Here is a 57,671-nt window from a genome sequence, read left to right as displayed (position 1 = left end):
AAAAAAGATCCAGCGGAGATACTGGAATTTTGTGATAAGTTCAGGATGGTAAATACGGAAACACCTTTAGTAGTGGTTCCCTCCTCTTTCAATACGATTACGGAAGAGGAACTGGCAGTTCATGGGGTGAACCTTGTGATTTATGCGAATCAGTTGACTCGCAGTGCATTTCCTGCCATGCAGGATACAGCAAGAGAAATATTGAAATATCATAGAGCGAAAGAAGTGGATGACCGACTACTTCCGATTAAGGATATTATTACATTAATCGATACACTATAACAAGTGTGGAAAGAGAGTAAGGAGTGCAAAGAGCTTATGAAAGCAGAAAAGCTAGTACAGATTATAGGATCAGATTTTTATACAGGCGTGCCGGATTCACAATTAAAAGCACTTTGTGATTACCTGATGGCAACATATGGAATCAATGAGAACCATCATATAATAGCGGCAAATGAAGGAAATTGTACAGCTTTAGCAGCTGGTTACTATCTGTCCACAGGTAAGATACCTGTAGTATACATGCAGAATTCAGGAGAAGGAAATATTATTAATCCTGTTGCATCGTTGTTAAATGATAAGGTCTATGCGATACCCATGATATTTATTATAGGCTGGAGAGGTGAACCGGGAATACATGATGAACCTCAACATATTTATCAGGGAGAGATTACTTTAAAACTTCTCGAAGATATGGGGATAGAAGCTTTTGTAATCCGCAAAGAAACAACGGATAAAGAAGTAGAGCAGCAGATGGAATGCTTTAGGAAAAAATTGGCAGTTGGAAAAGATGTAGCTTTTGTAGTCAGTAAAGGAGCTATTTCTACGGATACAAAGATTTCATACAAAAATCATAACAAAATGCTGCGAGAAGATGTTATTCGGCTTATTGTAAAAAATTCTAAAAAAGATCCAATTATTTCAACTACCGGGAAGGCATCCAGAGAACTTTTTGAAATAAGGACAGCAAATGAACAGGGGCACCAGTATGATTTTCTGACAGTAGGATCAATGGGGCATACGTCTTCTATTGCCCTGGGTATAGCACTAAATGAGCCAGATACAAAGATATGGTGTATTGATGGTGATGGTTCAGCTCTTATGCATATGGGAGCTATGGCGATAATAGGTTCTACTGCCCCCGCAAATATGATCCATGTAATCATTAACAATGAAGCGCATGAAACAGTTGGAGGCATGCCAACAGCGGCTTCTGTTAATTTTACAAAAGTTGCGAAAGCCTGTGGTTATCCACATGCAGTTTGTGTTGATACATTTGATGATTTGGAAAGAGAACTTAAGAAAGCAAGAAAACGAAAAAAGTTGAGTTTAATAGAGGTGAAGTGTGCTATTGGATCAAGACAAAATCTGGGTAGACCAACAACAACAGCTATTGAAAATAAGGAAAAGTTCATGGAGTATCTGAAAACATTAAATGAATATCAATTAATAACCACCTCTTTGAAAAGAGATTAATTTGTGAAGCGGATATTTTATTTTTTTGAGCGGGGATAACATGGTAAATTTAGATGATAAACAGTTACGGCAATTGCAGTTGATTGAACTTGAAATGCTTCTTGAGGTAGATCGTATTTGCAGAAAATACCAGATTAAATATGTGATAACAGGTGGAACACTGTTGGGAGCAGTGCGGCATAAAGGTTTTATTCCTTGGGATGATGATGCTGATGTTGCATTATTGCGTGATGAATATGAGCGATTTAAGATAGCCTGCAAAACTGATTTAGACACATCAAGATTTTATTTTCAGGATGCATGGGAAACAGAAGGGTATCGTTGGAGTTATGGAAAAATAAGAAGAAAAGATACTCTTTATATGAGAGAAAACCAGGAACATATGCCATATGAACAGGGGATTTCTATAGATATTTTCCCAATTGATGCTATACCGGAAAATTATATTGTTCGCTTGTTTGACACTTTTCATTGTTTTTGTATCCGAAAATTTTTATGGTCAGAAGTTGGTAGGATTGATGAGAAGAATTTTATAAAGCGTGCTGCATACAAACTAATGAGTTATGTCCCAAGAAAAAAAATATTAGATCATTATTATAGATTGATTCAAAAGAGAAAAAGAGAAAAATCTTTAAAAGTCAGAACCGTACTTATGCCCCTATCTCTGAAAAAAGGATTTGGTCGTTTGCGGGAATGGTATGCTGAAAGTGCGGAATATGAGTTTGAAGGACATAAACTGTATGGGACAAAAGAATATGATGCATTTTTGAAATATGTATATGGGGATTATATGGAAATACCGCCAGTAGAAAAAAGAAAAATCCATCCAGCTTCCAAGATTATTTTGTAATAAAACCACCTCATTTTTAGAATCTGTATTTGATTTATAAGAAAGGTAATTTGAAATGGTTAAAGTAATCACATATGGGACATTTGATCTTTTACATAAGGGACATATTCGTCTTCTGGAACGTGCAAAAATACTTGGAGACTATCTGATTGTTGGTGTAACTTCAGATGACTTTGATAAGGCAAGAGGCAAACTTAATGTACAGCAGAATTTAATGGAACGAATTGAGGCTGTACGTGCAACTGGAATTGCGGATGAAATTGTTGTGGAAGAATATGAAGGGCAAAAAATAGAAGATATCCAAAAATACGGTGTTGATATTTTTACGGTAGGTTCTGACTGGTGTGGAAAATTTGATTATTTAAAAGATTATTGTCAGGTTATTTATTTACCCAGAACAGAAGGTATTTCCAGTTCTGCATTGCGTACTGAAAAGTATCAGTTACAGCTGGGGCTTGTAGGTGAATCAATTATACTTGAAAAATTTTTAAATGAATGTAAATATGTGAATAGCGTGAAACTGACCGCAGTTTGTTCGGCATATCCGGCTGAATTGCCAGAATGTCTTCAGGAATTACCTTGTGTAACATCGGATTATGATGTTTTTTTAAATCATGTGGAAGCTGTTTATATCATGTCGACACCGAAATTGCATTATGCCCAGGTGAAAAAAGCATTATTATCTGGAAAACATGTTCTTTGTGAAACTCCAGAAGCATTGACCCGGCTTCAATGTGAGGAATTGCATTGTATTGCAAAAAAAAATGCATTGATTTTGGCAGAAGGAAATAAGACAGCTTACGCAACAGCATATATTCGGCTTATCCTAATGTTGAAAGCAGGAAAAATAGGTGATGTGATATCAGTTGATGCCACTAGTACCAGTTTAAGTGAAAAATACTTTGTAAAAAATATTGATGATTTCAATCGTTGGAATAGTATTGAAGCATGGGGAGCTAAAAGCTTATTGCCTGTTTTTCATATACTGGGTTCTGATTATAGCAGCAAGCAGATCATCTCACACATCACAAGTGATGAGAGTATGTTTGATTCTTTTACAATAATAAACTTTGTATATCCCCATGCAGTGGCAACTGTTAAAGTTGGAAAGGGTATTAAATCAGAAAATGAACTTATCATTGTAGGTACAAAAGGGTATATTTATGTTCCTGCCCCATGGTGGAAAACGGATTATTTTGAAATCCGGTATGAGAATAGAAATGAAAACAAGAGGTATTTTTACCAGCTGGATGGCGAAGGAATTCGTTATGAGGTCATAGCTTTTGTAAATGCGATAAAAAATAAAAACAAAATGGCCTTAACAGATGAATCCATTTCTCAGGCTATTGCAGAGGTAATGGAGGACTATTATAGTGGTAAAGATATGGTAAGAATATAAAATTCAACAAGAAATAATAGTAAAGTATTTGTTGAGATACAGGAAGGAAAAAAGTGACAGTATCTGAATATATCGTTAAATATTTAAAAGCGTGTGGTGTAACGCATTACTTTGGATATCAGGGAACTATGATAGCTTATTTTGTTGATGCTATTTATCGGGAAACGGGGGTTTATAATCACGTTTCATACAATGAACAGGGGGCAGCGTTGGCAGCCAGTGGCTTCACAAAGGCAACTGGTAATATGGCAGTGGCATATGCTACCAGTGGTCCAGGAGCAATCAATCTGTTACAGGGAATTGCAGATGCCTATTATGATTCAGCGCCGGTATTATTTATTACGGGTCAGATAAATCTTTCCGAATATACGTTTTTTCCACACCTTCGTCAACAAGGATTCCAACAGACAGACATCGTTAGTATATGTAGTTCAATTACTAAAAATGCAATAATGGTTACATCAACGGCGGAATTACCGAATATACTAGATTCATTAGTGACAAAAATGTTGAGTGGAAGAATGGGACCTGCATTGCTGGATATTCCCATGGATATACAACGCGCACAGATCGATATTCCAATTGACTTAAATAAGAATCCATTTTCATCTGTGTTTCAGAAAACAGACTGTGATGACGCATTAAAAATCGCAATGGCTATTTTTACAACTTTAAAAAAATCAAAAAGACCGGTTTTACTTCTTGGTAATGGAATCAGTAAAAATGAAGTAACCAGAAAAAATGTATGGGCACTTATCAATAAGCTTCAGATTCCGGTGGTTACAACATTACTTGCAAAAGACCTGATACCATTTGATTCGAAATACAATTTCGGAATGTTAGGATATGCCTATGGACATCGATATGCCAACATGATTGTGAACACAAAAGCTGATCTGATTATTTCTTTGGGAGCAAGGCTTTGTCCGCGTCAAACTGGTATTAAAACAACAGAATTTGCCAAAGATGCACATATCATTCGGGTCGATATTGATAAAGAAGAACTGAATCGAAGAATACATTTTGATGAAATGGCATATTGTTCAGACGTAAATACGGTAATTGACGAAATGTTAAAAATTAATTATATCCTGAATTCAGGAGAATGGCTTAATGTTTGTAATCAGATAAAAAATCTTCTGCAAACAGTGGATACAGGAAAAGATTATCGAAAACCGAATGAAGTGATTCAAATGATAGGAAATGCGCTGCCTGAGGAATGTACAGTTGCTTGCGATGTGGGACAACATCAGATGTGGGTAGCGCAATCATTTGAAAATAAAAAAAATCAAAGAATTTTGTTTTCAGGTGCACATGGAGCAATGGGCTTTGCCCTTCCGGCAGCAATAGGTGCTTATTATGGCAAACATAAGATTCCTGTCTGTATTGCAGGTGATGGTGCCTTTCAAATGAATATTCAGGAATTACAGTGGGTGGTACAGGAGAATATACCGATAAAAATCATCATCCTTAATAATCATTCTTTAGGATTGATTCGGCAACAGCAAAGTACCATGCTTGCAAAACATTTTTACGGTTCGGTTGCAGAATATGGATATTCTGCACCTGCATTTTGTTCGGTCGCATCAGCATATGGAATGAGAACGATAAAATGTGAAGGCAAGGAGATTTTATCAGGTGATATTCACTGTCAATTAAGGAGTTTACTTCAAAATGAATCTGATTCAGTATTACTTGAAATAGAACTGGGAATTGATACATATGCTTATCCTAAAACTTCATTTGGACGATCAATGCATGATCAAAATCCACCTATTCCGGAAAAACTATTGAAAAAAATAATGTTGCTTTAATGGAGGCAAAGATACCTTTTGCTTTGACATCATAATCAATTAAAAAGTGGATAAATCTATGAATGAGAAAAAAACAAAACGTATTGGGATTGTAAGTTATAATATACATTACAAATATTCAAATTATGGTTCTGTACTTCAATCATATGCAATGCAGGAAGCTTTAAAATTATATACATGCTGTACGCCGATTATAATAGACTATTGTCCGGATATTTTTCTGAAATGCGATCCATACAATCCGTTGAATGTAACAGAACACGTTGAACAGATATATACACAACAACATATTGATTTAAAGGCAATTGCAGAAAATGAACAGAAGGTTCGTAAATTTATTGCTGACAGATATTGTTTATCTCATGGAAAATATACATCTTTTACGTTTAATGACTCGCTTCTGCAGGAAAAAATTGATGGTTATCTTTGCGGGAGTGACGCAATCTGGAGCGTTGAATACTTTAGGGATTTTGATAAAGCATTTTATGGGTGTTATCCATGTATGCAAGATAGAACGATTGCGTATGCAGCCAGCTTTGGTGAAACAGTGTTTCATGAGAATTTAAGGGACAAAATGCTATTGCGAATGAAAAATTTTAAAGCAATAGGTTTGCGTGAATTAACTGAATTTAAGTCTATTGCTCAACATACAAAATTACATGTTGAGAGAGTTCTAGATCCTACATTATTATTGCCAGCAGAAAAATATAAAACAATAATGAGCGAGCGAATCATAAAAGAACCATATTTGTTAATCTATTCGCGGCAAAAAGATAAAAATATGTATAATTTCGCAAAAAAAATAGCGGAAGAACAAAAAATTGCTATCGTAAACATAAGTCTGCATGAAGATGCAGATTTTGATTGTAATTATAAGTATAATGCAGGGATAGAAGAATTTTTATCCCTTATTTATTACGCAGAAATTGTTATTACGAATTCTTTGCATGGTACGATTTTTTCTGTAGTATTACAAAAAGAATTTTGGACTTTTCCGAGAATCAACGGAGATAGAAAGATAGATGATTTTCTGGCATTGCTAAATCTGAAATATCGTAAAGTAGATGATATGAGAAAGACAACGATATTGCAACAGTCAATAGATTATCAAAAAGTCACAATTCTTTTAGAAAAATATAAAGAAAAATCTATCAGTTATTTAAAATATGCGTTAGAAATTTTGTGATAGTCATGTGGTGTAGAAATTCAGAATAATACAATATAAACAATAAGATTATTGGCAATTTGTGCCTGGATGAAGCGAAAGGAACGGATAAAATTATGAATGGATATTTGGTTTCTGAAAAAGAAGCAGATTGTGTTGGATGTGGAGCTTGTGTTCAAATTTGTAGTCACCATGCAATTTGTATGACAGAGAATAGATATGGTTTTATTTATCCGCAGATCGACCAGAAGAAATGTGTGCAGTGTGGGTTATGTCATAATGTATGTCCGATGGAGCATGAAATTATAAAAAATCCGATGAATAGATTATCATTCGGGGGATATATAAAGGATGAAAAAATAAGACGTAATTCTACTTCTGGTGGAGCTTTTACTGCTATATGTAAAGCATTTTGCGATACTGACTATGTTATTTATGGAGCTGCATCTGAAGGGATAAATGTTATGCATAAAGAGATTTCTGATATAGATCATATTGATATTTTTTATTCATCAAAGTATGCACAAAGTTTTATTGGAAATTCTTATGCAAAAGCAAAAGTAGATATACAAAACGGAAAAAAAGTTCTTTTTTCAGGAACACCGTGTCAAATAGCAGGACTGTATCGGTATCTTAAAAATGTTGATCAGGGAAAGCTGCTAACAGTTGAAGTAATCTGTGGCGGGATCCCCAGTGCACTGTTTGTAAAGAAATACAATGAATGGTGTATTAGTAAATATGGTACGGCCATAAAAACGTTCAATTACAGATATACTGGAAAAAACAGGTGGGATGATCAATTAATCTATGTGGAATTGGAAAATGGAAAAACTTTCATTACAACCAGGTGGTTTAGCAGATTTTATTCGATTTTTTTACAAAGATTAATGTCGCGACCATCATGTAATGCTTGTCGTTTTACTTCAAATGAAAGAGTAGCAGATATTACAATAGCTGATTTATGGGGAGTTGATCGGGAATATCCAGAATTGTATGATAATGGAGAAGGATGTTCCTGGATCATTTGTAATTCAGAAAAAGGGATTCAGGTTTTTGAAAATGCAAAAAAGTATATGACAGGACATGAGGTTGATTTTGAAGCAATGCGAAGATATCAGAGTATAGGATTGATTCGGAAAATAGTACATTCCCGATATAAAGAATTCATGGAAGATTTATTGGTAATGGATTATCCACAACTATGTAAAAAATGGTATAAAAAACCAACTTTACGATTATTATATCAGAAGAGAATCTGGAATAATCGTAGACGGGTATTGCTCTGGAAAATAAAAAGTAAATATAATTACATCAGACATGTTCTTAACAATGAAGGAAGAAAAAAAGTTGAAAATTGAATAAAAAAACGGGTGTGGGGGGGAGCAAAAAACATCTCCCAAAGAAATTGCAGAGGAGAGAATGTGATGGATGTTGCTAAGAAACTTACACCTCAAGAATTTAGAACAATGCAGTTGTTAGAATTAGATTCCCTCCACTTAATTTCTGATGAAATTTGAAGTGGGGGCTTCTGAGGAGTCTTTTGACTCCAGTTTAAGAAGTTTGATATTTAAGTTTCCACCTGACTTCAGGCAATCCTTATTCTTACAGGCGTATCCATGTCGCCTCTAGCATATAGAGCATCTAAGCTCACAATGTTACTTTTACGCATGATGTTTGAAACCGGCACAAATAACAAGACATAAGTTGTCGATGAGAAAGAAAAGGTTTGTACTTAGCTTACGCCAAATTCAGTATCTAGAAGAACTTTTAGAAGCTTAAAAAATAGTAAAAAAAGAATTGACAGGGGATAATCATTCATGCGTTTGTCGTGGCTGGCGCAGTGCTTCATGAACCGGTTTGCGGAGCGTATCATTGAGATGGGATTCCCCACACAGGATCAAGGTAAAGTAATTAACCGAGTCGTAGCCGTAGTTCATGAGCATCTTGATGTCATTCAGGATTCCGGTATTCAGGTACTGTGCTTCATCAATGGCGAGGAGAAGCGGCTGGCGTTTTTCTTTGTAAAGATAGGTGATCTGTTCCTGGATAGCCTTGAACATCCCGGTTTTGCCGCCTTTTTCCGGAACTCCAAGAATGAAGCAAAGCTGCTTGTAAAAGTCAGCAACGCTGATGGTGGAGAGACACAGATATTCCATATGGAACAGGCTTGGATTTAAACTGGCGGCGAAGCAGCGAAGGGCATACGATTTTCCCATTCCGGGGCGGGCAGTAAAAACGCCAATCCCGCGGATATCTTTCAGATAGTTCAGCCAGTTGGTCATTTCGGTGAAATCTCTGGAAATGAAATGATCTTTTTCCTTCAGCTGCTGTTTGTCAAACGGATTGAACGTGAGTCCGTAAAAAGAACTGTACATCAGGATTCACCTCCGGCTTTGGAATAATCGATGCCAGGTAGATTGTTGCGTTTGGTATGGCAGTTTTCGTTATGATAGTATATAATTATTAAACAAAACCGTTATTTATTGTTATATTTTAAAGCATTTACAAAGAAAGGTGGCCGGAAGCATGGGAAGATTTGTAAACCCAGACAGCAGTGCGTTTCAGGTTGCTCTTAACTCCAGAATATATGTGGATAAGACTGGCTTGATCGAGTATACAAATAGCGTTCTCGATACAACGAATGCCTATATCTGCAATAGCCGGCCGCGCCGGTTCGGAAAGTCTTATGCAGCAAACATGCTGGCGGCATATTACAGCAAGGGTACGGATTCCGAGCAGATGTTTTCAGGATTGAGGATAAGCAAAGATGCCGATTTCAAGAAGCACCTTAATAAATACGATGTGATCCATATTGATATTCAGTGGTTTTTAGCAAACTGTGATGATGCGGATAAAGTGGTCTCTTTTATAACAAAAAGTGTTCTGGATGAACTTCGTGGCATTTATCCAGATGCGCTGCCACAAGAGGTAGTGACTCTTCCGGATGCGCTTTCACGGGTAAAGGAACGTACTGGACAGAAATTTGTTGTTATCATAGATGAATGGGATGTTATTATCCGAGATGGAGCAATTATAGAAAACATTCAGGATGAATACCTTAATTTTTTAAGGGGAATGTTTAAAGGTGTAGAACCAACGAAGTACATCCAGCTGGCATATCTTACGGGAATTCTGCCGATTAAGAAAGAAAGGGCCCAGTCCGCAGTAAATAACCTGGATGAGTTTACAATGCTGCAGGCAGATGAATTGGCTCCATACATCGGTTTTACCGAAAATGAGGTAAAAGGACTCTGTGAAAAATACAACAGGGATTTCGATAAAGTCAAAAAATGGTATGATGGGTATCTGCTTGATGGATATCAAGTGTATAATCCCAAAGCTGTTGTAAGTGTAATGACAAAAGGACGATTTAGAAGCTATTGGTCTGAGACCGGTTCGTATGAGGTAGTTGTACCACTCATCTGCATGAATTATGATGGGCTGAAGAATGCGATTATCGAGATGCTTTCAGGTTCAGAAGTTAAAGTTGATACAGCAACTTTCAAAAATGATCCGGCTAAGATACAAAATCGTGACGATGTGATCACCTACTTGATTCACCTTGGTTATCTAGGATACAATGAGGATAGTGAATCAGCATTTGTTCCGAATGAGGAGATCAGACAGGAACTAATCACAGCTGTGAGAAGCAGTAATTGGGATGAACTGATTGCATTTCAGCAAGAATCGAGAAAACTTCTTACAGCTACACTGTCAATGGATGAAAAACAGGTTGCTGCTGAAATCGATAAGTTTCATTCACAGTATGCATCAATGATCCAGTATAACGATGAAAATTCGTTGAGCAGCATAATCACTATTGCTTATCTGGGAGCAATGCAGGATTGAGAAATACGAGAAGGATTGATTCTGCTTGGAGCTGATCACACCTTCCGGCTATATCTGAGCACATTTCCGGTCTAACTACCACTGCCAGCCGTTTGCCATAGGCTCCTCCCACTACCTTCAGGTGGTGGGAGGAGCCTTGTAAATCTTTAGTCATTACCCCTGACTCTCAATATATTTTTGTATGGTAGCTGACGATACTTCTCCGATGCTACAAGCAAAATATCCGTCTGACCAAAATATCTTTTTCTTCCAATACTGTTTAGACAGAAGCGAACCATATTTGTGCCATAAATAATACGTTGTTTCTTGCTTTACAATTTTGACAATATCGCAAACCCTATCTGTTGTATCGTAACTTAATAAGAAATGTATATGGTCTTTGTCGGTTTCTATAGCAATAATTTCGTAGCCATAAGTATTAGCAATATCGAAAATCTTTTGTTTAACATCATCAGCGATAGAACCTTTGAGTAATTGTTTACGATTGCAAGTGTACAGATCTGTTCACAGTTACAAAGAAGCTATCTTGTGATATAAGCCTTCAACAGCTCAAAGGTATTGTGAACTCCGTCCATATGGGAGCGTTCGTAATTATGGGAAGCATAGACTCCAGGACCGATGAGACCGTGACGGATATCATATCCGGCGCGCAGGGTAGTCTCCACATCGGAGCTATAATGCGGATAAACATCAATGGCATAATCCAGCTTCTTCTCCTTTGCAAGGTTGGAAAGAGCCGTGATCAGATCATAGTTATAAGGACCACCGGAATCTTTGGCACAGATCGAAACCATCCGTTCGGTGCAGCCAAGGTCGCTGCCGACACAGCCCATATCGACAGAAATCATCTCCTCTGTATCATCCGGTACGACACTTCCGCCGTGCCCTACTTCTTCATATACTGTAAATAATAAAGAAACCTTGCGGTTCAGCTTCCAGGCATCTTCACGTACGGCTCTGGCGAGACCCAGCAGGATAGCGGCGGAAAGCTTGTCATCAAGAAAACGGCTTTTGATGTATCCGCTTTCTGTCACAACCGTGCGCGGGTCCATGGCGATGATGTCACCGGTCTGGATCCCAAGTGCCAGAGTATCCTGATCGGAAGCGACATTTTCATCCAGCAGGATCTCCATATTTTCTTCGATCAGCTCGGTCTTCTGATCAGCCACGTGGGAAGAAGGCTCCTTGTTCAGCACTACACCGGTGTAAACTCTGCCGTCACGGGTGTGAATGGTGCAGTTCTCGCCGTCCGTCGTGGACCACTGATGACCTCCGATGGTTGTGGGCCGCAGACGTCCGTTTTCCTTGATGGAGCGAACCATAGCTCCCAGTGTATCAACATGGGCTGCCAGTACCAGAGGAGAGCCGGAACCACCCAGGGTAACGAATACGTTCCCCTTATTGCTGCGCTCCGGGGAATACCCCAGAGAAGATAATTCGGACAACAGGTAATCAGTCACTTTTGCTGTAAAGCTGGACGGACTCGGGATAGAAGTTAAGGTGTATAACTGCTCTTTGATAAAATTCATATGAGAGTTCATGTTTACATTCCTCCTGAAGGATATTTCTGATTACTATTGTAGCGAACCGGAGAAGAAAGGTCAACAAAGGATCTGACGAAAAGAAGGACGCTCCAGCTCACCGACAACGGATGACGATCAGAAAATGAGGTCTGCAAATCGGGAAAGTTTCTTTACAGGAAATTTTGCATATGAAAAGTTTCGTATCGCTTTACAAACTACCGGGTTCTCCGATATAATTGCATTGAGAAATCGAGGGATAAGAGGAATGGATAGTTTAAGGAAACAATATGAGTGAATTTACCTGTAATAGGATATCAAACAAGAAGGAGAGACTAGGTTGTTGCGAACAAAAAAGGCATTATTTCAGGGCGCTCTGCTGATTGCCGGTATAGTCATGCTGTGCGTCGGCGTGATGCGAGGAGAGGCGGATACCGTGTTAAGTAAGGCGATCAGGCTGTGTTTGGAGTGTGTAGGAATTGGATAACAGAAAACATATCATATCAAAGATACTGAGCCGGTTTCGCGGCTGGATCCAGGCAGCGGCGGCGCTTCTTACGAACCCTCACCTGCCGAATTTTTTCAAAGGCGGGATCTATCAGGGAAAGGAAAAGGCAGTCTGCGTGCCGGGGCTGAACTGCTATTCCTGTCCGGCGGCAGCCGGGGCATGTCCGATCGGTTCCTTTCAGGCGGTGGTCGGCTCATCGAAATTCAGCTTTTCCTATTATATAACAGGATTTCTGATCCTGGTTGGTGTCCTTTTAGGGCGCTTTATATGCGGATTTTTGTGCCCCTTTGGCTGGCTGCAGGATCTTCTTCACAAAATTCCGGGAAAAAAGCTGTCCACGGAAAGGCTTAAGCCTCTGACTTATCTTAAATATGCCGTGCTGTTTTTTACCGTGATCGCACTGCCGGCGCTTGTTGTAAATGATGTGGGAATGGGTGACCCATTCTTTTGCAAGTATCTCTGCCCGCAGGGAGTTTTAGAGGGGGCAATTCCTTTGTCAGCCGTTAATCCGGGGATCCGGTCGGCATTGGGACAGCTGTTTACCGGAAAGCTTATGATCCTGATCGGAGTTTTCGTTCTAAGTGTGCTGTTTTATCGTCCGTTCTGCAAATGGATCTGTCCCCTCGGTGCGTTTTATGCGCTGATGAACAAGGTATCCCTGCTTGGGATCAAAGTGGATGAACACAGATGCATATCCTGCGGAGCATGCAGAAGAGTCTGTCAGATGGATGTCGATGTCACAAGCTCACCCAATCACACGGAATGTATCCGGTGCGGGAAGTGTATCAATGCCTGTCCCACGGATGCCGTCAGCTTTTGCTACGGCTTTGCGTCCGACTCAAATAGAAATGGAGAAAAGAAATGAAACGATCAAATATAACAGCGATCCTGCTCATCGTTGTGTTGGCATTTGGCCTCACAGCGTGCGGGGGAGCAAAGAATAACAAGGAAACTGCCTCCGGGCAGACGTCAGAGAGCGGAACGTCACTGTCCGCGGAGCCGGGAGATGACAAAGAAGCAGCAGACCTGTATCAAAAGCTGATGCAGAAGGAGGAGGACATCCAGTCAGCCAATGCTAAGCTCTGGGAAAAGCTGTTCCTGACGATCGATAAGGACCAGGTGGTAAGCGGAGACAATAATAATTACGGCGATTTTCTTCTGAAGGCGATCGAAGCTGCAAAGGATCAATTTACAGCAGATGAGTTGAAAATTCTGAATGACGGAGCCGGACAGATCCGGGAGATCGAGGAAAAACTGATGGCTCTGGAGGAGAAATATCCGGATTGCGTCAAGATGCCGGGGGAAGGTGAGAGTGCTGCGGCAGGAAATGCTGAGAGCGGTCAGGAAAAGTTCCCGGACTTTCAGGGAAAGGATCTCGATGGCAAGGAGGTAAACAGCAGTGAACTCTTTTCCGGCAATACCGTAACCGTCGTGAATTTCTGGTTTACGACCTGCAAGCCCTGTGTCGGAGAGCTTGCGGATCTGGATGCGCTGAATCAGGAGCTGGCGCAAAAGGGCGGTGCGGTCGTAGGAATCAATGCATTCACGCTGGACGGCGATGAGGGTGCGATTGCCGAGGCGAAGGAGATCCTGTCAAAAAAGGGAGCATCCTATCAGAATCTCTGGTTTGACTCCGACAGCGATGCCGGCCGTTTTACCGCCGGATTGTACGCATTCCCAACGACCTATGTCGTTGATCAGAACGGGAACATCGTGGGACAGCCGATCGTAGGCGCGGTCACATCCCCGGAGCAGACGAAGGCGCTTAATGCCCTGGTCGAGCAGGCGCTTGCTACTTGTAAAAGAAATCCCCGCCCCGTATAATAAAAGTCAGGGAATGGAAACATGATTTCCAGAAAAACATTTGAATGGAAAAGGTGAAAAAAGGTGCAGACAGACCAGAAAACAGGCGCACAGGCGACGGACCCGATGACGGGGGAAGAGGCTCTGGATCCCGTCTATCGGCGGCGCTGTCTTCTGGGCAGTTTATCTGGCGTTTCTGCATTTTGTGGATAATGAATATCTGGGATTTTTCGTGGTTGCGATTTTGATCACGATCTACTCGGAGATCTGGGCGAGAGTTCTGAAGACACCGGCGACGACGATTTTGATGCCGACGGTCATCCCACTGATTCCGGGAGGATCCCTGTACTATGCGATGGACGCTGCGCTCCGCCATGATGCTCCGGAGTTCATCCTGAAGGCCCAGAAAGCCATCGGGCTTGCGGTCGCGCTTGCGGCGGGGATCATGATCGTGACGTCGTTGAGGAGGCCGATCGAGGCGCTGGTGCACATAGTAGCTAAGAAAAAATATTGACGAACAAATGTTTGCAATATATAATGAATTTATGGGAAAGCAGAATACATAAAAGGCGGCCTGCCCTCCATAAAAGGAGGGGCTTCCCCCTCCGGACGAAAGAAAGGAGGGCGATGCCAATGTATGTTACATATTCGGACTTGATCCAGATAGGTATCTTCATTGTAGCTCTCGTAGGATTGTGTTACACAATTTTCGGGAAAAGAAAATAGCCGCCACTACCCCAATAGTGACGGCTGTTACATTGTAACAAGCTAGTTATAAAGGGTAGGCCGTGTGTATCTGACTTTCCCTTTTTGTATCTATAGTCTATCATATTCGAAAAGTGAATTCAAGTACTATTTCCCTTCAGTTGTCACCGACAACCCCGGCGTTACTGCTTACGCTTTGCGTAAACAGTAACGGGATTTTGCCGATGCTTCGCATCCTAAATCGGCAAAATCCGCATCCAGGACATTATATTATGGTATTTTCGGTGCCGAAAATACCTACTTGGAATAGCGGTTGCATATTTTCATGAATATGGCGACATTTTAATCAGTTCTCTTCGATCTCTTCACACATCAGGGCTTCTTTCCTGCGCTCAAATTCCTCATACATCAGTCCGCGCTCTGCGGTTTCGATCTCGCCTAACTGGTTATCGTAGGGATCGGTGCGCCAGTATTTCTTTTCGACGGTAAAAGGTGCCTGAAAGGCGCGGTTGGCGACCATGCGGTATGGGTCAAGGTTTCCGAAATAGAAGCGGCGGCGTTCCTCGTTCTCGGCGCGGACAGCTCCAATCCCGTAAGAGGGATCCGCGTAGATCCAGCCGAACGGGGCGGCGTAGAAGCGAACCCAGTCATGACCGCCGATGAAGTCCGGCTCTGCGGCGAGTCCGCTCTGCCACTGGGCGGGGATTCCGGCGCAGCGGCACAGGGTGATAAAAAGAAGTGCGAAGACTCCGCAGTCCCCCGTGAAGGTTCTGGCGCAGTTCCCCGGAATATCCTCCAGGGAGAAGTAGGCCGGCATGTAGGTGTATTTGAAGTTCAGGGTGATGAAGTCGTAAAAGTTTCTGGCTTTTTCGAGTGGAGTCTCACAGCCTTTCGAGAGTTCTGCGGCGAGTGCACGGATGTACGGAGTGAAGACGATGTGCGGGGCAAGTTCAGCGAGATCATCAGATACGCCCACCTCAAATTCACGCAGAGACGAAGAACTGGATTCATTACTGGAATGAGCATACAGCTGGACAGTCTCTGCGGCCTTGTGATTCAAACCGGCAGACAGAGTTTGCTCCTGAGATACCGTTCCAGGGTTCACTTCCGTACCAAATGTTTTGCATGCATCAGATTTCTTTAACGCACTTTCTGTATCATGCCACACCGCTGTATGCACATACGAATACTGGACGGAAAATTCATGATTTTCTTTCAGAGTCTCTTCCCAGCATATAGTGCGCTGCGGTGCGTCTTCCGGTGCGATCTTTGCGTTTTCAGGAAAAACGGATTCGATCCGGATATCGCTCTGCTGGTCGCAGGCGGCGGGGATCGGGAGATGGACGCGAACGAACATTTCGGGAGTGAATGCGGAATCTTTCACTTTGACAGATGCGCGGATCCGGATCCTGTTTGAAAGAGAGCCTTTTTCTTTCATGATCTCCATTGCACGGTTTAAGCGGAGATCTCCGCGGCTTCCTTTTCCGGCACTCTCAGAACCGTCAAGAGTGACAGCGGTCCGTTTCCGGAAGTCAGGCATGGATTTGCACATGCTCTCAAAAAAGCGGTCAAAGATCCGCATTTCGCCGTTTACATAGATCCAGCGGATCTGCCCGATGGAGAGGTAGTGGTCAAATTCGTCTTCCGTAAAGTCCGGGATCCGGGTCCGGATCTTTTTGAGTGCATCTTCGCGGGTAAAAGGATAATCGGAAGGCATGCGAAGGATCATTTCCCGTTCTGCCATCAGGCAGTAACGGAGCGGATCCGGAAGCGCCGGATCGGAGAGCTTCCGGTCGATGAGTCGTACTGCACCGTCAAAGTCTCCGTGAAGCTTCATGCGGAGAATATCTTCCGGGAGTCCGATATTCAGATAAGAAAGAAGATTGTTTTCGATCATAAAAGATTCCTCCTGTGTTAATTCAAGGCGAAGATATGTGAAACTCAGTGTGTGATCCCGTGAGTTGTTCTGACCGGTACAATTTACTGCCGGAGATAAAATGGCGTCCCCATTCTAACAGGGAAAGAATGGGGACGCCAGAATTGGATCACTCACAGATGAAGGGACAATGTAGGGAAACACAGTTCTCTGTCATCGTGAGCAGCCATAAAATAGCAGACTCATGAAATGTACTCACGATCAGACAAACAGCTTCAATAGAGCGCCCATTCCGAGTCCCATGAAGTTTCCGATGGCGGCACCGAGAACTCCCATTAAAACACCGATACCTGCGAAGGAACCGTCATAAGCGGTTGCGATGATCGGAGCGGAAGCAGATCCGCCGATGCAGGCAACGGAAGCAGTGGAATCCATGCAGAGATCCCAGTGGAAAATCTTGGAGAGGATGAACATCAGCACAACATGGACAAGAAGGATTCCGAGACCATAGACAACCCACATCGGAGCAGATAAGAGGTCGATCAGGGTTGCTGTGGATGCGATGAGGGAGACAACCGCATAGAGATAAACGCTGGAGAGCTCTGTAACTGCCGGAAGTTTTCCGAGCGGAGTCATTGCGCAGATCAGTCCGAGGATCGTTACAAATACGGTCGTGCAGGTACCTTTATCAAAGAAGGAAAGTCCGACACCCTTGAAAAATCCATTCATCTGAACGCCGATGTACTGGGAGACTGCAGATACAACGAGGGTGAGACCAATCAGGAAGATCCAGTCTGCAGCATTCGGTTTTACGTTTGTCTCTTTTGCAACTTCCTCGTTTGCAGCTGCAGCGACAGCGTCGAGTTTGGAAGTATCAGCCTTGCAGGCCTTGTTCCACTTCTGGGCATATTTTACAGCAAAGAGCAGAAGTGCGATCCAGAGGGAGTAGCAGGCAGTATCGAGAGCCAGAGCGCAGGAGTAAGCACCGGAATCGACCGGAAGAGCATCCTCCATGGCAGCCATGTTTGCAGAGCCGCCGACCCAGGATGCGTAGAGGGCAGCTGTTGCGCCCCATGTCTTGTCAGCACCGCCGAGTGCATTTGCAAACAGCGGGAAAAGAGCGAAGAATCCGATGCCGAGGGTGATGGCACAGCCCATGAAGATACAGATCATACGCGGTCCGAGTTTTCCGAGCTTGCGGAAATCACAGCGGAGCAGCATGACGAAGATCATGGCATACAGGATGTTGTTCTTTAAGGCACTGTAGGCTGCGGAACACTCATCGGAATTGTAGAGACCGATGGTGCAGAAGAACATGTTGAAGATGTAGATCCATACGAGCGGCGGAACGATGTTGAAGATCTTCCACTTCATGTATTTTTCAAGTGCGAGAAGACCGCCTGCGAGCAGCATCAGGAAAGCTATGTAAGTAAAACCGTTTGTAATCGTTAACATAGGATCACGCTCCTTTTTCTATTTGTGTTGTCGTTGTATCAGAGCTGGCGAAGAATGTATTCCTTTACCGGTTCCAACGTGCTCTTTTTCCATGCACCTTCCTCCGCTTTCTCCGAAAACGGGACGATGATGTGGAAATCCATGTGGGCGCCCTCGAAGTAACCGTCAGGCTCAGTGCTGAAGAAATATCCGTTCCAGACATCTTCGGAGGCATCTGTAAAGCGCTCCGGCTCCAGATAGATCATTTTCCTGCGGTCCTCCGCGACAAAGGCCTTTGCGGAGAGAGGTGCCAGAAGTTCATACTCCGCGGCCGGGATGTCTGTGAAGATGGCAGGAAGTGGGGCGATATCGATCCGCTCGTCTCCGCGGATGATCCGGATCCCGATCGCCTCAAAATCGATCGCTTCTTCGGTGAAGATCAGTTTTAACAGGACTCCGACATCCGTATACAGGTGGACGCGCTGATAGTCGGTATCAAAAATGAAGTTTCCGAGTGAATAGAAAATTGCTTTTCCGTTGTCAAAGAGCTCGTAGTTTTCCGGGACATGGGGATGATGGGCGACGACCACATCGGCTCCGAGTTCCAGAAACTTGAGGTAGCGGTCTCTGGTGTAGGGACTTGGAAGACTTGTGAATTCTTCCCCGCCGTGGGAGACGATCACGCACCAGCGGCAGCGGGACTTGATCTCGGCGATTCGTTTTGCGATGAGATCGAGGTCATCCCAGCGGAAAATACCGGGTTCGGTGGCGGTTGCCGGGATGCATTCCGCCTGGTAGGCGACACAGAACATGCCGATCCCGCCTGCCTCGTCGAGATACACAGGTTCGGACGCTTCGGTGTCATTCATTCCGGCCCCCATCGTGAGACAACCCATTTCTTCGGCGATCTTTTTTGTGCTCATAACACCTTCCCGCCCGGCATCCATCGTGTGGTTGTTCCCGATACTCCAGATGTCCGCATGGATATCTTTCAGGACGCGCGTCGCCGCGGGATTCATGCTGTGAAAGAAGACTCCGCGGGATCCGTCATCCTTCGCGTCGATCAGTGCGCCCTCCACATTTGCGACAGTGTGATCAGCGCTGTGGAAAAAATCGAGGACGGGGGCAGACAGCAGATGTTCATCCTCCCAGCGGTGATCCATGTAGCGGTCAAATCCGATATCTCCGGTAAAAACGATCGATGTTTTCTTCTTTTCCATGGAACCACCTCCTATCTGGCCAGCCGGTAAAGAGCTTCTGCAAAAATATGTACATTTTCCATCAATCGGTCGATCTCCATGAACTCGTCCGGCTTGTGCTCGCGGACTTCATCGCCTGGGAAGATCGGTCCGAAGGCGACAACGTTCGGGATCGCTTTCGCGTAGGTGCCGCCGCCGATGGATTTCGGTATCGCAGGAAGTCCGGTCTCGTCTGCGTATACATGCAGAAGAGTCTGGACCAGCTCGCAGTCTTCCGGAAGATAGAGACATGCTTTGTGGGTTTCATTTACCTTCAGGAATCCTGCGTTCAGGAATGCCGCGTCGCAGATCGGAGCACAGTCATCGTAGGTGAAGGTTACCGGGTAGCGATAGTTGATGCGGATCAGGAAACTTGTCTCATCGCCCTGGATCGTTCCGAGGTTGAATGTGAGTTTTCCGCTCGGTTCATCGGAAAGAGCGATCCCGAGGGAGGTCCCGTCGCTTTCCAGCCCGACATGATCGGAGAGAAAGTGAACAAAACCGAGTAACGGTTCATCGAGCGGAAGTGTTCCGAGCGCATCCATCAGGAGGCCGATCGCATTGATCCCGAGTTCCGGGGAAGCTCCGTGGGCACTGACGCCGTTTGCGAGGATCTCGAATCCGTCTGCAGTTTCAGTGCAGGTGATCCGGTCACATCCGGCGGCGAGGACCATGAGCTGCGGCTTCATATCGTCCGGGCAGGTGATCTCTGCTCTGGCGGAGGCCGGGACTACATTCGGCGCGGATCCGCCGGAAATCTTTGTGAGACGGACATCGCCGGTCTGGGTGTAGTCTGCTTCATAGTTGACATTGATGATCCCCTTTTCCCCGTTGATGACCGGATATTCTCCATCCGGGGTGAATCCCATGACAGGGAGTTCGCCGCCGTGGCTCTTGTAGTATTTCATGTCATTGCTTCCGGTCTCCTCGTTTGTTCCGAAGAGGATCCGGATCCGGCGTTTTAAGGGGAGACCGCTGTCACGCAGGGCGGCCATCGCGTAAAGGGCGGCCATTGTCGGACCTTTGTCATCCATGGAACCACGGCCGAAGATCTTTCCGTCCCGGATCTCACCGCCGAACGGATCGAAGGTCCATCCTTCCCCTTCCGGGACAACATCGAGATGCCCGAGGACGGCGATCATCTCATCGCCTTCACCGAATTCACACCATCCCATCTGGTGATCAAGATCAGTGGTGCGGAAACCGAGTCCCTTTGACACAGCCAGGGCGTGGTCAAGGCATTTGCGGACATTGGGGCCGTATGGGGCGCCATCTGCAGGCGGTTCCTGCACACTGCGGATCCGGATGCTTTCCGCCAGGGATTGAAGAAGTGGTTCTTTTTGAAGTTCGACAGCTTCTTTCAGAGTCATAGATACTCATCCTCCTCTCAAAAAAAATCCGCCAAAAGCAGACCAGGAAGACAAGAGCGGTTTGATCTCGCTTTTGTCGTTGGTTCTCGCTTTTGCCGGATTTCAGATTGCTTGCCAGACAGCGGTAACTGCCATTTGCAGAATGAAGCAGCAACATTGCGTATTCATTTGTGTTTATTATAATGAGGTGGAAATGGTTTGTCAATAAAAAAATAAAAATTTGGTTAAAAATATTAAAATTACTGAAAATACAAAAATGAGAACAAAAAGTACAGATCTTTCGAAGCGTAAGACAGGAGACGTGGAAAAATAATTGCGGAAATTCCGGAGAGCATGCCGCCGGTCCGGACGAGAGAGCAGATGTGATTACTTTTTATGGGCAGGAATTTTCTGAACTGAAAACTCCGTACAATATAGTAGTGGCCGCAGATGTACTGGAATTCGTACAGGGATTGACAGAATGGATTTCCTATATTATGATGCTGAAATATGGTGGGACAAGTATTGGAAATGAGAGCGTGACTGAACCCAGCCGCGCGCGAGCTGATGAAAAGAGGAGAGCAGAATGGCTGAAACCGGTGAGGAGACATATTATATTGTAGGAGAATCAAGAACGAATGTGGATAACGCGATCACAAAGGTGTATGGAAGCTTTTTTATCGCATTTGAGGTGATCCCATCAACAGGAGAGATCATACAGACAGACTGTTCGAGAACGCTGGAGCTGACAAATGATTTTATACGAAAGCTCTTTCTGCATAAGCACCTGGAAACGGATGCGAAGGTGATCGAGGAGGCGATCCGGCGCCGATATCATGGTTCTTCCTGGAAAGCGCTGATCGTTGCCTATCGGGACGCGTTAAAGCATTATCAGCGCGCGATGGCCGCCGAAGCAGAGGAAAAGGGGAAAAAAGGTGACAACTGAAAAGAATGAAGAGATGACAAGCGAAGAAGTCCTGACCTGCGCGATCAATATCGGGGAGCAGCTCCTCGTGAGCGGGGCGGAGATCAGCCGTGTGGAGGATACGATCCGGAGGATCTGCAATGCCTACGGGATCCGGCAGAGCCATATTTTCTCGATCGCGTCGTGTATCATCGTGACGCTGGAGACGAAGGAGCGGAAGTGGATCACGCAGACGCGAAGAATTTTAAGTTACGGGACGGATATGTGGAAGCTGGACCGGCTGAATGACCTTTCGAGGCGGATCTGCGCGACGCAGCCGTCCTTTGAGGTGATCGACCGGGAGTACGAAAAAATATTGAAGGGGCCGACCTATTCCCCGGCGGTGCAGTGCGGGATCTATGCAATGACAGCCGGGGCGTTTGCCATTTTCTTTGGAGGAAATCTGTGGGATGGATTTGCGTCCCTGTTTGTCGGGGCGCTGATCCGCGTGACCTTATATGCGCTCTCCGCGATCAAGCTGAAGGCGATCTTCTCCAATATCCTCTGCTCTCTGATCTCCGGTATGGCATGTATTCTTGTCTGCTATCTCGGGATCGGACAGCATGTCGAGATGATCATGATCGGGAATATCATGCTCCTGATCCCGGGAGTCCTGATGACGAACTCATTCCGGGATTTCATCAGCGGGGACATGATCAGCGGACTTCTGCATTTTTCGGAGGCGATGATCACAGCCATCTGTGTGGCAGCCGGGTTTATTCTTTCTAAAATACTTCTTGGAGGGATGTTATGAGTCAGGATGTTCTTTCAATCATCGCATCGTTTTTCGGGTCGTTCGGATTTGCGATCATTTACAACATCCGCGGGCGCAGAGTCTTGATCCCGGCGATCGGCGGGGCAGTTTTCTGGGCAGTGTATCTTGTATTTTTACATTTTGTGAATAATGAATATCTGGGATTTTTCGTTGTGGCGATCCTGATCACGATCTACTCGGAGATCTGGGCGAGGATCTTAAAGACACCGGCAACGACGGTCCTGATGCCGACGGTCATCCCGCTGATCCCGGGAGGTTCCCTGTACTATGCGATGGACGCGGCTCTCCGGCACGACATGCCGCAGTTTATCGTAAAGGGGCAGGCGGCGATCGGACTTGCGATCGCGCTTGCGGCGGGGATCATGGTCGTGACGTCGTTGAGGAGGCCGATCGAGGCGCTGGTGCACATAGTAGCTAAGAAAAAATATTGACGAACAAATGTTCGTAATATATAATAGTGATGTGGGAAAGCAGAATACATGAAAGGCGGCCTGCCCTCCGGTTTCGGAGGGACTAACCCTCCAGACGAAAGAAAGGCGATGCCAATGTACGTTACATATTCGGACTTGATCCAGATAGGTATCTTCATTGTCGCTCTCGTTGGATTGTGTTACACAATCTTCGGGAAAAGAAAATAGCCGCCACTACTGCAATAGTGACGGCTGTTACAATGTAACAAACTAAACTATGAAGGGTAGGCCACATGTATCTGACTTTCCCCTTTGTATTTATAGTGTAGCATATTTGAAAATTGAATTCAAGTCTTTATTTATTTTCCGTCGTCACCGACATTCCAGGTATAATCTTCCCTTCAGCCGCCTTCTTAAACATCTCCTCCATCGTATGCCATCCCAGCACTGCGCACTTGACCCGCGCCGGCATATGGGATACATCCTGTAAGATGGAAGCTTCCTCCAGAGGTTCCAGCTCATCGCCTTTTGCAGTTCCTTTGATCATCTCAAGAAACAGGTTTGCGAGGCGCAGAGCCTCATCCTTTTTCTTTCCAATGATCAAATCTAACATCATATCCGCGGAGGCCTGGGAGATCGCGCAGCCGTCTCCGACGAAAGCTCCGTCGACGATCTCATCGTTCTCGACCTTTAATTTCAGCCAGATATCATCACCGCAGCTCGGGTTTACGCCCTCTAAGACGAGGTTTGCGTCCGGCAGCTCATGCTTGTGAGTCGGATGAAGATTGTGTTCAATTAAAATTTCATTATAAAATGTATTACTCATATCCCATTTTTCTCCTTAATCCGCCAAGACTCTCAAGGAATGCACGGATCTCATCCTCTGTATTGTAGAACGCGAGGCTCACACGCGTCGTGGAGGCGGTTCCAAGGTACTGTAACAGCGGCTGTGCGCAGTGATGACCGGCGCGGACACAGATATTGTCAGCGTTTAAGATCTCTGCCACATCATGGGGGTGGACGCCGTCGACAGCGAAGGACAGGATTCCGTGATGGTTGTCCGGATCGCTGCTCCCGAGAACACGGATTCCGGGAATATTCATCATGCCCTCGTAGGCGATTCTCGTGAGCCTGTTCTCCTGTGCCTCGATCGCGTCGAAACCGATATTCTTCATGTAGCGGACTGCCTCAGCCAGCGCGTAAGCGCCTCCGGCATTGACGGTTCCCGCCTCGAACTTATGCGGAACCTCTGCCCAGACAGCTCCCTCTCTTGTGACAGATTCGATCATCTCGCCGCCGGTGAGGAAGGGCGGAAGCTTCTCAAGAAGCTCTTTCTTTCCGTAAAGAGCGCCGATCCCCATTGGAGCCAGCATCTTGTGACCGGAGAAAGAAAGGAAATCCACGCCCAGATCCTGTACGTCAACAGCGATATGCGGAACGCTCTGGGCACCATCGCCGACCAGGATCACGCCGTGGCGATGGCAGATCTCAGCGAATGTCTTTAAATCATTCCTGCATCCAAGCACATTGGAGATCTGCGTGATCGCGGCGATCTTTGTGCGGTCCGTGATCATGCTCTCCAGTCGCTCAGCCGGGATCGTTCCATCCATGTCGCACTCAAGATATTTCACCGTCGCACCGTAACGCTTTGCAGCCTGCTGCCACGGGAGAATATTGCTGTGGTGTTCCATGATACTGACAATGATCTCGTCGCCCGGTTTTAACAGGTACTCGGAGAGAGTGTAGGCCGCAAGATTCAGGCTCTCTGTGGCGTTTCTCGTAAACACGATCTCCTCAGGACATGATGCGTGAAGGAGGTCAGCGACTGTCTTTCTTGCGTCCTCATAACATTCCGTCGCCTCTTCGCTTAACTCGTAGAGACCGCGGAACGGGTTTGCGTTATATTTCTCATAAAACCGCTTTTCCGCGTCCAGGACGCATGCGGGCTTCTGGGAAGTCGCCGCATTGTCCAGGTAGATGATGTCACGGTTTTTTAACAGCGGGAAATCTTCCCGGATCTTATTCACATCCATTGGAACCCTCGCTTTCTAAGTAGGAGGCAACGTCTGCCTTCGTCTTCTCATCAGGTACGAAACGGAGAACCGCGTCGATCCTTGCTTTCGCCATCATTTTGTAGATCTCGGCGAGAGCCATGCCGCGGCTTTCCAGATAGAATACAAGGTCCTCATCCAGCTTTCCGATGGTGGCACCATGGTTTCCTTCCACATCCTCCTCGGCGCAGAGGATCAGCGGGATCGTCTGGTTGACCACGTCATCGTCGAGAAGAAGAACGTCCTCTTTCTCGTTTCCGACAGCCCCCGCAGCACCCTTCTTAAAGTCGATGGTCCCGCGGAACAGCTTTCTCGCGTTTTCATGGAGCACGCCGTCGGTCCTGATCTCACTGACGGATTTCCTTCCCTCGTGGAGTGCCACGTAGTTCATATCGAGCACGCAGTCATCGGCAACTGTGTAGGCGATGTCTGCTGTAAAATTACTCTTTTTGCCGATAAGTTCAGCCTTACAGCCGTTGTAGACCCGGTCACCGCCAAGGAATAAGTGGATGACGGAGAGTTTCGCACCGTCAGCAACCTTTGCCCCGATATCGTTCAAAACGGTCTTCGCGTTTTTGTTGCGGATGATCTGGACGAGAGTCACCTTCGCGTCTTTTTCCAGAATTAATTTTGTCTGCACGGCGGAAAGCCCGGTGTGTTCAGACTGGGAGACGGCAGCAGGATTTTCTCCGACCGGGCTGGGACTTCCGGTCCGTTCAGGATCGACGCTTCGTTCAGCCGCCATATCCATGATAACGGTCATATTGCTTCCTTCTTTTGCCAGAATTCCAAAGGTGTTCAGGCTGTGCTCAAAAGCACCGTAGGCAAATCTGATCCGCGCCGGTTCCCCGGAGACATCGCTGTCAGCAGAGAGCAGTACTGCACCCGCGGAACTTTCCTTTACCAGCATATCCATATCGGATCCCATGCCGCCAGCGACATCCTTAAAACGGTCCGGAAGCCCGGCCGGGCAGACAGTTTTTTTGATCCCTTCCGGGATCTCAAGGTTTCCTTCATGCGCTCCGGAGACAGAAATCCCGGAGACCGCAGTCTCATTCATTTTCAGCCAGTTCCATGTCTTAGAAGGGAGCTGGTTGATCTTCATGTTCTCCATCATCCAATACTTCCTTTCATTTCCAGATGGATCAGATTGTTCATCTCCACCGCGTATTCAAGCGGAAGCTCCTTCGAGACATTGTCGGCGAAGCCGCTGACGATCAGGGCTCTCGCGTCCTCCTCGGAGATACCGCGGGACATCAGATAGAAGACGGCGTCATCACTGATGCGTCCGATCTTTGCCTCATGTCCGACATCGGCGTCCTTTGTGCGGATATCCATTGCCGGGATCGTGTCGGAACGGGAGATATCGTCGAGCATCAGGGACTGGCAGGAGACAGCGGATTTGCTGCCCTTTGCCTTTGCGGATACGACAACGGAGCTTCGGAAGGTGCTGATCCCGCCGTCCTTGGAGATCGATCTCGTATTTACATAGGAAGAAGTCTTCGGAGCGTTGTGGACCACCTTACATCCGGTATCAAGGTTCTGTCCCTTACCGGCGAATGTGATCCCGGTAAATTCGGATCTTGCGCCCTCACCGTTTAACACGCTCATTGGGTAGAGGTAAGAAACATGGGAACCGAAGGAACCGGATACCCACTCGATGACTCCGCCTTCCTCGACCTTCGCACGCTTTGTGTTTAAATTGTACATATTTTTCGACCAGTTCTCGATCGTGGAGTAGCGGAGCTTTGCGTTCTTTCCGACGTAAAGCTCAACGCATCCGGCGTGAAGATTGGCCACATTGTACTTCGGAGCGGAACATCCCTCGATGAAATGTAAGGATGCGCCCTCATCGACGATGATCAGAGTGTGCTCAAACTGTCCGGCACCCGCCGCGTTTAAACGGAAGTAGGACTGCAGCGGGATCTCGACGGAAACTCCCTTCGGAACATAGACGAAGGAACCGCCGGACCAGACAGCGCCGTGCAGAGCGGCAAATTTGTGGTCATGAGGCGTCACGAGCTTCATGAAGTGTTCTTTTACCATATCGGCGTATTCGCCGGTCAGGGCGCTCTCCATATCTGTGTAGATAACGCCCTGCTCCGCAACCTCCTTGCGGACATTGTGGTAGACGAGCTCGGAGTCGTACTGGGCACCCACACCTGCGAGGGAGGTGCGCTCCGCCTGCGGGATCCCAAGCTTTTCGAAGGTGTCCTTGATCTCCTCCGGAACCTCGGACCAGTTCCCCTTCATCTTTGTATTTGCGCGGACATAGGTGGCGATGTTGTCCATGTTCAACCCTTCGATGGACGGGCCCCAGTCCGGAACCTTCATTTCATGATATATTTTTAAGGAGTTCAACCGGAAATCATGCATCCACTCCGGATCATGCTTCTCTTCGGAGATCTTTTCCACAATGTCCTCGGTGAGACCGTTTTTAATACGGTAAGCGTCCTTCTCGTCATTGCGGAAGTCGTACATGTTGCGGTCGACGTCCTCAACATACGTCTTTTCCTTCATTAATCGTTCTCTCCCTTCTCATTTGCGGAAGCGATAAACTGCTCGAAGCCGTTCTCATTGATCTCATCGACGAGAGAACCATCACCCTCGGCAACCAGGCGGCCGTCTACGAGAACATGGGTCTTGTCCACATGGAGAGACTCCAGGATCCTTGTGCTGTGGGTGATGATGAGGAGCGCTCCGTCCTTGCTCTTCTGGTACTCCTCGATTCCCTTGGAAACGGTGCGGACCGCATCGACATCAAGACCGGAGTCTGTCTCATCGAGGATCGCTAAGGATGGATTTAAGAGGAGAAGCTGCAGGATCTCCGCTTTCTTTTTCTCACCGCCGGAGAAGCCGACGTTCAGATCACGGAAGCCGTAGGACGGATCCATGTCGAGAACCTCCATGGCTTTCTGGAGTTCTTTATTGAAATCCCAGATGCGGACATTCTTTCCGGTTCTTGCGGAGAGGGCGCTGCGGATGAAGTTGGAGAGGGAGATTCCCGGAACTTCCAGCGGGTTCTGGAAGGAGAGGAACATACCGAGGCGGGCGCGCTTGTCAGCTGCCTCTTTTGTGATATTCTCACCGCCAAAGAAGATCTCACCGTCCGTGACGTGGTAATTCGGGTTTCCCATTAAGGTACATCCGAGGGTGGATTTTCCGGCACCGTTCGGTCCCATGAGTACGTGGGTCTCGCCTTTGTTGATCGTTAAGTTGATCCCGTGAAGAATGGATTTGTCTTCCACATCCACGGAGAGATTTTTTACATTTAATAATGGTTCTGACATATCGGATTCCTCCATGTATTTTATATAAGGTAAAAATGTAGGTTTCAGCAATTTCCGGACAGATATGAACCGGCACCGGAGCTGATCTCCGGGATACGTTCCGTCTGCCGGGACTAAACCTAGTCGCTTACTAGGTGATGCAATGATATTATACCTGTATTGAGAAAAATATGCAAGAAGCAATTCCTACAAACATGCTATGAATTGGTATTTATTCCTGTACAATCCGATATTTCCGGGAAAATCTGCAGGATTCATGAAACTGCAACAATCGGAAAACAATTCTGAAACATGGGCATGGTAGGCTGAGCAAAACAGCGGAAATCACAGACGGGATCGGACCGGAGGCAGGAGGTTCTATGCAGAAATTTTGCAAACCTTACGAAAATATAAAATCATTATAAACTGGAAAAACAGATATTGACAGAATGACAGGGTGTCATTATAATGGTGACGGGTTGTCACTTTTTGAACCGGTTTTTATAGAAGAGGGGAGATGGAATTATGCCGACCGAACGGTTTATGCGGCTTCCGAAGGAAAAGATCGAAGCAATTCGGGCTGCGGCGGCAAAGGAATTTATGAGGGTAGCTCCGGAGGAAGTGTCGATCAACCGGATCGTTCACGACGCGGATATATCGAGAGGAAGCTTTTACACATATTTTGAAGATAAACAGGATCTGTTAAAATGGCTGATCTGCAACCAGGCGGAACAGCATTTCACATCGTACATCACGATGCTGGACGAAAACGGCGGAGACCTATGGGAGGTCCTGGAGCAGATCTTTGATCTCGGGATGGACCGGCTTGAGGATTCAGGGTTGTCTGCGATCTTTCACAACCTGGTCAACAGCGCAAGACTGGTAGAACTATTCAAAGGCGGACCGGATTCGAACCCGGAGGCGATGGAGGCAAACCGGAAATTTTTAAAACTGTTGTATGAACATGTCAACAAAGAGAAATGTGATCTGGATCATCAGGAGTTTTTCGAGCTGATCGAGATGCACATGATCGTATTCATCATGTCACTCAAACGTTTTTTCCGGGACGGTGAGTCGAGAACGGAAGCTTCCGAATATTACAAACGTCATATCCATATGCTCCATTATGGCATATGTGGATATAAAACAGAGGGCAGCAGGAAGAAAACAGACGAGGGACGTTCATAAAAACAGAACAACCGGAGTCGTACCACAGCAGCATGTTACAGAAAATGAGGAGGAACCATGAAGAAAGCAGGTAAGATCGTAATCGGGCTTGTATGCGTCGGCGCATTTGGAGCCCTGATGTTCACAAGATTTACGAAAAAAGAAGAGCCGATTGAGGCCGTTCCGAACCCGACCGTCGTCGTCCAGACACCGGAGACAGGAAATATTGAACTTTCCACAGGACTGACAGGTACCGTGGAACCGGCCGATCAGGTGTACATCATCCCGAAGGGAAGCGGAGAAGTACTGGAGGTCTATGTAAATCAGGGCGATACCGTACAGAAGGGGCAGAAGCTGTTCCGCATCGACAACAAGCAGTTAGACGCGGCAAGAATCACGTTAAATACGACCCAGGTATCCTTAAATGATGCCCAGACATCTGTAAACAGGATGAAGGCGCTCTACGAGAGCGGGGATATTTCCGCCCAGGCCTACGAGCAGGCGGTAAGCGGTCTGTCCATGGCGAAGCTCCAGTATGATTCCGCAAAATTAAACTATGATACTCAGAGCGAGAACACGGTCGTTACCGCGCCGATCGCCGGTGTCTTAGAGCAGTTCGGCGTGCAGGTGCATGATATGTCTGCGGGCGGTTCTGTCGCAGGCGTTGTATCCGGTGCAGGCGGAAAAACACTGACCTTCAACGTGTCGGAGCGTGTCATGAAGGGATTAAATATCGGTGATCCTGTGACGGTGGAGAAGAACGGAACGGATTACAGCGGCGCGATCTCCGAGATCGGCAGCATGGTGGACGCGTCCACAGGACTTTTCAAGGTGAAAGCGACCTTAGGTGACGCGGACGGACTTGCCAGCGGAACGATGGTAAAGGTTTATGTGACAGCGGAGAAGGCGGACAACGTCATGGTCGTTCCGGCAGACTGTGTCAACTACAGCAACGGAGACGCCTACGTCTATACATATGATGCTGCGACAGCAACAGCGAAAAAGACTCCGGTGGAAGACGGACTCATCGATTCCGACAAGATCCAGATCGTTTCCGGACTTTCCTATGATGACGAGGTCATCACAAGCTGGTCCAAGGAGCTTTATGACGGCGCCGCTGTGAATATTCAGGGCAGTGATGACAGTGCGGAAACGACAGCCGGCAGCAGTGAGACAACAGCAGAAGAGACTACAGAAGCCGCAGAAACGGCAGCAAAATAAGGAGGCACAAGGAACATGGGACTTACCAAAAAGGTCTTAAAACGGCCGGTCACAACCGTTCTTGTTGTGCTCTGCCTGATCGTATTCGGTCTCAGCTCGATCTTTTCATCCCAGCTTGAGCTGATCCCGGAAATGGAGATGCCGATGCTTATCATCAGCGCAGTCTACCCGGGAGCGAGCCCGGATGACGTGGATCAGCTTGTGATCAGTAAGATAGAGGATGAGATCGGAACGCTTTCCGGTGTCGATTCTGTCACCAGCATGTCTTCGGAAAACTTCGGAATGGTTCTGGTCCAGTATGACTATGACCAGAATATCGATAAAGCCTACGATGACTTAAAGAAAAAGCTGGACGGGATCAAGTCGGATCTCCCGGATGATGTCGATACCCCGACGATCATCGAGATGGATATCAACAGTACACCGTCCATCACCCTCGCAGTCAACAATGACAGCGTGGATAACCTCTATAACTACGTAAATGGCGATATCGTTCCGGAGATCGAAAAGCTGACCTCCGTAGCCAGTGTCGATGTATCCGGTGGCCAGGAGGCTTACATCAAGGCGGAGCTGATCCCGGAAAAATTAAGCCAGTATCATGTGAACATGAATACGATTGTTGCGGCTTTAAAGTCTGCGGACTTTTCCATGCCGATCGGAAGTACCTCCGTTGGAAACAAGGAGCTTTCCGTGACATCCGGAACATCCTTTGACACGATGGAGCTTTTAAAGAAGATCCCGATCACACTGGGTAACGGAAATATCATCTATATGGAAGATGTTGCCAATATCTACAATACCGTTGAGGCAAAGGACAGTATCGGACGTTACGACGGCAAGGACACGATGACGATCGGTGTCAAGAAAAATCAGGACAGCGATCACATTACCGTTTCCAGGGCAGTCCAGGAGACAATGGAAACGTTAAAAGCACAGGATCCGTCTCTGGAGTACGTCGTTGTCAACGATTACAGTGATCAGATCAGCAATTCCTTAAACAGCGTATTCCAGACCATGATCATGGCAGTCATTATCGCGATGTTCATCATCTGGCTGTTCTTCGGGGATATCAAGGCATCCCTGATCGTTGGAACCTCCATCCCGGTATCAATTTTAGCGGCGCTCATCCTCATGAAGGTCATGGGCTTTACGCTAAACGTTATCACCCTGTCGAGCCTGGTTCTCGGCGTCGGAATGATGGTCGATAACTCGATCGTAGTTCTGGAAAGCTGCTTCCGCTTTACGGATAAGGGCGGCGGCTTTGTTGAAACGAGAAAAGCCGCGATCGATGGTACGGCAGCCGTTCTGGAATCCATTATCGGCGGTACCGTTACGACCTGTGTCGTATTTATCCCGTTAGCCCTGATCTCCGGAATGAGCGGACAGATGTTCAAGCCGTTGGGCTTCACGATCGTATTCTGTATGATCGCGTCCCTGATCTCCGCGATGACGCTTGTACCGCTCTGCTACGTGTACTACCGTCCGAAGGAGAAGGAAAATACCCCGGCATCCGGCATCATGAGAGCTCTGCAGAATGGATACCGTTCCCTGATGGAGAAGCTTTTAAAGAAAAAAGCGATGGTCATGGGAACCGCCGTTGTGCTTGTGATCTTCTCCCTGTTCCTTGCGACAAAGTTAAAGACAGAGCTTATGCCGGCAGATGATCAGGGAACGATCGCGGTGACGATCGAGACCCAGCCGGGTCTTAAGATCGAGGAGGTCGATAAGATCCTCCAGAGAGCAGAAGACTATGTGACTCAGGATCCGGATCTTGATTCCTACATGCTCTCCTACGGAAGTTCCGGACTTTCCATGAATATGGGCGGAAGCGGAGCGACCCTGACGGCATATTTAAAGGATGACAGAAGCAGAAAGACGGATCAGGTCATCAAGGAGTGGAAACGTGATATGCAGAAGTGGTCCGACTGCTCCGTGAGCCTCGAGAGCCAGAACTCCATGAGCACCATGTCCATGGGAGCAGCGGAGGATCTCGAGTACATTCTTGTCAGCACACAGTACGATGACTTAAAGAAGGTATCGGATGAGATCGTTTCCGAGCTCCAGAAACGCCCGGAGGCGACAAACATCCACTCTTCCCTTGAAAACAGCGCTCCCCTTGTAAAGATCAATGTGGATCCGGTCAAGGCGGCAGCGGAGGGACTTTCCCCGACCGCCGTTGCTTCCCAGGTATACATGATGGTCAGCGGAACGACGGCAACGACCCTGAATGTTGACGGAAATGATATCGATGTAAAGGTTGAGTACGCGGATGATGAGTACGATACGATCGATAAGCTCCAGGGAATCGTCCTTCCGACAGCGACCGGCGGATCCGTAGCCCTTATGGATATCGCGGATATCGGCTTCAAGGACAGCCCGCAGAGTATCACAAAGAGTGATAAGCAGTATCAGGTGACGATCACCGGTACGCTGACAGAGGGAGCGGACAGCACCACGAAGGATAAGATCCAGAAGGAGGTCATTGATAAGTACTTATCCGGCACGATCTCCATGCAGGAAAACACATCCACAAAGATGATGAACGAAGAGTTTGCGTCCCTGGGACAGGCGATCGCCACAGCCGTATTCCTCGTATTCGTTGTAATGGCTGCACAGTTCGAGTCACCGAAGTTCTCCATCATGGTGATGACAACGATCCCGTTCGCCCTGATCGGTTCCTTCCTGTTCTTATGGTTAGTGGACTGCCCGATCAGCATGACCTCCCTGTTAGGCTTCTTAATGTTAGTCGGAACGGTAGTAAACAACGGTATTTTGTACGTCGATACGGCGAACCAGTACCGGGCAACGATGGACTTTAAGGAGGCGGTCATTGAAGCCGGCGCGACCCGTATGCGCCCGATGTTCATGACAACACTCACGACGATCGTGGCAATGATCCCGATGGCGGCGGCTTACGGAAATGCCGGTAAGACGATGCAGGGACTCGCCCTTGTGGATGTCGGCGGACTGATCGTCTCTACAGCGATGGCACTTCTTGTTCTTCCGGTCTTCTATGTGATCATGAGCGGAAAGAATACGGATAAGGAAGAAATCGTTGACGTAGATTAAGCTTTGAACATTGAAAGCGGATCCCTGCAGAGTCTGCAAGAGACGGCCGCTGCCCGGTCGGGAGGCGGTCAGCCGGAATGCGGAATGCTCTGCGGGGCTTCCTGCTTTTGGAAGCGGAAGCCGGGGTGAATAAAATTGCCACCGGATTGCCGTATTTGGAAAGAAAATGTAAGAGAAATGTTATTGCGTTTCTGCGATGAAATCGTTATGCTCATAGATGGAGGGAAACCTATGAGACAGAATCAATGGAAAAAGGCAGGTCTGACCGTGCTCTCAGCCGTTTTTATGGGAAGTCTTTCCCTGGCGGCAGCGGGTACCGGAATTCCTGCGTTAGCTGCGACGAAGGATGTCGCGGTCACAGAATATGACGAAGCAGCGCTTGAAAAGTTTAAGGACAATACCCTGGAATACTGGGAGCTCCCGGGACTGATCGAGAGGTATAATACGGATTATCAGAACCAGCTGCAGAAGTATTATTACAATCCGGGCGGATCCACGGGCCTTACAAAGGACCAGATGTTAGCGCTGGCGGCGGATCTCCGCGCGGAGGCGGATGAGCTGGAGAATGACGCGGATGATCTGAAAAATGACAGCTCAACCCGCAGCGAATATAAAGAATATAGGACAAACATGCATGCCCTGCGCGCTTATGCGCAGCAGCTGGAAGATACCGCAAATGGAAAAAAGAACGGCGGCTCAGCACTCCGCGGACTTCGTATCGCGAGAAATGAGAAGACAAAAACCGCAAGGGAAGCGATGCGCACTTATGAGACATTAAAGGATCAGTATGATATTGCTGTCTTAAATCAGGAGATCGCAAAGCAGAATTATGAGGCGGCACTGAAGAAAAAAGATCTCGGAATGATGTCAACGGAAGATGTTCTGACCGTAGAAGATGCCTTAAATTCCGCAAACGGAAGTGCGCTTCAGGCGGCATCCAGTCTAAACAGCCAGAAGCAGACGCTGATCACGATGTTAGGCTGGGAGTACAACGCGGACCCGGAGATTACAAAGGTTCCGGAACCGGATCTTGCGGTGATCGATTCCTTCGATCCGAAGAAGGACGAGGCGAAGGCCATCGAGATGAACTATACGCTGTATGATACAAGAATGGCAAAGGCCAGTTCCTCCGGCGGAGCAGTAAAGAAAGCCAGAAATATCAAGGACCAGGAAGATTCTATCCGTTCTTCCCTGGATCTTATGTACCAGGACGTAAAGCAGAAACAGAAAGCCTACGAGGCATCTGAGACGCTTTACGGAGCCGCAAAGGCCGACAAGGCAGCTGCTGACAGGAAAAATGCCCTCGGAATGATGAGCCGCCAGGAATACCTCCAGGCGGAGTCCGCATGGCTTTCCAGTGAGGCATCCCACACAGCGGCAAAGCTCGACCTTACAGGAGCAATCGAAAACTATCAGTGGGCGCTTGAGGGACTTCTCGATATCGGTTCCTCATCGCAGAGCTAAAGGAGAATCAGAATGAAAAGAAATTTGACAGGACGTGTGATTCCGGCAGCACTTGCGCTTGCGCTTGCGGCAGCGCCTGTGAACGCTTTCGCAGCGACGAAGGCGGTTCAGGCGACCGGTGTTGCGGATGAGAACGGATTTATATCCCAGCCGGGAAATGAGTACGATGACGCGACGATGAAGAAGCTCGCGGATAACATGCTGGAATATGACGAGATCGGGAAGCTTGTTGAGGTCTACAGCCCGACGTTTAAGACAGTGAAAGAGACATATTCCGATAAGAAGGACGCAGCAAAGGATGTCGTGAAGCTGAAATCAAAATTACTGGATAGTTCGGGAGAGCTTGCGGATACGGCAAGTACACTGAAAGGCTCTCTTGACGCAGCCAAAGAGATGATCGGTAAAGTTCCGGCAATGACTCCGACAAACTACGCACAGCTCTATTACAGTTCAGAACTCATGGACTACCAGGCAGACGCAATTGCGCTGCAGGGCGACAGCCTGGAACAGGTATCCCCGGAGCAGATGCATATCAAGCTTGTGGACAGCACCCGCGCGGCGCTGACCGCCGGCGCCCAGAGCGCCATGATCGGCTACAAGCAGTTAAAGCTCAACGAGGAGAGCTTAGAGAGCGGACTCACACTCTTAGAGGCAGTCTACCAGTCCACCCAGAACCAGGCAGCCAACGGTCTTGCGACCCAGAGCCAGGTCCTTTCCGCGAGACAGCAGCTGGAGTCCACCCAGGCAACGAAACTGACACTGACATCCAGTGAGCAGAAGCTCCGTCAGACCCTCTGCACGATGCTCGGATGGAAGTATGACGCAAAGCCGGAGATCAAGGATGTCCCGGCAGCTGATCTTACAAGGATCGACGGAATGAACCCGGAGAAGGACAAACAGGCGGCGCAGGACAACAACTTTACGATCCGATACAACGTGCTGGACCTCGACAACAAGGACGCAGGCTCCGTCGAGTACCAGAACTTACAGCGCACGATCAAGCAGGAGAAGGAAGAAGTCGCGTCCTCCCTCGTAAACCTTTACAACGACGTTCTCCAGAAGAGAAACGAGCTCCAGACAGCAAAGGCAGCTTACGAGCTGGAAAAGACGAAGATGGAGACTGCCGAGAGAAAATGGCAGTTAGGAACCATCGGACGCCTTGAGTATATGCAGCAGCAGAACTCCTTAAAGACAAAGGAGATCGCGGTGAAGACCGGAGACCTCTCATTGTTCCAGGCGATGGAGACCTATGACTGGGCGGTTAAGGGAAACTTAAGTCTTAGTCAGTAAGCTGCGGATGCGCTGAAAATAGTTCAGCGATCCGAAAACGGACTTTCACAGTGGGCAGGGAAGATGTTTCCTGCTCACTTTTTTTACCCGAAGTTTTGGCAGTATTATCAGGGGTGGCTGCAGAGGCGATAGCTGTATGGGAAGTGTGTTCGCCAGTGGCCGCTGGGCTGGTGCTTTTCAGGAAACAGGCCGGTCTTGCCTTTAGCAGCGACTGAAAATCGTCCTCCGGGATCAGATTTTTCAACATTTCCTTCGATTCCTCCGGCATCGACGCATGAACGCTGTCCGTGTAGCATAAGGATGGGTACAGAACGCACCAGAAGTTGTGCCCGGCACCGTTCCCGATGGTCACCCGGACGGCTTCATACATCCCGGCGGGAAATGTCATGTCCCCGTAGGTGCGCACCGGAAACCTGCAGGTCTCGATCCCCACATGTACAGCGTAATCATACCCGAAGCTGTGGATAAAGTCTTCTGCTGCGGCTTCCAGTGTGGAAGATTCAGACAGGATATATGCTTTCAGCTCCTCTTTTCCGGAAATCTGATCTGCGGCGGCACCGTCCCGGATCTTTTCCAGCAGAAGATCCTTTACGCAGAGCTTTAACGCCTGGTCTTTGGCGGAATCACTGTTCGCGAGAACATGGAACCGCAGGATCTTTGGGGCAATATCCGCCGCCAGAGCCTCGTCCCGCGCCCGGATGCCGGACATGGAAAGAAGAAAACAGATCAAAAAACACAGGAAAGAGAGACTGAGCTTACAGGTTCGTTTCATAGATACACCTTCTTTGCTTTTTACTTTTTATGTCAGAGGCAAATGTTATTTCCTGTTTGTAATTATTACCAGTTGTGCTATAATCTAAACGATAACATGTCAAAACAGCCCGTCCAGTGCCAGTGCATCGGGGGAAATGATTCGGGTGCACAGTGGTCCTGTAAGGAATCTGCCGGCTTTGCTGACCGGGATCACGCGCCAAATCTCACGGACGTTCGACTTGAATAGAAAATCAGAGAGGAATCAAAAAAAACATCATGGAAAAGAAAAATATCGTTGTCCTGTTTGGCGGACAGTCATCTGAGCATGTAGTATCCTGTATGTCTGTACAGAATGTGGCAGCAAATATCAATGAGGAGAAATATAATGTGATCCTCGTCGGGATCACGGAGGACGGACACTGGGTAAAGGTGGACTCCTTAAGCCAGGTCAAAGATGATACCTGGAGAGAGTCAAAAACTGGGGCGGTGCTGTCTCCGGACGCAAAGGAGAAATGCCTGATCGTCACAGAGAACGGATCTTTTGAGAAGATTCCGGTGGATGTGGTATTCCCGGTCCTTCACGGTCTCTACGGTGAGGACGGAACCGTACAGGGAATCCTTGAGCTTGCGAAGATCCCGTACGTCGGCTGCGGCGTTCTCGCTTCCGCGGTATCGATGGATAAGCTTTCCACAAAGCGCATGGTAAGCGGACTCGGCATCTGTCAGGCAGCTTACGTTTCCGTTATGAAAGCGGAATTAAAGGATATGGATGCGGTTATCGCGAAAATCGAAAAAGAGATCCCATATCCGGTATTTGTAAAGCCGTCTAACGCCGGTTCCTCCAGAGGTGTTACAAGAGCAGACAACCGAGAAGAGCTGATTACCGGTTTAAGGGAAGCAGCTGACAATGACCGCCGTATCCTCGTAGAGGAGATGATCGTGGGCCGTGAGATTGAGTGCGGCGTATTCGGTGACGGTGATTCCACGAAAGCCTCCGGCGTGGGTGAGATCCTTGCTGCGGCTGAGTTCTATGATTTCGACGCGAAATACTACAATGCGGAGTCCAAGACCGTCGTTGACCCGGAGCTTCCTGACGGAGCCACAGAGCGTGTCCGTGAGGCTGCCGTTAAGATCTTCAACGCGGTGGACGGCTACGGCTTATCCCGCGTGGATTTCTTTGTAAAGGCCGACGGAACGGTCGTATTCAATGAGATCAACACATTTCCGGGCTTCACCGCCATCAGCATGTATCCGATGTTGTGGGAGGCAAGAGGTGTAGACAAGAGACAGCTGATCGACGATCTGATCGATCACGCGTTTCGGAGATATGAGAGATAAAAATGTTCGCAGCGGTCCGTGCCTGAAGCCGTGCGGACCGTTCAAAATGATATATCAGGGGAGATTTACATGACAAAGGATATTTTAGTCCGTGTCCGGGGGGTACAGACGATCGGTGAGGAAGAGGACACGGTCGAGATGATCACCCCGGGGACGTATTATGTGAAAAACGGCAAGCAGTATCTGATCTATGATGAGTCGCTTGACGAGACGGGCACACCGACCCACAATACGGTGAAGGTGATGGAGAACCGGATCGAGGTCATGAAACGCGGACTTGTGGAGAGCCACATGATCTTTGAACCCGGAAGACGGACGACAGCAAACTACCGGACGCCGATGGGACTGTTCCTGATGGGGATCACGACTTCCCTGCTTGAAGTTGAGGAGGACGAAGAGTCCATTCTTCTAAGAATCAAATATTCCATGGAGATGAACGGGGAGTATGCATTCGACTGCAGTACAGAAATTCTGGCATCATCGAAAAAGGATGAAGTGCTGGGAATTTCAATATAGAGAAAAGACTTGATATGGGGATGTTGAAAGGGTTACACAAATACGCATTTCCTGACAGCTCAGGGAGATGACAAAAAAGAAAGGACGCAGCTGGCCTGTAGATCGTATTCGGAGAAATAGCGGTCGAAAGAACAGCTGTGAGAGGACAAACGATGTATGGAGAGTTTTTTAGTCGCGGTTAATGCGGTCATCCCGTTCTTCTGTTATCTGGCGCTCGGATATACGATGAAGATCAGAGGAGTTGTGAAAGAGGAATTTTTACAGAAGCTGAACCAGATGGTCTTCCGGGTATTTTATCCGTTTATGACCTTCTACAATATTTATAAAGCCGATGCCGAGTCGCTTCCGAGACCATTGCTTTTGATTTTCACGGGTGCAAGTATCCTGATCGTGGAAGCTCTCCTGATCGTGATCATTCCGAAGATCGTAAAGGAAAACCCCAGAAGAGGCGTTATCATCCAGGCGATTTTCCGAAGCAACTTTGTTCTGTTCGGACTGCCGCTCACGATCGCGGTATTCGGAGATTCAGCGGCATCGATCGCGGCTATGATGGTTACGGTCGTTGTGTCGATCTACAATACCACATCGGTATTTATTCTTGAAATGTTCAACGGAGAGGGAAAATCAGATATTAAGAAGACACTGAAGGCGGTGGCAACGAATCCGCTCCTGCAGGGTGCCATCGTGGGTCTGATCTTCTTTTTCCTCGGGATCAAGCTTCCGGGAAGTCTTGTGACCCCGATCGCAGCGTTCTCCAATATGACTTCTCCGCTGGCGATCTATGTGCTCGGTGGAACCTTACAGTTTAAGGCAATCCGGAAAAACCTCAAATATCTGGTTCCAACGCTTACCTGCAAGCTGTTTATCCTTCCGGCGATCATCATCGCGATCGCTTACGCCTTTGGACTTCGTGGACTTGAGCTGTTCCTTCTGATCGCTGTCTACGCGACACCGGTTGCAGCCGCATCCTACCCGATGGCGCAGAATATGGGCGGTGACGGAGAGCTTGCCGGACAGTTTGTCGTGATCAGTACGGCGGTGTCCATGTTTACACTGTTCTTATGGATCTTCTTTATGAAGTCTGTAGGATTGATTTAAAATCAAATAAAAAAGCCCTGTCTTCTGGATGAAACTAAATTCATCAGAAGAGGGGGCTTTTTTATTTTGTCTTTTTCTTGTCGATTCAGTCTTTTTTGAAAATTCCTTTGATACGCTGACCGATCGTTTTCTTCTTCGGAAGCGGGATCAGTCCTCCACGCGGAACGGACTTGATCGCTGTGATGTAAAGACCGCTGATCTCAACCTTGACCTCAGTCTTTAACGGGAGCTGAAGGAAGACCTTTTCATCGGCGATCATGGTCATGATCTTTGTACCGATTTTTGCTTTAACTACCGGAACCTTCATCCACTTTGCATACCATGGAGTCTGCTCATAAACGATCGGCGGGAGTCCGGCTTCCTTTATTTTCAACTTTTTCTTGTCGATCGCCATCAGACTCACAGTCTGCTTAGCGGCATCGATCGCGCTCTGCTGTTCTACCTGGCGCTTTTCCATCTTACGTCCGAGGAAGTAAAGCACAGCGAGGACAACGACAAGGATCAGGAGAATGACAAGAATGACATTTGCTACGATACTCCAGTTCATGTGGATACCTCCAGTGTGTTCACGTTCGCCCTGTATCACAGGGCATTACCTGTAAATTATACCATCGCAGGTATAAAAGCGCAAGCTTAATTTGATTCAGCAGAAAGCCAGCAAAAAGCCATGTCCAAAAAACTCCGAAGCCGGAAGTGGCTGTGAAGAGCAACATAAATAGAGGAGAAAATTTGATATAATTAAAACGGAAAATTTACTTTACACACAAAAGAATAAAAAGGTTGCGCATCATGGAATAAAATAGTATAATTATAGATAACTGGTTGCGTATTGTGCAAAAAATCAGAATAACTCGAATATGCAAGTTCGAGGGCCGCTTTTAGAAAAAATGAAAAAAGCAGTGCGGACAACAGCCGGAAATCATGTACAGGAAAGGTGATATGGAGATGGGAAAACAGACAGCTTGGGAAGAAATTGATAAGAAATCCAGCGAGATCTTTACCGCCAGCGACGAGATCTGGGGCTGCGCGGAGACTGCCTTCACGGAAGACAAGTCGATGAAGATCCTCTGCGATGTTCTGAAAGCAGAAGGTTTTACAGTTGAGACAGGTCTTGCGGATGTAAAGACGGCATTTAAGGGCACGTTTGGTTCCGGAAAACCTGTGATCGGTATCTTAGGCGAGTTCGATGCCCTGTCCGGACTGGATCAGGAAGCGGGAGCTACTGAGAAGATCGTTGTGCATGATGGCGCCAGCGGACACGGCTGCGGACATAACATGCTCGGCACAGCGTCCCTCTCCGCGGCGATCGGAATCAAAAAATATCTGGAAGAAAGCGGAAAACCGGGAACCGTGATCTATTTTGGCTGCCCGGGTGAGGAAGGCGGATCCGGAAAGGCATTTATGGCGAAAGGCGGAGTGTTCGCAAACCTTGATGCCGCGATCACATGGCATCCGGGAGATTTAACGCAGGCCGACACGGGAAGCTCCCTCGCAAACTATCAGGTAGCGTATAAATTCTATGGAAAGAGCGCCCACGCAGGCGGCGCACCGCATCTTGGACGAAGCGCCCTTGACGCGCTGGAACTTATGAACATGGGTGTCCAGTTCTTAAGAGAGCATGTGGTTCCGGAAGCGAGAATCCACTATGCGATCACAAACACCGGCGGATACTCCCCGAACGTTGTACAGCCGTACGCGGAAGTTCTGTATCTGATCCGTGCCCCGAAGAACAGTCAGGTGGAGGAGATCTATCAGCGTGTCAACAAGATCGCTGAGGGTGCTGCCCATATGACAGAGACCCGCGTGGAGATCGATTTCGTAAAGGGCTGCTCGAACCTTATGAGCAACAAGGTGATCGCGAAGGAACTCTGGGACAACCTTGTGGAGCTTGGCGCTCCGGAGTACACGGAAGAGGAGATGAAGTTTGCCAAAGCCATCAGCGAGGGCGTTGGCGACAGCCGTTTTGAGTCCTTAGAGAAGATCGCAAAGAACTGCAAGGACAAAGCAGCTAAGGCGGAAGTCCTTTCCCATAAGGGCGAGAGCATGTACCGCTTTGTCGCTCCGTTCAACCCGGACGGAATCATGTCCTTCGGTTCCACGGACGTCGGTGACGTGAGCTGGAACTGCCCGACTGCCCAGGCCTACGTTGCTACATGGGCGGCTGGAACACCGGGCCACTCCTGGCAGGTTGTTTCCCAGGGCAAGAGCGGACTGGCACACAAGGGACTGATCTACGCGGCAAAGGCAATGGCAGGCGCAGCGATCGATATGTATGAGGATCCGGAGATCATCGCAAAGGCGAAAGCGGAGATGGAGGAAGAGCTGGATGGCGACACCTATCACTGCCCGATTCCGGACGGATGCAAGCCGAGAGCGATTGGAATGAAGATGTAAAAAATTGATGGATGCGATTGAGCGGGAATAGATCTTTCCGGCGAACATGAAGGGAATGACGCGTTGCAATCGTACATAAAAAGCGGGGAGAAGTTCCGTAAAATGGAACTTCTCCCCGTTTTTTATTTCAAGGAAGATCCTGATCAGATCCGTTTCAGCTCATACTGTCTTGTGCCGAGACCGATCTTTTCCGCCTGATCGAGAGTCGCCTGCCATTCGATATTTGGGTTGGAATCCTTGAAGTGATCATGGTGGCAGTGCCATCCCGGCTGGGAGAGATGTTCTCCAAGCTGGCTATTGGCGATTGGAGCTGCCTTCAGACAGGTATCCGCGCAGGCCTGGTCCAGAGCGACCGGATCGAAGCTCGCGAACATTCCGATATCCGGAAGGATCGGGGCATCATTTTCACCGTGGCAGTCACAGTTCGGGCTGATATCCTGCACAAGGGAAATATGGAAGCACGGGCGGTCATAACAGACAGCCTGCGCGTACTCTGCCATCTTGCGGTCTAAAAGCTCGTTGGCATTGTAGTTCGGGTTGTAGATAGCATCAAAGCTGCAGGCACCGATACAGCGGCCGCAACCTTTGCACTTGTCATAATCGATGACGGCTTTCTTATTTACATATGTAATAGCATCGCTTCCGCACTCCTTCGCACAGCGTCTGCAGCCGCGGCAGAGCTTCTCACGGACGGACGGCTTTCCGCTTGCATGCTGCTGCATTTTTCCGGCACGGCTTCCGCAGCCCATACCGATGTTTTTGATGGCACCACCGAAACCGGTGGATTCATGACCTTTGAAATGGGTCAGGCTGATAAAGACGTCGGCGTCCATAACCGCGTGGCCGATGAAGGCCGTCTTGCAGTATTCTCCGTTTACGACCGGAACCTCCACCTCGTCAGTTCCGCGAAGACCGTCACCGATGATGATCTGGCAGCCGGTGGAGATCGGGTTGAAGCCGTTGAGGTTTGCACAGTCTAAGTGATCCAGGGCATTTTTTCTGCTGCCCGGATACAGGGTGTTGCAGTCGGTCAGAAACGGCATGCCGCCCTGTTCCTTACAGAGATCCGCAACGGCTTTCGCGTAGTTCGGACGAAGGAAGGCGAGGTTTCCAAGCTCACCGAAATGCATTTTGATCGCGACGAATTTTCCGTCCATGTCAATGTTTTTGATCCCTGCAGCAACGCAGAGCTTTTTCAGCTTGTCCAACTGGCTGGTTCCAACCGAACACCGGAAATCGGTAAAATAAACCGTTGATTTTTCCATGCTTACAAAGTCCTCCTTTAATAAATGATTCGCAACGCTCCATTACCGTAAAGTCTGCGTTTTACTGCGGCGAGTACGGCCGGCGCGACCAGTGCGGTCAGCGCGCAGCCTGCTGAACCGTTACGATCTTTCTAATAAAAGTATCACCGTAAGTCTTAAATTAGTCAAGGATAAATTTTGCGGAATTTTTTTAGGATAAATTTTGCAGAAATTTTTATATTGTGGTATAGTAAACGGGAATCGGTGTGTGCCGATGCATACCAGAAACAAAAAAGGAAGCTGTGAAGAACAGTTATAAAAGGTGATTGTATGAACATAAGAAAACTGGCAAGACCAGCGGCAGCGCTTTTGGCCGCCGCAGCCCTGATGGCGGGGATCCCTGAACTTCGGATGGAAGCGCAGGCGGCATTTCCGGAATACTTAAAATCCGTGACCTACTTCGGCGATGCCTGGCCGATCAACTACTGGGGAACTGAAGATGATAACATGGGGGCAAATTTTGCCCGCATCAAGGCGGACGGCTTCAACAGCATCATTCTCGTGATCCCGTGGAGAGAGTTTCAGCCTGGGGATATGGGAAATATGTACAATGAGGCTGCTTTCGCCAAGCTCGATCAGGTCATGAAGTGCGCGGATGATCACGGACTTATGGTGACGCTGCGGATCGGTTACTGCTGGGATTACAGCGGTGAAGCGTCCCTTCCGGAGCGATATGCCGGTGTGGTGCAGGACGGAAGCAATGACAGGAAGATGTGGATAGATTACTGTAAGACGATCTATGACCGGGTATCCGACTACGGGAACTTTCAGGGTGGATTTATTACCTGGGAGGACTTCTGGGACTATACGTCAAACATGGACCGGGATCTCACTAGAGCCCTCAGTATCCGTCTGGCATCCAGATGCGGATATCAGGATTACCTGAAGGCCCACTACTCCCTTGCGGAGGTCGGCGCGGTCTACGGAAAGACATTCCAGGATTATTCCGAGATCTGGATCCCGGAGAGAAAGCGCCCGGAGGCGAAGCTGTTTTTTGAGTTCTATGACAGCTTTTTAAATAAGCTCCTCTCCGAGAGTCAGGAAGTGTTCCCGGGACTATCCATGGAAATCCGGTCCGACGGCGACCCGATCTACCAGCTGGACGGAAGCCATACCTACTATTCCCACTCCGCCACGTATCCGTGTGCCGATGCAGAGTACTCCGCTCTTATGTACAGCGTGTCCCTCGGACAGCAGAACGTAGGAGACCATATTTCCGCGGAAACAGCGCTGGCATCCATGCAGAACAGCATGAACGGTCTGGTGGAAAAGAGCGGAAAGAAGTATTTTATGGAGCAGTTCCTCTATGCGGATTCCACAGAGGCATTCTCCTACAATACCCAGATCGAGGAGTCCCAGGTGGCGGACTTTGTGAAGAATACCGCTCCGATCTTAAAGGATACTACCTGCGGCTACGGTCTCTGGGTATACCGGAATTATGTAAATGATTGTGTATACAATGGCCAGTTCGCTCTGGGACTCACGGGGTGGGATACTACCGGAAATGTTGAGAAAACGGAACATGACGGGTCGAAGGCAGTCACCCTGTCAAAAGACAGTGTGCTCAGCCAGAATGTCCATGGGCGTCTTGGAAAAAGGGACAAGATCTATGTAAAATTCTGGGCGGCACCGAAGAACGGTGCAGCGAAGGTCACCTTCCAGATCGGTGACGCTAAAAAGTCGGTCCAGGTGACGGAAGCGGGAAATTATGAGTGTTCCATCCCGTGGCAGGAAAACTACAATCTCTCGATCACGACAGACCGAAGCGTGACACTGGACAATATTAAAATGTATTCCCACGAGCAGTACGGCAGGATCTATGACACAGACGGCAACGAGCAGGATCTCGCGGCGGCGTTCCGGGAGTTAAATGCGGCACTGGATCAGACACAGACTTTGGAGCCTGTTCCGGCAGCCGATTCCAGTAAATAAAATTTCTGTAAAAAAAACATAAAGAAATTTGAAATTCCTACTTGCGGAATTGCTCAGACTACGATATAATCTCCGGGATAGTTTGACAGGGATCGAGAAAAACCTGTCAGTGTCCCGGAGATTTTTATGCGGGCAATGAGTCTAAGCCTGTGTCTGCATATCAGGAATGTTTTGGAGAGCCGCCCCAAAGCTTATGTTTCCGGGTGTGTTGCGCGGTTAAAAAAAGGAGGATTACATGGAGAAAAAGAAAAGTTCACTCGCTGTCAGAATGAGTATTTCCCTCGTCTGCGGTCTGGTAGCAGGTCTTCTGTTAATGTTCTTAAGAGAAAACCTCAACAGCACAGGCAAGGAAGCCGTATGGGCAACGATCAACAGCATCCTGTTTCAGGACATCACAGCGGCAGGCGCTGAAAAGGCACTAGGTATCTTCTATATTATCGGTCAGTTATTTATCCGTTCTTTACAGCTTGTCATCGTACCGATGGTATTCACATCCATCACACTTGCGATCGGACAGATTTCCGATACAAGAACTCTCGGCAGAATTTCCGTAAAAACGATCGCCGGTTTCCTGATCTGCTCTTTCTTCGCATTACTTATGGCGTGCGTAGTCGGAATCATGATCTACAATGCCGGTGTGTTCAATATTCAGGTGGAGGGTCTTGAAGGTTCTGCCGGATCTACCGGTTCCAACCCGTTAAATGTGATCCTTAACATTGTTCCGTCCAATATCACAGCGGTATTCAGTACAAACACTTCCGTTCTCGCGATCGTGTTCTTAGCGGTTTCCCTCGGTCTCTGCATGAAGGCAGTCGGCGACGAGAAGAGCGCAACATTAAAGAAGCTCATCACAGAAGTAAACGATATCGTTGTTGTATTCTTAAACTACGTTGTTACAAAGTTCGGTCCGTTCGCGATCTTCGTTCTCCTTGCAAGAACATTCGCGACATACGGAATCAACCACTTAAAACCGGCTCTGGCATACGTTGTCGTAACTGTTATCCTGCTTCTCTTATTCCTCTTCGTAGGATACCCGATCTTTGTAGCAGTTACAACAAAGCAGAATCCGGTGAAGTTTGCAAAGAAGATCTTCCGTGTAGCAGTATTCGGATTTTCCACTTCCTCCAGTGCGGCTGCTCTTCCGCTTAACGTGAAGACAACTACAGAGGAGCTCGGTGTTGATGAGAAGATCGCTTCCTTCGTACTTCCGCTCGGTATGACCATCAACATGAATGGTACCGCGATCATGCAGGTCGTTGCGACTCTGTTCATCGCAGGCTGCGCAGGATACGATGTAACCCTGTCCCAGCTCATCGTGATCGCTCTCTTAGCCCTGATCGCATCCGCCGGTACACCGGCAGCTCCGGGCGCAGGCGCGATCATCCTGTTCACGATCCTTTCCGGTCTTGGCTACATCAACGACGGTGCACTCTTAGCATACAGCCTGATCCTTGCGATCAACCGCCCGATCGAGATGTTAGTAACGGCGCTTAACGTTGTCGGTGACTCCGCAACCGCGATCTACGTTGCGAAATCCGAGGGAATGTTAAACGAGGATATTTACAATTCATAAGGAAAATACCGGCCTGGTTTACGGTCGGTGTGCAAAGCTCCGGAAGACCTGAGGGAAGAAGCCCAGGTCTTCCGGAGTTTTTTTATGTAACAGGAAATCCCGGGGAATTCCAAAGATGTGCACTCACGCGAAGATGTAGATTGTCGCAAGCGACCGCGCTTCACATTTTCTGAACAAATAAACAGAAAAATATGATATGATAAAAACATGTGAAAGAGGCAGACAAGAACATCCAGTCTGCGGGGACAGGGGGAGCTTTATGACAGGAACCATGTTTTTCAACATGCTTTTAAATATCGGACTGCTGGTGCTTCTGGCAACGCTGCTCACCAATATGGCATCGGTGCGGAAGCTGTTCCGGGGAGAGAATAGCACGATCATCCAGAAGATGGCGTTGGCAGTGATCTTCGGCGCCATCAGCATCGTGTCGACCTACACAGGGACAAAGACCGGCGGGGCCATCGTCAATACCCGCGTCATCGGCGTCCTGACCGCGGGGATCATGGGAGGACCGTTTGTCGGAATGATGACGGCACTCATCGCCGGAGCCCACCGGTTCCTGTTTGATATCGGCGGCTTTACAGCAGCCTCCTGCGCGGTTTCAACGCTGGTGGAAGGCGTGCTGGGAAGTCTGGTCTATAAAAAGTACAAGGCAGGAGAGATGGACAGCGTCGATCTGTTTTTCCTGACTGCAGAGGCGGAGATCCTGCAGATGGTGATCATTCTGATGATCTCGAAGCCTCTCGGTGCGGCGATGGAGCTTGTGGGAAAGATCGCGGTTCCGATGATCGTCATGAATTCTGTGGGAATGGTGCTCTTTTTCAAGACCTTTGATATGGTGTATATGCGCGAGGACAGCCTGTTTGCGGAGCGGATGCGCCTTTCCATGGGAATCGCGGACAAGAGTCTCGTCTATCTGAGAAAAGGTTTCGGAAAGCGGGAAAATATGGAGGCTGTGACTGATATCATTTTTGGTGAGATTCCATGTCAGGCGGTGATCATCACGGATGAAGAGGAAGTTCTGGCGGTGAGCTCCCTGATCGATGACAGCCGTTTCCGCCGGGAAAAGTTTCTGGAACATCTGACAGGACCGGCAAAAGGAATGAAAGCAGAATGTATCTGGGAGGAAGATCTCGAAGAGGAGATACGGCCGCTGTTTCACGCCCTCGTGACGGTGACAGTTCCGGTCATGGCCGGAGATGAGAAGATCGGAAGTCTGTCCATTGTCGTGAAAAAGAGACGCCGTGTGGAACGAAGCATCGGGGATTTTCTGGAGGAACTTGCGAAGATGTTTTCCACACAGTTAGGAGTCTACAATGTGGAATATCAGAAGAAATTGCGGAAAAAAGCGGAGTTTAAGGCGCTGCAGTCCCAGGTAAACCCACATTTTCTCTACAACGCGCTGAATACGATTTCCTGCATCTGTGATGAGGACGCGGGAAAGGCCAGTGACCTGATCTTAACGTTAGCGTCCTACTACCGCCAGACTCTGGAGAATGACCAGTACATGCTGGATATCGATACGGAGATCAATCATGTCCGGACGTATCTGGAGATCGAGGAGGCGAGATTTGAGGAAAAGCTTCGGGTGGAGATCAACGTGGAAGACGGTCTCTCCTGTCAGGTTCCGTCCTTTATCCTGCAGCCCATCGTGGAGAACGCTGTCCGGTATGGAAACAGCGCGGACGGGGTGCGCAGAGTGGAGATCTCGGCAAAACGGATGCAGAGCGGAACCGGAGAGGATCTGGTGCGGATCGGGGTCAGGGACCATGGAAAAGGTTTTGAACCGGAAGAGGCAGAGAGGATCCTGACCGGAAACAAGACCGGCAGTGTGGGATTAAAAAATGTGAATGAACGTTTGAAGAGTACATACGGAAAGCGTTATGGGCTGGAGATCCGGAATACGGATGACGGGGCGGATGTTTCGTTCTGTATTCCGTATCAGGCAGAGAGCTGACAGGAAAATACTGTGACCGGACGTAACTATTCAGTACCTTCATAGTTACGTGCAAAAATCCATTCCAGATCAGCTTCGCTGATGGGGTTTTTGCCTTCCAGCCTATGTTTTCTTACGGTCAGCGCAGCAAGTGCGCAGACCTACTGAACAGTTACGACCGGACTATTTTATACATTGGGGAAACTATGAGAGACAGGGGGAGATGTTTTGAAGATCGCAGTGATCGATGATGAGAGACCGGCAAGAAAAATGCTGATCCGCAGGGTGAAGGAAGTGCGTCCGGACTGTGAGATCACGGAAGCAGAGAGCGGATCGGACGCCTTAAAGATGTTTAATGAGGCGGATTCGTTTGATCTGATCTTTGTGGATATGGACCTCGGGGACATGGAGGGGACGACGCTGGCGGCCACGGCAAAAAGACTGTTTCCCGGGGCGAAGATCGTCTTTGCTACCGCCTATTCCCAGTATGCCGCGAAAGCATACGAGATGGAGATCGATGATTATATTTTAAAACCGTTCGATCCGGAGCGGGTGCACCATGTTGTGAAAAAATGCATTGGGGAAGGAAAACTTGATCCTGCGTGGCAAATGGAGGAGCAGGAGAGAAAAACGGAACCGGCAGCAGCAGAAAAACAGGGAGCAGAGCAGGAAAACACAGGTATGGAAGAGAGGCGCGAAGCAGCGGTATTCGGCAAGATCCCTGTGACGGCCAGCCGCGGAATCCTGTTTCTGGAGATCGCCCAGATCGTGTATGCGGAGACCGACGGACACGGATGTGTGGTCCACACCACATCGAGATCCTATGAGGTCAACCAGCTTTTGGGAGAACTTGAGAAAAAGCTGGCGGACTTCGGATTCTTCCGGATCCATAAGAGTTATCTCATAAATCTGTCATTTATTTCGGAACTTTTTGCAGGCAGCGGAAACGGACTTTCCGTACATATGAAGGGGTATGAGAGCCGGGAACTCCCGGTGGGAAGAGAAAAACTGAAAACATTAAAACAGCTGCTGAAGATCAGCTGACAGAAAGAGAAGCTGCGGCACTCCGTTCATGGCGAAAGGAGTGCCGTTTGTGCAGATAACCATGCTGTTCATGCAGGCCATCTTTAAATATTGTGCAAAATATACTATAATATATTTGCTTAAAGAAAAAGAACTAAGCATAATGTATATTCAAGGAGGGATTTGTATGATTAGTTTTCTCGTCTGTCTGGCACTTTTAATCGGAGGTTACTTTGTCTACGGCAACCTCGTAAATAACATTTTCAGTCCGGATGACAGAGAGACACCGGCAGTCAGAATCAACGATGGTGTCGACTACGTAGTCATGCCCCAATGGAAACTCTTTCTGATCCAGCTTCTTAATATCGCTGGTCTGGGCCCGATCTTCGGAGCCATGCAGGGTGCATTGTGGGGACCGATCGTATTTCTGTGGATCACCTTCGGTACGATCTTTGCCGGCGGTGTTCATGACTTCTTCTCCGGCATGATGTCCGAGAGAAATGATGGTGCTTCGATCTCAGAGGTATGCGGAATCTACCTCGGCGGCCTGATGCAGAACGTGATGCGTGTATTCAGTGTTGTACTTCTTGTCATGGTCGGTACTGTTTTCGCAGTTGGTCCGGCCGGTCTGATCGTAACCCTGTTCAGCAACGGCGGAGCACAGGGCCTTGTCGTAAACAAAGAGATGTGGCTCTGGATCATTCTGGCTTACTACTTTATCGCAACCTTTATATCTATCGACAAGATCATCGGTAAGATCTATCCGATCTTTGGTATCTGCCTGATTATCATGGCACTCGGTGTTGCTTTTGGTATCTTCACAAAACCGGAATATGTGATCCCGGAGATCTGGAGCAATTTCAGAAACATGCATCCGAGCGGAACACCGGTATGGAGCTTCATGTTCATCACCGTTGCCTGCGGCGCGATCTCCGGTTTCCACGCAACACAGTCACCTCTTATGGCGCGTTGTATGAAATCTGAGAAACAGGGGCATTTCGTATTCTACGGCGCAATGGTATGCGAAGGTATTATCGCCCTGATCTGGGCAGCAGCAGGATGCTCTCTCTACGAAGTGACAGGTGGTTTAAACACAGGTCTCGCAGAGATCATGAAGAACGGTCAGTCCGCAGCCATCTATGATGTCTGCCAGAAGACCATGGGCGGTGTCGGCATTGCTCTTGCTATGTTAGGTGTTATCGCCTGCCCGATCACTTCCGGTGATACAGCATTCAGAAGCGCACGTTTAACACTTGCTGACTGGTTCAAGGTTGACCAGAAGAACTGGAAGAACCGTCTGCTTCTCTGCGTACCGTTACTTGGAATCGGCGCTATCGTTGGACATATGGATTACAGCATCGTATGGAGATACTTCAGCTGGACAAACCAGACATTGGCTATGATCGTTCTCTGGACAGCAAGCATGTACCTCTACAAGGCAAAGAAGAACTACTGGCTCACAGCAGTTCCGGCAACCTTCATGAGCGCTGTTTCCATGACATATTTCTTCTGTGCAAAAGAGTGCTTAAACCTCGGTACTGCAGTTGCGTACCCGGTAGGTATCGTACTTGCGGTCGTATTCCTTGGAATCTTCATCCGCGCAACGAAGAAACAGACAGCATAATGTAAGATTATAATGACACGAAAGACAGGCTGCAAAGCTGGGAGTGTCTGACTGCAGATGATGCAGAAAGTATAAGCTGCCCCGGTGAAAGGCTGAGGGCAGCTTATACTGGTTATTCAGTATTTGGGAGGCGAGAGTTATGTTCTTAAAACCGGCAAAACTTGGAGAAAAAGAGATTCCGGAGAGTATTCTTTCAGAGGACAAAAAGCACTGTAAGAAGATCGGTCCCTGCGGAATCGGAAAAGAGGCTCTGTACCTCAACAGCTTTTATCTGGAGCGGCGCTTCTACATCCCGGTATCTTCCGTCTCCCGTGTCTTTAAGCGCGTGGCGATGAGCAAAGGCGGATTTACCGGAAAAGGCCTGTTTGCCACCATGCCGTACCTGGTGGTTGTCTATGAGGACGGTAAGGAAAAACAGTGCAACTTTAAATATGAGGATCAGGTGGACGCTTTCGTGGCATCCGTGAAGGAACGGTTCCCGCAGATAAAGACCGTGAGTGAAGCGGCGGAAAAGCGCCTTGCGGAAGCTGAGAAAAAGCAGGCGGAGAAATGTCTCATTCCGCTTTCTGAGCAGGCGAAGGAGACGGTAAATGTCCTGGAGCAGGCAAAAGCAGCCCTCACGAAGCGGTTGTCCCTGTTCACAGAGCTCACCAATGCGGCAAAGAAAAAGAGAACGTATGAGAAGACAAAGCCGTTTTACAAATGGCTTGCCTTATTCATGGTAGTCATGGGGGCGGCGGCGCTTGCATACGGCGTATTCTCCTTTATGAACCATGATGCGTTTGCCGTATACTTTGTCCTCTTTGGAATGGCGGCGATCTTTCTGTTCTCCGGAGCGAATGTCATGCCGACGAGTACGAATAATCGGAAAGCCATCGAAAAACGTCTTGCAGCGGCGGAAAAAGCCGTTACGGGGTATGTGGACAGCCTCCATCTCGGACTTCCGGTTCCGGCCTGTTACCTTCATCCGGTGACTGTAGAGCGGATGCAGCGTGCTGTCCGTGAGGGGCGTGCCGAGTCTGTGGAGGACGCGTTTGACGTTGTAAAAAATGATCTGAAAAAGACCAACGCGGATGTATCCGTCACCCAGGAGGAATTCGATGAGATCATGGCGATCAAGCCGGTCTTTCTGGTCAGAGATTACGTGTAGATGAAAAAATTGACTGCCGTATCAGTAGGCTTATGCTGGACGGCAGTCTTATTTTATGTAACAGGAAATTCCGAGGAATTCCAAAGATGTGCACTCACGCGAAGATGTAGATTGTCGCAAGCGACCGCGCGAGGCGCGAGAATGTGCCAAGGCACGTTTTTTAAAAAAAAACAAGGATTCATGGTATTATATGAAAACCGGGATGCTGCGCAGATAGGCGGCATCCCGGTTTTCTTCATATAATTTTGATAGATTTCTGCTATTTTCCTGCAGCCATCTGATAGATCTTAAGCATATCTTCCGCTTCCAACTTCTTCGCGGATCCCTTCGGGCCGCCTGCAGCGATTCTCGCGTTTTTTGCCATAGTCTCAAGCTGTTCTTCTGTCGGATCGATGCCGAGTTCCTTTAAGTTTGTCGGCATATTGATGGCGCGGTAGAAGTTTTCCATGGCCTCGATGCCCTTTAAACCCGTCTCCATGTCATCTTTTCCAGGCTCAACACCCATGACATTCACTGCAAATTTCGCAAAACGCGGAGTGCAGTTATCGATCACATATCTCGCCCAGCTGCCCCAGATCGCCGCCAGTCCCGCACCGTGGGCAACGTCGAACATTCCGCCGATCTCATGCTCTAAGAGGTGGGAGGCAAAGTCTCCGCCATCGTTTCCACAGCCGGTGAGGCCATTGTGGGAGAGACTTCCGGACCACATCACCTCGGCTCTCGCGTCATAGTTGTCTGGATCGTCCACAAGGATCTTCGCGTTCGTGATCACGGTGCGCATAAGACCTTCCGCAATGGCATCGGTGATCTCCATATTTCCGCCGTTTGTGAAATAGCGCTCCATGGTATGCATCAGAATATCGGTGCAGCCGCAGGCTGTCTGGTACGGCGGGAGAGTCATTGTGATCTCCGGGTTCATGACAGCAAATACAGGGCGGGAGATATCATTGTTGTAGCCGCGTTTTTCCAGTGTTTCATCGTTTGTGATAACAGAGCTGTTGCTCATCTCACTTCCGGAAGCCGCGATGGTCAGAACAACGCCGATCGGAAGGCATGCGGATGCCTGACGGGTGTGCTCATAGAAATCCCAGACATCACCGTCGTTCGCGAGACCGTAACCGATGGCTTTCGCGGAGTCGATGACACTGCCGCCGCCGACAGCGAGAAGAAAATCAACGCCCTCCTTTCGGCAGAGCTCGATCCCCTCGCGGACTAAGGAAAGACGTGGGTTTGGGACAACACCGCCAAGCTCCACATAGGTGACTCCGGACGCGTCCAGGGACTCTTTGATCCGTCCGAGAAGACCGGAGCGGATCACGCTGCCGCTTCCGTAGTGGAGCAGGACTTTTTTACAGTTGACATTTTTTACAAGCTTTCCGATCCGGTATTCGGTTTCTTTTCCGAATACGACGCGGGTCGGGGTATAGAAATTAAAGTTGAACATCGAATTTCCTCCTTATGTTGCGAAAATAGACAGTGCTTAATATATCAAGTATAACAGGAAATCAGGTACCATGCAAGAATTTTGAGTAAAGGGATCCTCTGTGAAAATTCCTATCGAAAATACTTTACAAATACGGAGAACGGGAGTATATTGTAAACAACCGCTGATGAAAATGACGGTCAGCGATAGGACAATTCAATAATGAGTCTTCAGGGCAGGGTGCAAATCCCTACCGGCGGTAAAGCCCGCGAGCCGAGAGGCATGATCCGGTGAGATTCCGGGGCCGACAGTATAGTCTGGATGAAAGAAGAATTTCAGGTTTGTTTGTGATATGCGGAAGTGATCCGGTACTCGAAAAAGAGGACGGGATCGAGGAATTCCGGATCACGGAAGATCGGATCAGTAGCTCTGGAATAGGAAACTGTTTCAGGGCTTTTTTGTGTAACGGGAGATTGATCCGGGAAAGCTGTGAATTGCAGAAAAGTTATATTTCCGAATGAAACAACGGACCGAATATGGAAAACCCTGTAGGCATCTACTTTACAGGTTTTTTTAACAGAAAATTCCTATGGAACTTTCTGATTGCGCCTGTAAGGCAGGTTTGCGGAAAGAGGAGTGAAAAAGATGACGGACCGGGATTATATGCTGCGGGCCATTGAGCTTGCAAAGGGGGGACTTGGCTGGACGAGCCCGAATCCCCTCGTGGGAGCTGTGATCGTGAAAGACGGAAGGATCATAGGGGAAGGTTATCATGAGCGGTGCGGAAAACTTCACGCGGAGCGAAACGCCATTGCGTCGCTCACGGAAAGTGCGGAGGGCGCGACACTCTATGTGACGTTAGAGCCGTGCTGCCATTACGGAAAGACACCGCCCTGCACGGAGGCGATCCTCGAGCAGAAGATCGCAAGAGTTGTGATCGGTTCAAGAGATCCGAATCCCCTGGTAGCAGGAAAAGGAGTGGCGATCTTAAGAGCAGCGGGAGTCCGGGTGGAAGAGGACTTTATGCGTGAGGAATGCGATGCGTTAAATCCGGTATTCTTTCATTATATCACAAAGAAAACGCCCTATGTGGTCATGAAATACGCCATGACGGCGGACGGAAAGATCGCTGCGCGGACCGGCGACTCCAAGTGGATCACAGGAGAGAGCGCAAGGAAAAAGGTGCAGGAGCTGCGCCACCAGTATATGGGGATCATGGCGGGGATCGGCACAGTCCTGGCAGACGATCCGATGTTAAACGTCCGGATCCCCGGGCTGAAGAGTCCGGTGCGGATCATCTGCGACAGCGGACTCAGGATCCCGATGGATTCACAGATCGTGAAAACGGCAAAGGAGTACCGGACCATCGTAGCGTATGCGGGGGAGTATTCCGGGGAAGGCTGTAAAGAAACGGAAGAGAAAGCGGAACAGCTTCACGCGGCCGGCGTGGAGACCGTGTCGGTCCCGGACGCAGACGGGCGTGTGGATCTTGGGAAGCTCATGGAATATCTTGGAAAACAGGGCATCGACAGCGTGCTTTTAGAGGGCGGCGGTACCTTAAATGACGCGGCGCTGTCAGCCGGGATCGTAAACGAGATCTGCGCGTTTATCGCACCGAAGATCTTCGGCGGTGCCGGCGCGAAGACTCCGGTTTCCGGGATCGGTGTGGCGCATCCGGCGGAAGCCGTGATGCTGACGCTGAGACAGGTGGAGACGATCGGGGATGATCTGATGCTCAGATATTCAGTAGATTGAAAATGGGAAAGGAAATGAGAGCATGTTTACAGGGATCGTAGAAGAACTCGGACAGGTGAAGGCACTTTCCCTGCGCGGAAATTCCGGTACACTGACGGTAAAAGCAAAAAAAGTTCTGGAAGGAACAAAGATCGGTGACAGCATCGCGGTCAATGGTGTCTGCCTTACGGTCACAAATATGAAAAATAACGAGTTTTCCGCCGACGTGATGGCGGAGACTGTGAGGAGAAGCAGCCTCGGAGCACTGCGGGACGGAAGCTATGTAAACCTGGAGCGGGCCATGGCGGCAGACGGCCGGTTCGGCGGTCATATCGTTTCCGGTCATATTGACGGAACTGGTCAGATCGAATCGATGAGACGGGAAGAGAATGCAGTCTGGGTCACGATCACATGTGCGGATAAGATCCTGGATCTGATCGTGGAAAAAGGGTCGATCTGCATCGACGGGATTAGCCTCACGGTGGCGGCGGTGACAAATAGGAACTTTTCAGTGTCAGTGATCCCGCATACCGGCGAGGAGACAACACTTTTGAAGAAAAAAGCAGGAGATCCGGTCAATCTGGAAAACGACATTGTGGGGAAATATATTCAGAAATTTGTGGATATCGGAAGAAATTCCGGTGCGGACCGGGGAAAAATGCCTGACGGTGAAAATGCCGCAGGAAATGCCGCAGGAAATGCGAAGGGAAACTCGGGGCTCAGCATGGAGTTTCTTCAGAAATATGGATTTTAGAGAAGACGATTCAAGGACAAGGACGTTAGAAAGGCAGGAAGCTATGAACGAACAGTACAACACAATCGAAGAAGCGATCGAAGATCTGCGGGCGGGAAAGATCATTCTCGTAACAGACGATCCGGACCGGGAGAATGAGGGAGATATGATCTGCGCGGCAGAGTTCGCGACGCAGGCAAATATCAATTTTATGGCAAGTCATGCAAAGGGACTGATCTGTACGCCGATGAGCGCGGCAGTGGCGGAGCGGCTGGGACTTCCGCAGATGGTATCCGAGAACACGGATAACCACTGCACGGCATTTACGGTCTCCATCGACCATGTGGACACGACAACAGGAATCTCCGCGGCGGAGCGCTCCTACACGATGATGAAGTGTGTGGATCCGGCGACAAAGCCTCAGGATCTCAGAAGACCGGGCCATGTATTTCCTCTCGTGGCAAGGCGCGGCGG

47 protein-coding genes, 1 pseudogene and 1 riboswitch (2 of these 49 cut by a window edge) are annotated in these 57,671 nt (G+C 48.1%); of the genes and pseudogenes, 33 read left to right on the top strand and 15 right to left on the bottom strand.

Annotated elements, in window-relative coordinates; genetic code table 11:
* The 7 genes from aepX to DXA87_RS07045 form a co-directional block, all read left to right on the top strand.
* A protein-coding gene (gene aepX, locus DXA87_RS07075; RefSeq protein WP_117503674.1) for a phosphoenolpyruvate mutase crosses the window boundary here: on the top strand, positions 1-282 show its 3' portion. Its footprint begins 1,014 nt before the window's first position; 282 of the gene's 1,296 nt are visible here — the last part of the coding sequence; its start codon lies off the left edge, out of view; it ends in the stop codon at positions 280-282.
* A gap of 36 nt (positions 283-318) precedes the next feature.
* On the top strand, positions 319-1,476 hold the full coding sequence (aepY, locus tag DXA87_RS07070) for a phosphonopyruvate decarboxylase (RefSeq protein ID WP_117503673.1): 1,158 nt from the start codon (positions 319-321) through the stop codon (positions 1,474-1,476).
* A 40-nt stretch (positions 1,477-1,516) separates the two neighbouring features.
* On the top strand, positions 1,517-2,326 hold the full coding sequence (locus DXA87_RS07065; protein ID WP_117503672.1) for a LicD family protein: 810 nt from the start codon (positions 1,517-1,519) through the stop codon (positions 2,324-2,326).
* A 55-nt stretch (positions 2,327-2,381) separates the two neighbouring features.
* Complete coding sequence (locus tag DXA87_RS07060; protein WP_117503671.1) at positions 2,382-3,725, top strand: adenylyltransferase/cytidyltransferase family protein; 1,344 nt, start codon at positions 2,382-2,384, stop codon at positions 3,723-3,725.
* 53 nt (positions 3,726-3,778) lie between these two features.
* Complete coding sequence (locus tag DXA87_RS07055) at positions 3,779-5,539, top strand: thiamine pyrophosphate-binding protein (RefSeq protein WP_117503670.1); 1,761 nt, start codon at positions 3,779-3,781, stop codon at positions 5,537-5,539.
* 58 nt (positions 5,540-5,597) lie between these two features.
* Positions 5,598-6,725, top strand: coding sequence for a polysaccharide pyruvyl transferase family protein (locus DXA87_RS07050; protein WP_117503669.1), 1,128 nt, complete (start codon positions 5,598-5,600; stop codon positions 6,723-6,725).
* Between the two features lie 95 nt (positions 6,726-6,820).
* Complete coding sequence (locus DXA87_RS07045) at positions 6,821-8,062, top strand: Coenzyme F420 hydrogenase/dehydrogenase, beta subunit C-terminal domain (protein WP_117503668.1); 1,242 nt, start codon at positions 6,821-6,823, stop codon at positions 8,060-8,062.
* A gap of 453 nt (positions 8,063-8,515) precedes the next feature.
* Here DXA87_RS07045 and DXA87_RS07035 read toward each other — a convergent pair whose 3' ends face one another.
* Positions 8,516-9,079, bottom strand: a complete 564-nt coding sequence (locus DXA87_RS07035) for an ATP-binding protein (RefSeq protein ID WP_117503667.1) — start codon at positions 9,077-9,079, stop codon at positions 8,516-8,518.
* A gap of 151 nt (positions 9,080-9,230) precedes the next feature.
* Here DXA87_RS07035 and DXA87_RS07030 point away from each other — a divergent pair, with 151 nt between their 5' ends.
* The gene (locus tag DXA87_RS07030; RefSeq protein WP_117503666.1) at positions 9,231-10,553 is read left to right on the top strand and encodes an AAA family ATPase; all 1,323 of its coding nucleotides are present in this window, start codon (positions 9,231-9,233) and stop codon (positions 10,551-10,553) included.
* A gap of 521 nt (positions 10,554-11,074) precedes the next feature.
* On the opposite strand, the gene DXA87_RS07020 is transcribed toward DXA87_RS07030, so the two are convergent.
* Positions 11,075-12,094, bottom strand: coding sequence for a M42 family metallopeptidase (locus DXA87_RS07020; RefSeq protein ID WP_117503665.1), 1,020 nt, complete (start codon positions 12,092-12,094; stop codon positions 11,075-11,077).
* 319 nt (positions 12,095-12,413) lie between these two features.
* Between DXA87_RS07020 and DXA87_RS07015 the strand changes: the two genes are divergently transcribed.
* From DXA87_RS07015 to DXA87_RS07000, 4 genes and pseudogenes are all read left to right on the top strand, one after another.
* Positions 12,414-12,560, top strand: a complete 147-nt coding sequence (locus DXA87_RS07015) for a CD1871A family CXXC motif-containing protein (protein ID WP_117503664.1) — start codon at positions 12,414-12,416, stop codon at positions 12,558-12,560.
* Positions 12,553-13,446 carry a 4Fe-4S binding protein gene (locus DXA87_RS07010; RefSeq protein WP_117503663.1) on the top strand — a complete coding sequence of 298 codons (894 nt, stop codon included), beginning with the start codon at positions 12,553-12,555 and terminating at the stop codon, positions 13,444-13,446. The genes DXA87_RS07015 and DXA87_RS07010 overlap by 8 nt, the downstream gene beginning before the upstream one ends.
* Positions 13,443-14,405, top strand: a complete 963-nt coding sequence (locus DXA87_RS07005; protein ID WP_117503662.1) for a TlpA disulfide reductase family protein — start codon at positions 13,443-13,445, stop codon at positions 14,403-14,405. Before DXA87_RS07010 ends, DXA87_RS07005 begins: the two co-directional genes overlap by 4 nt.
* 124 nt (positions 14,406-14,529) lie before the next feature.
* Positions 14,530-14,898: pseudogene (locus DXA87_RS07000) on the top strand (threonine/serine exporter family protein); the annotation flags it as partial.
* A 537-nt stretch (positions 14,899-15,435) separates the two neighbouring features.
* On the opposite strand, the gene DXA87_RS06995 reads toward DXA87_RS07000, so the two are convergent.
* The 4 genes from DXA87_RS06995 to pepV all read right to left on the bottom strand — a co-directional run bounded on the left by DXA87_RS06995 (position 15,436) and on the right by pepV (position 21,007).
* Complete coding sequence (locus tag DXA87_RS06995) at positions 15,436-16,986, bottom strand: transglutaminase-like domain-containing protein (protein ID WP_242992127.1); 1,551 nt, start codon at positions 16,984-16,986, stop codon at positions 15,436-15,438.
* A 240-nt stretch (positions 16,987-17,226) separates the two neighbouring features.
* Positions 17,227-18,420: a DUF819 family protein gene (locus DXA87_RS06990; RefSeq protein WP_117503660.1), complete on the bottom strand. Its 1,194-nt coding sequence runs from the start codon at positions 18,418-18,420 to the stop codon at positions 17,227-17,229.
* Between the two features lie 38 nt (positions 18,421-18,458).
* Positions 18,459-19,619 (bottom strand): CapA family protein, encoded by a 1,161-nt coding sequence (locus DXA87_RS06985; RefSeq protein WP_117503659.1) that lies wholly within the window; start codon positions 19,617-19,619, stop codon positions 18,459-18,461.
* Between the two features lie 11 nt (positions 19,620-19,630).
* Positions 19,631-21,007 (bottom strand): dipeptidase PepV, encoded by a 1,377-nt coding sequence (gene pepV / locus DXA87_RS06980; RefSeq protein ID WP_117503658.1) that lies wholly within the window; start codon positions 21,005-21,007, stop codon positions 19,631-19,633.
* Positions 21,008-21,572: 565 nt separating this feature from the next.
* Between pepV and DXA87_RS06975 the strand changes: the two genes are divergently transcribed.
* The 3 genes from DXA87_RS06975 to DXA87_RS06965 are packed head-to-tail and all read left to right on the top strand — an operon-like array spanning position 21,573 to position 23,156.
* Positions 21,573-21,932, top strand: coding sequence for a DUF3870 domain-containing protein (locus tag DXA87_RS06975; RefSeq protein WP_015553196.1), 360 nt, complete (start codon positions 21,573-21,575; stop codon positions 21,930-21,932).
* Positions 21,922-22,704 carry a threonine/serine exporter family protein gene (locus DXA87_RS06970; protein ID WP_242994017.1) on the top strand — a complete coding sequence of 261 codons (783 nt, stop codon included), beginning with the start codon at positions 21,922-21,924 and terminating at the stop codon, positions 22,702-22,704. Before DXA87_RS06975 ends, DXA87_RS06970 begins: the two co-directional genes overlap by 11 nt.
* On the top strand, positions 22,701-23,156 hold the full coding sequence (locus tag DXA87_RS06965; protein ID WP_117503657.1) for a threonine/serine exporter family protein: 456 nt from the start codon (positions 22,701-22,703) through the stop codon (positions 23,154-23,156). Before DXA87_RS06970 ends, DXA87_RS06965 begins: the two co-directional genes overlap by 4 nt.
* A 334-nt stretch (positions 23,157-23,490) precedes the next feature.
* On the opposite strand, the gene sufU is transcribed toward DXA87_RS06965, so the two are convergent.
* From sufU to sufC, 5 genes are read right to left on the bottom strand one after another with little or no spacing between them, the layout of a single operon-like run.
* Positions 23,491-23,961, bottom strand: a complete 471-nt coding sequence (sufU, locus tag DXA87_RS06960; RefSeq protein ID WP_015553198.1) for a Fe-S cluster assembly sulfur transfer protein SufU — start codon at positions 23,959-23,961, stop codon at positions 23,491-23,493.
* Entirely contained in the window at positions 23,954-25,168 is a 1,215-nt protein-coding gene (locus tag DXA87_RS06955) for a SufS family cysteine desulfurase (RefSeq protein WP_117503656.1), read from the bottom strand. Before DXA87_RS06955 ends, sufU begins: the two co-directional genes overlap by 8 nt.
* On the bottom strand, positions 25,155-26,303 hold the full coding sequence (locus DXA87_RS06950) for a SufD family Fe-S cluster assembly protein (RefSeq protein ID WP_117503655.1): 1,149 nt from the start codon (positions 26,301-26,303) through the stop codon (positions 25,155-25,157). Before DXA87_RS06950 ends, DXA87_RS06955 begins: the two co-directional genes overlap by 14 nt.
* Entirely contained in the window at positions 26,300-27,706 is a 1,407-nt protein-coding gene (gene sufB, locus DXA87_RS06945; RefSeq protein WP_117503654.1) for a Fe-S cluster assembly protein SufB, read from the bottom strand. Before sufB ends, DXA87_RS06950 begins: the two co-directional genes overlap by 4 nt.
* Positions 27,706-28,476, bottom strand: a complete 771-nt coding sequence (sufC, locus tag DXA87_RS06940) for a Fe-S cluster assembly ATPase SufC (RefSeq protein WP_117503653.1) — start codon at positions 28,474-28,476, stop codon at positions 27,706-27,708. Before sufC ends, sufB begins: the two co-directional genes overlap by 1 nt.
* A gap of 504 nt (positions 28,477-28,980) precedes the next feature.
* Between sufC and DXA87_RS06935 the strand changes: the two genes are divergently transcribed.
* The 5 genes from DXA87_RS06935 to DXA87_RS06915 all read left to right on the top strand — a co-directional run bounded on the left by DXA87_RS06935 (position 28,981) and on the right by DXA87_RS06915 (position 36,666).
* Positions 28,981-29,643 (top strand): TetR family transcriptional regulator, encoded by a 663-nt coding sequence (locus tag DXA87_RS06935; RefSeq protein WP_117503652.1) that lies wholly within the window; start codon positions 28,981-28,983, stop codon positions 29,641-29,643.
* A 57-nt stretch (positions 29,644-29,700) separates the two neighbouring features.
* Complete coding sequence (locus tag DXA87_RS06930; RefSeq protein WP_117503651.1) at positions 29,701-30,843, top strand: efflux RND transporter periplasmic adaptor subunit; 1,143 nt, start codon at positions 29,701-29,703, stop codon at positions 30,841-30,843.
* A 15-nt stretch (positions 30,844-30,858) separates the two neighbouring features.
* A complete protein-coding gene (locus tag DXA87_RS06925) occupies positions 30,859-33,912 on the top strand; it encodes an efflux RND transporter permease subunit (RefSeq protein ID WP_117503650.1) in 3,054 nt (1,017 codons plus the stop codon).
* A 231-nt stretch (positions 33,913-34,143) separates the two neighbouring features.
* On the top strand, positions 34,144-35,376 hold the full coding sequence (locus DXA87_RS06920; RefSeq protein ID WP_158553039.1) for a TolC family protein: 1,233 nt from the start codon (positions 34,144-34,146) through the stop codon (positions 35,374-35,376).
* A 12-nt stretch (positions 35,377-35,388) separates the two neighbouring features.
* Positions 35,389-36,666, top strand: a complete 1,278-nt coding sequence (locus DXA87_RS06915) for a TolC family protein (RefSeq protein WP_117469117.1) — start codon at positions 35,389-35,391, stop codon at positions 36,664-36,666.
* On the opposite strand, the gene spoIIR is transcribed toward DXA87_RS06915, so the two are convergent.
* Positions 36,656-37,438 (bottom strand): stage II sporulation protein R, encoded by a 783-nt coding sequence (gene spoIIR / locus DXA87_RS06910; RefSeq protein ID WP_117503648.1) that lies wholly within the window; start codon positions 37,436-37,438, stop codon positions 36,656-36,658. The two genes, DXA87_RS06915 and spoIIR, sit on opposite strands and share 11 nt — an antisense overlap.
* 257 nt (positions 37,439-37,695) lie before the next feature.
* Between spoIIR and DXA87_RS06905 the strand changes: the two genes are divergently transcribed.
* The 3 genes from DXA87_RS06905 to DXA87_RS06895 all read left to right on the top strand — a co-directional run bounded on the left by DXA87_RS06905 (position 37,696) and on the right by DXA87_RS06895 (position 40,371).
* On the top strand, positions 37,696-38,757 hold the full coding sequence (locus DXA87_RS06905) for a D-alanine--D-alanine ligase family protein (protein WP_117503647.1): 1,062 nt from the start codon (positions 37,696-37,698) through the stop codon (positions 38,755-38,757).
* A 69-nt stretch (positions 38,758-38,826) separates the two neighbouring features.
* Positions 38,827-39,273 carry a DUF1934 domain-containing protein gene (locus DXA87_RS06900; protein WP_015553210.1) on the top strand — a complete coding sequence of 149 codons (447 nt, stop codon included), beginning with the start codon at positions 38,827-38,829 and terminating at the stop codon, positions 39,271-39,273.
* A 156-nt stretch (positions 39,274-39,429) separates the two neighbouring features.
* Positions 39,430-40,371 (top strand): AEC family transporter, encoded by a 942-nt coding sequence (locus DXA87_RS06895; RefSeq protein WP_117503646.1) that lies wholly within the window; start codon positions 39,430-39,432, stop codon positions 40,369-40,371.
* Positions 40,372-40,456: 85 nt separating this feature from the next.
* On the opposite strand, the gene DXA87_RS06890 is transcribed toward DXA87_RS06895, so the two are convergent.
* Positions 40,457-40,918 (bottom strand): hypothetical protein, encoded by a 462-nt coding sequence (locus tag DXA87_RS06890; protein ID WP_015553212.1) that lies wholly within the window; start codon positions 40,916-40,918, stop codon positions 40,457-40,459.
* A gap of 392 nt (positions 40,919-41,310) precedes the next feature.
* On the opposite strand from DXA87_RS06890, the gene DXA87_RS06885 reads away from it, so the two are divergent.
* Entirely contained in the window at positions 41,311-42,765 is a 1,455-nt protein-coding gene (locus DXA87_RS06885; RefSeq protein ID WP_242992125.1) for a M20 family metallopeptidase, read from the top strand.
* Between the two features lie 143 nt (positions 42,766-42,908).
* Here the strand turns inward: DXA87_RS06885 and DXA87_RS06880 are convergent, their stop codons facing one another.
* Positions 42,909-44,030 carry a DUF362 domain-containing protein gene (locus DXA87_RS06880; protein WP_117503645.1) on the bottom strand — a complete coding sequence of 374 codons (1,122 nt, stop codon included), beginning with the start codon at positions 44,028-44,030 and terminating at the stop codon, positions 42,909-42,911.
* Positions 44,031-44,339: 309 nt separating this feature from the next.
* Here DXA87_RS06880 and DXA87_RS06875 point away from each other — a divergent pair, with 309 nt between their 5' ends.
* The 6 genes from DXA87_RS06875 to DXA87_RS06850 all read left to right on the top strand — a co-directional run bounded on the left by DXA87_RS06875 (position 44,340) and on the right by DXA87_RS06850 (position 53,307).
* Entirely contained in the window at positions 44,340-46,001 is a 1,662-nt protein-coding gene (locus DXA87_RS06875; RefSeq protein WP_117503644.1) for a hypothetical protein, read from the top strand.
* Positions 46,002-46,236: 235 nt separating this feature from the next.
* Positions 46,237-47,574 (top strand): dicarboxylate/amino acid:cation symporter, encoded by a 1,338-nt coding sequence (locus DXA87_RS06870; protein WP_117469123.1) that lies wholly within the window; start codon positions 46,237-46,239, stop codon positions 47,572-47,574.
* A 259-nt stretch (positions 47,575-47,833) separates the two neighbouring features.
* The gene (locus DXA87_RS06865; protein ID WP_117503643.1) at positions 47,834-49,531 is read left to right on the top strand and encodes a LytS/YhcK type 5TM receptor domain-containing protein; all 1,698 of its coding nucleotides are present in this window, start codon (positions 47,834-47,836) and stop codon (positions 49,529-49,531) included.
* 207 nt (positions 49,532-49,738) lie between these two features.
* Positions 49,739-50,554, top strand: a complete 816-nt coding sequence (locus DXA87_RS06860) for a LytTR family DNA-binding domain-containing protein (protein WP_117503642.1) — start codon at positions 49,739-49,741, stop codon at positions 50,552-50,554.
* A 166-nt stretch (positions 50,555-50,720) separates the two neighbouring features.
* Entirely contained in the window at positions 50,721-52,157 is a 1,437-nt protein-coding gene (locus DXA87_RS06855; RefSeq protein WP_015553217.1) for a carbon starvation CstA family protein, read from the top strand.
* Positions 52,158-52,296: 139 nt separating this feature from the next.
* Positions 52,297-53,307, top strand: a complete 1,011-nt coding sequence (locus DXA87_RS06850) for an ATPase P (protein ID WP_117503641.1) — start codon at positions 52,297-52,299, stop codon at positions 53,305-53,307.
* A 259-nt stretch (positions 53,308-53,566) separates the two neighbouring features.
* Here the strand turns inward: DXA87_RS06850 and DXA87_RS06840 are convergent, their stop codons facing one another.
* Positions 53,567-54,751 (bottom strand): iron-containing alcohol dehydrogenase, encoded by a 1,185-nt coding sequence (locus DXA87_RS06840; protein ID WP_117503639.1) that lies wholly within the window; start codon positions 54,749-54,751, stop codon positions 53,567-53,569.
* Positions 54,752-54,952: 201 nt separating this feature from the next.
* A riboswitch (FMN riboswitch) is annotated at positions 54,953-55,067 on the top strand.
* 308 nt (positions 55,068-55,375) lie between these two features.
* Here DXA87_RS06840 and ribD point away from each other — a divergent pair.
* The 3 genes in view from ribD to DXA87_RS06820 are tightly spaced (at most 43 nt apart) and all read left to right on the top strand, a layout consistent with a single transcriptional unit that may run on beyond the window.
* Positions 55,376-56,485, top strand: coding sequence for a bifunctional diaminohydroxyphosphoribosylaminopyrimidine deaminase/5-amino-6-(5-phosphoribosylamino)uracil reductase RibD (gene ribD, locus DXA87_RS06830; protein WP_117503637.1), 1,110 nt, complete (start codon positions 55,376-55,378; stop codon positions 56,483-56,485).
* Between the two features lie 22 nt (positions 56,486-56,507).
* On the top strand, positions 56,508-57,218 hold the full coding sequence (gene ribE, locus DXA87_RS06825) for a riboflavin synthase (protein WP_117503636.1): 711 nt from the start codon (positions 56,508-56,510) through the stop codon (positions 57,216-57,218).
* A 43-nt stretch (positions 57,219-57,261) separates the two neighbouring features.
* Positions 57,262-57,671 carry the 5' portion of a bifunctional 3,4-dihydroxy-2-butanone-4-phosphate synthase/GTP cyclohydrolase II gene (locus DXA87_RS06820; RefSeq protein ID WP_021904510.1) on the top strand. 802 nt of this gene lie beyond the right edge of the window, so only the first 410 of its 1,212 coding nucleotides appear in the window; the start codon lies at positions 57,262-57,264; its stop codon lies off the right edge, out of view.

Origin of the sequence: Desulfotomaculum sp. OF05-3, from assembly GCF_003435535.1 — a bacterium.
GTDB classification, from domain to species: Bacteria; Bacillota; Clostridia; order Lachnospirales; family Lachnospiraceae; genus Pilosibacter; species Pilosibacter fragilis.
Note: the sequence above shows the minus strand (reverse complement) of the source record. Positions and strands in the feature narration are given on the sequence as shown.

What these genes read in the sequence shown, in the direction of transcription:
- DXA87_RS06905 (WP_117503647.1), top strand. Translation starts at nt 37,696, where the DNA reads ATGGAAAAGAAAAATATCGTTGTCCTGTTTGGCGGACAGTCATCTGAG.
- DXA87_RS06990 (WP_117503660.1), bottom strand. Translation starts at nt 18,420, where the DNA reads ATGTTAACGATTACAAACGGTTTTACTTACATAGCTTTCCTGATGCTG.
- sufU (WP_015553198.1), bottom strand. Translation starts at nt 23,961, where the DNA reads ATGAGTAATACATTTTATAATGAAATTTTAATTGAACACAATCTTCAT.
- DXA87_RS07060 (WP_117503671.1), top strand. Translation starts at nt 2,382, where the DNA reads ATGGTTAAAGTAATCACATATGGGACATTTGATCTTTTACATAAGGGA.
- DXA87_RS06995 (WP_242992127.1), bottom strand. Translation starts at nt 16,986, where the DNA reads ATGATCGAAAACAATCTTCTTTCTTATCTGAATATCGGACTCCCGGAA.
- DXA87_RS06855 (WP_015553217.1), top strand. Translation starts at nt 50,721, where the DNA reads ATGATTAGTTTTCTCGTCTGTCTGGCACTTTTAATCGGAGGTTACTTT.
- sufB (WP_117503654.1), bottom strand. Translation starts at nt 27,706, where the DNA reads ATGAAGGAAAAGACGTATGTTGAGGACGTCGACCGCAACATGTACGAC.
- DXA87_RS07030 (WP_117503666.1), top strand. Translation starts at nt 9,231, where the DNA reads ATGGGAAGATTTGTAAACCCAGACAGCAGTGCGTTTCAGGTTGCTCTT.
- ribD (WP_117503637.1), top strand. Translation starts at nt 55,376, where the DNA reads ATGACGGACCGGGATTATATGCTGCGGGCCATTGAGCTTGCAAAGGGG.
- DXA87_RS06865 (WP_117503643.1), top strand. Translation starts at nt 47,834, where the DNA reads ATGACAGGAACCATGTTTTTCAACATGCTTTTAAATATCGGACTGCTG.
- ribE (WP_117503636.1), top strand. Translation starts at nt 56,508, where the DNA reads ATGTTTACAGGGATCGTAGAAGAACTCGGACAGGTGAAGGCACTTTCC.
- sufC (WP_117503653.1), bottom strand. Translation starts at nt 28,476, where the DNA reads ATGTCAGAACCATTATTAAATGTAAAAAATCTCTCCGTGGATGTGGAA.
- DXA87_RS06930 (WP_117503651.1), top strand. Translation starts at nt 29,701, where the DNA reads ATGAAGAAAGCAGGTAAGATCGTAATCGGGCTTGTATGCGTCGGCGCA.
- DXA87_RS07045 (WP_117503668.1), top strand. Translation starts at nt 6,821, where the DNA reads ATGAATGGATATTTGGTTTCTGAAAAAGAAGCAGATTGTGTTGGATGT.
- spoIIR (WP_117503648.1), bottom strand. Translation starts at nt 37,438, where the DNA reads ATGAAACGAACCTGTAAGCTCAGTCTCTCTTTCCTGTGTTTTTTGATC.
- DXA87_RS06925 (WP_117503650.1), top strand. Translation starts at nt 30,859, where the DNA reads ATGGGACTTACCAAAAAGGTCTTAAAACGGCCGGTCACAACCGTTCTT.
- DXA87_RS07035 (WP_117503667.1), bottom strand. Translation starts at nt 9,079, where the DNA reads ATGTACAGTTCTTTTTACGGACTCACGTTCAATCCGTTTGACAAACAG.
- DXA87_RS06840 (WP_117503639.1), bottom strand. Translation starts at nt 54,751, where the DNA reads ATGTTCAACTTTAATTTCTATACCCCGACCCGCGTCGTATTCGGAAAA.
- DXA87_RS07005 (WP_117503662.1), top strand. Translation starts at nt 13,443, where the DNA reads ATGAAACGATCAAATATAACAGCGATCCTGCTCATCGTTGTGTTGGCA.
- DXA87_RS06915 (WP_117469117.1), top strand. Translation starts at nt 35,389, where the DNA reads ATGAAAAGAAATTTGACAGGACGTGTGATTCCGGCAGCACTTGCGCTT.
- DXA87_RS06985 (WP_117503659.1), bottom strand. Translation starts at nt 19,619, where the DNA reads ATGGAAAAGAAGAAAACATCGATCGTTTTTACCGGAGATATCGGATTT.
- DXA87_RS06950 (WP_117503655.1), bottom strand. Translation starts at nt 26,303, where the DNA reads ATGATGGAGAACATGAAGATCAACCAGCTCCCTTCTAAGACATGGAAC.
- DXA87_RS06890 (WP_015553212.1), bottom strand. Translation starts at nt 40,918, where the DNA reads ATGAACTGGAGTATCGTAGCAAATGTCATTCTTGTCATTCTCCTGATC.
- DXA87_RS06870 (WP_117469123.1), top strand. Translation starts at nt 46,237, where the DNA reads ATGGAGAAAAAGAAAAGTTCACTCGCTGTCAGAATGAGTATTTCCCTC.
- pepV (WP_117503658.1), bottom strand. Translation starts at nt 21,007, where the DNA reads ATGACTCTGAAAGAAGCTGTCGAACTTCAAAAAGAACCACTTCTTCAA.
- DXA87_RS06895 (WP_117503646.1), top strand. Translation starts at nt 39,430, where the DNA reads ATGGAGAGTTTTTTAGTCGCGGTTAATGCGGTCATCCCGTTCTTCTGT.
- DXA87_RS06975 (WP_015553196.1), top strand. Translation starts at nt 21,573, where the DNA reads ATGGCTGAAACCGGTGAGGAGACATATTATATTGTAGGAGAATCAAGA.
- DXA87_RS06965 (WP_117503657.1), top strand. Translation starts at nt 22,701, where the DNA reads ATGAGTCAGGATGTTCTTTCAATCATCGCATCGTTTTTCGGGTCGTTC.
- DXA87_RS06880 (WP_117503645.1), bottom strand. Translation starts at nt 44,030, where the DNA reads ATGGAAAAATCAACGGTTTATTTTACCGATTTCCGGTGTTCGGTTGGA.
- DXA87_RS06850 (WP_117503641.1), top strand. Translation starts at nt 52,297, where the DNA reads ATGTTCTTAAAACCGGCAAAACTTGGAGAAAAAGAGATTCCGGAGAGT.
- DXA87_RS06920 (WP_158553039.1), top strand. Translation starts at nt 34,144, where the DNA reads ATGAGACAGAATCAATGGAAAAAGGCAGGTCTGACCGTGCTCTCAGCC.
- DXA87_RS07050 (WP_117503669.1), top strand. Translation starts at nt 5,598, where the DNA reads ATGAATGAGAAAAAAACAAAACGTATTGGGATTGTAAGTTATAATATA.
- DXA87_RS06875 (WP_117503644.1), top strand. Translation starts at nt 44,340, where the DNA reads ATGAACATAAGAAAACTGGCAAGACCAGCGGCAGCGCTTTTGGCCGCC.
- DXA87_RS06900 (WP_015553210.1), top strand. Translation starts at nt 38,827, where the DNA reads ATGACAAAGGATATTTTAGTCCGTGTCCGGGGGGTACAGACGATCGGT.
- DXA87_RS07020 (WP_117503665.1), bottom strand. Translation starts at nt 12,094, where the DNA reads ATGAACTCTCATATGAATTTTATCAAAGAGCAGTTATACACCTTAACT.
- DXA87_RS06935 (WP_117503652.1), top strand. Translation starts at nt 28,981, where the DNA reads ATGCCGACCGAACGGTTTATGCGGCTTCCGAAGGAAAAGATCGAAGCA.
- DXA87_RS06885 (WP_242992125.1), top strand. Translation starts at nt 41,311, where the DNA reads ATGGAGATGGGAAAACAGACAGCTTGGGAAGAAATTGATAAGAAATCC.
- aepY (WP_117503673.1), top strand. Translation starts at nt 319, where the DNA reads ATGAAAGCAGAAAAGCTAGTACAGATTATAGGATCAGATTTTTATACA.
- DXA87_RS06955 (WP_117503656.1), bottom strand. Translation starts at nt 25,168, where the DNA reads ATGGATGTGAATAAGATCCGGGAAGATTTCCCGCTGTTAAAAAACCGT.
- DXA87_RS07065 (WP_117503672.1), top strand. Translation starts at nt 1,517, where the DNA reads ATGGTAAATTTAGATGATAAACAGTTACGGCAATTGCAGTTGATTGAA.